This window comes from Agrococcus sp. GCM10030265, from assembly GCF_042666675.1.
Lineage (GTDB): Bacteria > Actinomycetota > Actinomycetes > Actinomycetales > Microbacteriaceae > Agrococcus.
On record NZ_JBHTCZ010000002.1, the window covers coordinates 787,857 to 843,318 of the forward strand.

General features: G+C 73.4%; 54 protein-coding genes and 2 tRNA genes (2 of these 56 only partly in view). 25 read left to right on the forward strand and 31 right to left on the reverse strand.

Annotation, left to right across the window (positions count from 1 at the left end):
• The 9 genes from ACFQPP_RS08010 to ACFQPP_RS08050 form a co-directional block, all read left to right on the forward strand.
• Positions 1-423 carry the final stretch of a phosphomevalonate kinase gene (locus ACFQPP_RS08010; RefSeq protein ID WP_376916039.1) on the forward strand. Its footprint begins 663 nt before the window's first position, so 423 of the gene's 1,086 nt are visible here — the last part of the coding sequence; its start codon lies off the left edge, out of view; the stop codon is at positions 421-423.
• Positions 416-1,489 (forward strand): type 2 isopentenyl-diphosphate Delta-isomerase, encoded by a 1,074-nt coding sequence (fni, locus tag ACFQPP_RS08015; protein WP_376916040.1) that lies wholly within the window; start codon positions 416-418, stop codon positions 1,487-1,489. Before ACFQPP_RS08010 ends, fni begins: the two co-directional genes overlap by 8 nt.
• Complete coding sequence (locus ACFQPP_RS08020) at positions 1,486-2,535, forward strand: hydroxymethylglutaryl-CoA reductase (protein ID WP_376916041.1); 1,050 nt, start codon at positions 1,486-1,488, stop codon at positions 2,533-2,535. The genes fni and ACFQPP_RS08020 overlap by 4 nt, the downstream gene beginning before the upstream one ends.
• The gene (locus ACFQPP_RS08025; protein ID WP_376916042.1) at positions 2,532-3,668 is read left to right on the forward strand and encodes a hydroxymethylglutaryl-CoA synthase; all 1,137 of its coding nucleotides are present in this window, start codon (positions 2,532-2,534) and stop codon (positions 3,666-3,668) included. The genes ACFQPP_RS08020 and ACFQPP_RS08025 overlap by 4 nt, the downstream gene beginning before the upstream one ends.
• A 96-nt stretch (positions 3,669-3,764) precedes the next feature.
• The gene (locus tag ACFQPP_RS08030; RefSeq protein ID WP_376916043.1) at positions 3,765-4,148 is read left to right on the forward strand and encodes a hypothetical protein; all 384 of its coding nucleotides are present in this window, start codon (positions 3,765-3,767) and stop codon (positions 4,146-4,148) included.
• A 52-nt stretch (positions 4,149-4,200) separates the two neighbouring features.
• Entirely contained in the window at positions 4,201-5,418 is a 1,218-nt protein-coding gene (locus tag ACFQPP_RS08035) for an MFS transporter (protein WP_376916044.1), read from the forward strand.
• Positions 5,419-5,494: 76 nt separating this feature from the next.
• On the forward strand, positions 5,495-5,815 hold the full coding sequence (locus ACFQPP_RS08040) for a hypothetical protein (RefSeq protein ID WP_376916045.1): 321 nt from the start codon (positions 5,495-5,497) through the stop codon (positions 5,813-5,815).
• A gap of 173 nt (positions 5,816-5,988) precedes the next feature.
• A complete protein-coding gene (locus ACFQPP_RS08045; RefSeq protein WP_376916046.1) occupies positions 5,989-6,627 on the forward strand; it encodes a hypothetical protein in 639 nt (212 codons plus the stop codon).
• Entirely contained in the window at positions 6,624-6,815 is a 192-nt protein-coding gene (locus tag ACFQPP_RS08050; protein WP_376916047.1) for a hypothetical protein, read from the forward strand. The genes ACFQPP_RS08045 and ACFQPP_RS08050 overlap by 4 nt, the downstream gene beginning before the upstream one ends.
• A 13-nt stretch (positions 6,816-6,828) precedes the next feature.
• Here the strand turns inward: ACFQPP_RS08050 and ACFQPP_RS08055 are convergent, their stop codons facing one another.
• The 7 genes from ACFQPP_RS08055 to ACFQPP_RS08085 are packed head-to-tail and all read right to left on the reverse strand — an operon-like array spanning position 6,829 to position 11,318.
• Positions 6,829-7,293, reverse strand: a complete 465-nt coding sequence (locus ACFQPP_RS08055; RefSeq protein WP_376916048.1) for a hypothetical protein — start codon at positions 7,291-7,293, stop codon at positions 6,829-6,831.
• On the reverse strand, positions 7,290-7,739 hold the full coding sequence (locus ACFQPP_RS08060; protein WP_376916049.1) for a hypothetical protein: 450 nt from the start codon (positions 7,737-7,739) through the stop codon (positions 7,290-7,292). The genes ACFQPP_RS08055 and ACFQPP_RS08060 overlap by 4 nt, the downstream gene beginning before the upstream one ends.
• On the reverse strand, positions 7,714-8,106 hold the full coding sequence (locus ACFQPP_RS08065; RefSeq protein WP_376916050.1) for a TadE/TadG family type IV pilus assembly protein: 393 nt from the start codon (positions 8,104-8,106) through the stop codon (positions 7,714-7,716). Before ACFQPP_RS08065 ends, ACFQPP_RS08060 begins: the two co-directional genes overlap by 26 nt.
• The gene (locus ACFQPP_RS08070; RefSeq protein WP_376916051.1) at positions 8,106-8,273 is read right to left on the reverse strand and encodes a hypothetical protein; all 168 of its coding nucleotides are present in this window, start codon (positions 8,271-8,273) and stop codon (positions 8,106-8,108) included. Before ACFQPP_RS08070 ends, ACFQPP_RS08065 begins: the two co-directional genes overlap by 1 nt.
• Positions 8,274-8,296: 23 nt before the next feature.
• Positions 8,297-9,241: a type II secretion system F family protein gene (locus ACFQPP_RS08075; RefSeq protein WP_376916052.1), complete on the reverse strand. Its 945-nt coding sequence runs from the start codon at positions 9,239-9,241 to the stop codon at positions 8,297-8,299.
• Positions 9,229-10,089, reverse strand: a complete 861-nt coding sequence (locus ACFQPP_RS08080) for a type II secretion system F family protein (protein ID WP_376916053.1) — start codon at positions 10,087-10,089, stop codon at positions 9,229-9,231. The genes ACFQPP_RS08075 and ACFQPP_RS08080 overlap by 13 nt, the downstream gene beginning before the upstream one ends.
• The gene (locus tag ACFQPP_RS08085) at positions 10,086-11,318 is read right to left on the reverse strand and encodes a CpaF family protein (RefSeq protein WP_376916054.1); all 1,233 of its coding nucleotides are present in this window, start codon (positions 11,316-11,318) and stop codon (positions 10,086-10,088) included. Before ACFQPP_RS08085 ends, ACFQPP_RS08080 begins: the two co-directional genes overlap by 4 nt.
• Before the next feature lie 143 nt (positions 11,319-11,461).
• Between ACFQPP_RS08085 and ACFQPP_RS08090 the strand changes: the two genes are divergently transcribed.
• On the forward strand, positions 11,462-11,680 hold the full coding sequence (locus ACFQPP_RS08090) for a hypothetical protein (RefSeq protein ID WP_376916055.1): 219 nt from the start codon (positions 11,462-11,464) through the stop codon (positions 11,678-11,680).
• Positions 11,681-11,698: 18 nt separating this feature from the next.
• Here ACFQPP_RS08090 and ACFQPP_RS08095 read toward each other — a convergent pair whose 3' ends face one another.
• From ACFQPP_RS08095 to ACFQPP_RS08115, 5 genes are all read right to left on the reverse strand, one after another.
• Entirely contained in the window at positions 11,699-12,523 is an 825-nt protein-coding gene (locus tag ACFQPP_RS08095; RefSeq protein WP_376916056.1) for an SDR family oxidoreductase, read from the reverse strand.
• Between the two features lie 48 nt (positions 12,524-12,571).
• The gene (locus tag ACFQPP_RS08100) at positions 12,572-13,414 is read right to left on the reverse strand and encodes a 3-hydroxyacyl-CoA dehydrogenase family protein (protein ID WP_376916057.1); all 843 of its coding nucleotides are present in this window, start codon (positions 13,412-13,414) and stop codon (positions 12,572-12,574) included.
• Between the two features lie 83 nt (positions 13,415-13,497).
• Complete coding sequence (locus ACFQPP_RS08105) at positions 13,498-14,325, reverse strand: alpha/beta fold hydrolase (RefSeq protein ID WP_376916058.1); 828 nt, start codon at positions 14,323-14,325, stop codon at positions 13,498-13,500.
• A gap of 117 nt (positions 14,326-14,442) precedes the next feature.
• Complete coding sequence (locus tag ACFQPP_RS08110; protein ID WP_376916060.1) at positions 14,443-15,162, reverse strand: flavodoxin family protein; 720 nt, start codon at positions 15,160-15,162, stop codon at positions 14,443-14,445.
• A gap of 55 nt (positions 15,163-15,217) precedes the next feature.
• Entirely contained in the window at positions 15,218-15,964 is a 747-nt protein-coding gene (locus tag ACFQPP_RS08115; protein WP_376916061.1) for an SDR family NAD(P)-dependent oxidoreductase, read from the reverse strand.
• A gap of 79 nt (positions 15,965-16,043) precedes the next feature.
• Here ACFQPP_RS08115 and ACFQPP_RS08120 point away from each other — a divergent pair.
• From ACFQPP_RS08120 to ACFQPP_RS08135, 4 genes are all read left to right on the forward strand, one after another.
• Positions 16,044-16,127, forward strand: a tRNA-Leu gene (locus ACFQPP_RS08120).
• Between the two features lie 57 nt (positions 16,128-16,184).
• A complete protein-coding gene (locus ACFQPP_RS08125; protein ID WP_376916062.1) occupies positions 16,185-16,943 on the forward strand; it encodes a DedA family protein in 759 nt (252 codons plus the stop codon).
• 82 nt (positions 16,944-17,025) lie between these two features.
• On the forward strand, positions 17,026-19,233 hold the full coding sequence (locus tag ACFQPP_RS08130) for a glycoside hydrolase domain-containing protein (protein WP_376916063.1): 2,208 nt from the start codon (positions 17,026-17,028) through the stop codon (positions 19,231-19,233).
• Positions 19,234-19,276: 43 nt separating this feature from the next.
• The gene (locus tag ACFQPP_RS08135) at positions 19,277-20,551 is read left to right on the forward strand and encodes a glycosyltransferase (protein WP_376916064.1); all 1,275 of its coding nucleotides are present in this window, start codon (positions 19,277-19,279) and stop codon (positions 20,549-20,551) included.
• Positions 20,552-20,867: 316 nt separating this feature from the next.
• On the opposite strand, the gene ACFQPP_RS08140 is transcribed toward ACFQPP_RS08135, so the two are convergent.
• The 5 genes from ACFQPP_RS08140 to ACFQPP_RS08160 are packed head-to-tail and all read right to left on the reverse strand — an operon-like array spanning position 20,868 to position 24,258.
• Positions 20,868-21,554 carry a metal-dependent transcriptional regulator gene (locus tag ACFQPP_RS08140; protein WP_376916065.1) on the reverse strand — a complete coding sequence of 229 codons (687 nt, stop codon included), beginning with the start codon at positions 21,552-21,554 and terminating at the stop codon, positions 20,868-20,870.
• A gap of 9 nt (positions 21,555-21,563) precedes the next feature.
• On the reverse strand, positions 21,564-22,148 hold the full coding sequence (gene rdgB, locus ACFQPP_RS08145; protein WP_376916066.1) for an RdgB/HAM1 family non-canonical purine NTP pyrophosphatase: 585 nt from the start codon (positions 22,146-22,148) through the stop codon (positions 21,564-21,566).
• The gene (rph, locus tag ACFQPP_RS08150) at positions 22,145-22,867 is read right to left on the reverse strand and encodes a ribonuclease PH (RefSeq protein WP_376916067.1); all 723 of its coding nucleotides are present in this window, start codon (positions 22,865-22,867) and stop codon (positions 22,145-22,147) included. Before rph ends, rdgB begins: the two co-directional genes overlap by 4 nt.
• Position 22,868: 1 nt before the next feature.
• Positions 22,869-23,705, reverse strand: coding sequence for a glutamate racemase (gene murI / locus ACFQPP_RS08155; protein ID WP_376916068.1), 837 nt, complete (start codon positions 23,703-23,705; stop codon positions 22,869-22,871).
• Between the two features lie 10 nt (positions 23,706-23,715).
• Entirely contained in the window at positions 23,716-24,258 is a 543-nt protein-coding gene (locus tag ACFQPP_RS08160; RefSeq protein ID WP_376916778.1) for a GNAT family N-acetyltransferase, read from the reverse strand.
• A 35-nt stretch (positions 24,259-24,293) separates the two neighbouring features.
• On the opposite strand from ACFQPP_RS08160, the gene ACFQPP_RS08165 reads away from it, so the two are divergent.
• Positions 24,294-25,583 carry a nicotinate phosphoribosyltransferase gene (locus tag ACFQPP_RS08165; protein ID WP_376916069.1) on the forward strand — a complete coding sequence of 430 codons (1,290 nt, stop codon included), beginning with the start codon at positions 24,294-24,296 and terminating at the stop codon, positions 25,581-25,583.
• Positions 25,584-25,616: 33 nt separating this feature from the next.
• On the opposite strand, the gene ACFQPP_RS08170 is transcribed toward ACFQPP_RS08165, so the two are convergent.
• Genes ACFQPP_RS08170 through ACFQPP_RS08180 form a run of 3 tightly spaced genes read right to left on the reverse strand, consistent with a single transcriptional unit; the run spans position 25,617 to position 28,877 of the window.
• Positions 25,617-25,886, reverse strand: coding sequence for a DUF3039 domain-containing protein (locus ACFQPP_RS08170; RefSeq protein ID WP_376916070.1), 270 nt, complete (start codon positions 25,884-25,886; stop codon positions 25,617-25,619).
• A 4-nt stretch (positions 25,887-25,890) separates the two neighbouring features.
• On the reverse strand, positions 25,891-27,333 hold the full coding sequence (locus tag ACFQPP_RS08175; RefSeq protein ID WP_376916071.1) for a hypothetical protein: 1,443 nt from the start codon (positions 27,331-27,333) through the stop codon (positions 25,891-25,893).
• Complete coding sequence (locus ACFQPP_RS08180) at positions 27,309-28,877, reverse strand: ATP-binding cassette domain-containing protein (protein WP_376916072.1); 1,569 nt, start codon at positions 28,875-28,877, stop codon at positions 27,309-27,311. The genes ACFQPP_RS08175 and ACFQPP_RS08180 overlap by 25 nt, the downstream gene beginning before the upstream one ends.
• A 325-nt stretch (positions 28,878-29,202) precedes the next feature.
• On the opposite strand from ACFQPP_RS08180, the gene ACFQPP_RS08185 reads away from it, so the two are divergent.
• The 4 genes from ACFQPP_RS08185 (at position 29,203) to ACFQPP_RS08200 (ending at position 32,390) form a co-directional block, all read left to right on the forward strand.
• A complete protein-coding gene (locus tag ACFQPP_RS08185) occupies positions 29,203-29,892 on the forward strand; it encodes an NTP transferase domain-containing protein (protein ID WP_376916073.1) in 690 nt (229 codons plus the stop codon).
• A gap of 64 nt (positions 29,893-29,956) precedes the next feature.
• Positions 29,957-30,763 (forward strand): ABC transporter permease, encoded by an 807-nt coding sequence (locus ACFQPP_RS08190; RefSeq protein WP_376916074.1) that lies wholly within the window; start codon positions 29,957-29,959, stop codon positions 30,761-30,763.
• Positions 30,763-31,500, forward strand: a complete 738-nt coding sequence (locus ACFQPP_RS08195; protein WP_376916075.1) for an ABC transporter ATP-binding protein — start codon at positions 30,763-30,765, stop codon at positions 31,498-31,500. Before ACFQPP_RS08190 ends, ACFQPP_RS08195 begins: the two co-directional genes overlap by 1 nt.
• Positions 31,497-32,390 (forward strand): hypothetical protein, encoded by an 894-nt coding sequence (locus ACFQPP_RS08200; protein WP_376916076.1) that lies wholly within the window; start codon positions 31,497-31,499, stop codon positions 32,388-32,390. The genes ACFQPP_RS08195 and ACFQPP_RS08200 overlap by 4 nt, the downstream gene beginning before the upstream one ends.
• Here ACFQPP_RS08200 and ACFQPP_RS08205 read toward each other — a convergent pair.
• Positions 32,380-33,672 carry a CDP-glycerol glycerophosphotransferase family protein gene (locus ACFQPP_RS08205; RefSeq protein ID WP_376916077.1) on the reverse strand — a complete coding sequence of 431 codons (1,293 nt, stop codon included), beginning with the start codon at positions 33,670-33,672 and terminating at the stop codon, positions 32,380-32,382. The two genes, ACFQPP_RS08200 and ACFQPP_RS08205, sit on opposite strands and share 11 nt — an antisense overlap.
• A 32-nt stretch (positions 33,673-33,704) precedes the next feature.
• On the opposite strand from ACFQPP_RS08205, the gene ACFQPP_RS08210 reads away from it, so the two are divergent.
• Complete coding sequence (locus ACFQPP_RS08210; RefSeq protein WP_376916078.1) at positions 33,705-34,769, forward strand: glycosyltransferase family 2 protein; 1,065 nt, start codon at positions 33,705-33,707, stop codon at positions 34,767-34,769.
• Here the strand turns inward: ACFQPP_RS08210 and ACFQPP_RS08215 are convergent.
• Positions 34,766-37,513 carry a CDP-glycerol glycerophosphotransferase family protein gene (locus ACFQPP_RS08215; protein WP_376916079.1) on the reverse strand — a complete coding sequence of 916 codons (2,748 nt, stop codon included), beginning with the start codon at positions 37,511-37,513 and terminating at the stop codon, positions 34,766-34,768. The genes ACFQPP_RS08210 and ACFQPP_RS08215 overlap by 4 nt on opposite strands.
• 96 nt (positions 37,514-37,609) lie before the next feature.
• A complete protein-coding gene (locus ACFQPP_RS08220) occupies positions 37,610-39,226 on the reverse strand; it encodes a S1C family serine protease (protein WP_376916080.1) in 1,617 nt (538 codons plus the stop codon).
• Between the two features lie 100 nt (positions 39,227-39,326).
• Here ACFQPP_RS08220 and ACFQPP_RS08225 point away from each other — a divergent pair, with 100 nt between their 5' ends.
• Entirely contained in the window at positions 39,327-40,538 is a 1,212-nt protein-coding gene (locus tag ACFQPP_RS08225; RefSeq protein WP_376916081.1) for an aminotransferase class I/II-fold pyridoxal phosphate-dependent enzyme, read from the forward strand.
• A gap of 10 nt (positions 40,539-40,548) precedes the next feature.
• Here ACFQPP_RS08225 and ACFQPP_RS08230 read toward each other — a convergent pair whose 3' ends face one another.
• The gene (locus tag ACFQPP_RS08230) at positions 40,549-41,352 is read right to left on the reverse strand and encodes a carbon-nitrogen hydrolase family protein (protein ID WP_376916082.1); all 804 of its coding nucleotides are present in this window, start codon (positions 41,350-41,352) and stop codon (positions 40,549-40,551) included.
• A 79-nt stretch (positions 41,353-41,431) separates the two neighbouring features.
• Between ACFQPP_RS08230 and ACFQPP_RS08235 the strand changes: the two genes are divergently transcribed.
• On the forward strand, positions 41,432-41,752 hold the full coding sequence (locus ACFQPP_RS08235; RefSeq protein ID WP_376916083.1) for an MTH1187 family thiamine-binding protein: 321 nt from the start codon (positions 41,432-41,434) through the stop codon (positions 41,750-41,752).
• Positions 41,749-42,459: an AIM24 family protein gene (locus ACFQPP_RS08240; RefSeq protein ID WP_376916084.1), complete on the forward strand. Its 711-nt coding sequence runs from the start codon at positions 41,749-41,751 to the stop codon at positions 42,457-42,459. Before ACFQPP_RS08235 ends, ACFQPP_RS08240 begins: the two co-directional genes overlap by 4 nt.
• Here ACFQPP_RS08240 and ACFQPP_RS08245 read toward each other — a convergent pair.
• The 4 genes from ACFQPP_RS08245 to ACFQPP_RS08260 all read right to left on the reverse strand — a co-directional run bounded on the left by ACFQPP_RS08245 (position 42,456) and on the right by ACFQPP_RS08260 (position 47,318).
• Positions 42,456-42,836, reverse strand: coding sequence for a CHY zinc finger protein (locus ACFQPP_RS08245; protein WP_376916085.1), 381 nt, complete (start codon positions 42,834-42,836; stop codon positions 42,456-42,458). The two genes, ACFQPP_RS08240 and ACFQPP_RS08245, sit on opposite strands and share 4 nt — an antisense overlap.
• A 75-nt stretch (positions 42,837-42,911) precedes the next feature.
• Positions 42,912-42,988, reverse strand: a tRNA-Met gene (locus ACFQPP_RS08250).
• A gap of 63 nt (positions 42,989-43,051) precedes the next feature.
• Positions 43,052-46,150: a UPF0182 family protein gene (locus ACFQPP_RS08255; protein WP_376916086.1), complete on the reverse strand. Its 3,099-nt coding sequence runs from the start codon at positions 46,148-46,150 to the stop codon at positions 43,052-43,054.
• A gap of 103 nt (positions 46,151-46,253) precedes the next feature.
• Positions 46,254-47,318 (reverse strand): PDZ domain-containing protein, encoded by a 1,065-nt coding sequence (locus ACFQPP_RS08260; protein ID WP_376916087.1) that lies wholly within the window; start codon positions 47,316-47,318, stop codon positions 46,254-46,256.
• A gap of 84 nt (positions 47,319-47,402) precedes the next feature.
• Here ACFQPP_RS08260 and ACFQPP_RS08265 point away from each other — a divergent pair, with 84 nt between their 5' ends.
• Entirely contained in the window at positions 47,403-48,767 is a 1,365-nt protein-coding gene (locus ACFQPP_RS08265; protein ID WP_376916088.1) for a zinc-dependent metalloprotease, read from the forward strand.
• Positions 48,768-49,490: 723 nt separating this feature from the next.
• Here the strand turns inward: ACFQPP_RS08265 and ACFQPP_RS08270 are convergent.
• Both ACFQPP_RS08270 and nudC read right to left on the reverse strand, forming a co-directional pair.
• Positions 49,491-51,176 (reverse strand): ATP-dependent helicase, encoded by a 1,686-nt coding sequence (locus ACFQPP_RS08270; RefSeq protein WP_376916089.1) that lies wholly within the window; start codon positions 51,174-51,176, stop codon positions 49,491-49,493.
• On the reverse strand, positions 51,173-52,024 hold the full coding sequence (gene nudC, locus ACFQPP_RS08275; RefSeq protein ID WP_376916091.1) for an NAD(+) diphosphatase: 852 nt from the start codon (positions 52,022-52,024) through the stop codon (positions 51,173-51,175). Before nudC ends, ACFQPP_RS08270 begins: the two co-directional genes overlap by 4 nt.
• 131 nt (positions 52,025-52,155) lie before the next feature.
• Between nudC and ACFQPP_RS08280 the strand changes: the two genes are divergently transcribed.
• On the forward strand, positions 52,156-53,235 hold the full coding sequence (locus ACFQPP_RS08280; protein WP_376916092.1) for a macrolide 2'-phosphotransferase: 1,080 nt from the start codon (positions 52,156-52,158) through the stop codon (positions 53,233-53,235).
• Between the two features lie 27 nt (positions 53,236-53,262).
• Here ACFQPP_RS08280 and ACFQPP_RS08285 read toward each other — a convergent pair whose 3' ends face one another.
• Positions 53,263-55,462: the 3' portion of a UvrD-helicase domain-containing protein gene (locus ACFQPP_RS08285; protein WP_376916093.1), read on the reverse strand. It continues 947 nt past the right edge of the window; 2,200 of the gene's 3,147 nt are visible here — the last part of the coding sequence; the start codon falls outside the window, past its right edge; it ends in the stop codon at positions 53,263-53,265.

Here is a 55,462-nt window from a genome sequence, read left to right on the forward strand (position 1 = left end):
GGCGCGCCCGCGTCGACCGAGCGGCTCGTCGATCGCGTGCTCGTCATGCGCGGCGCCGGCTCGCAGGTGCACCGCGACTTCCTGGCCGCGAGCCGCGACCAGGTGAGCCTGCTCACCGGCGCGCTGCAGGCCGACGACGTGCCCACGGCGCTCGACGCTATCCGTTCGTGCCGACTGCTGCTGCGCGAGCTCGGCGCCGCCGCCGGCATCGACATCGAGACCGACCGGCTGCGGAGGCTCTGCGACGCCGCCGAGCGCGCCGGCGCCGCCGCGAAGCCCTCGGGCGCGGGCGGTGGCGACTGCGGCATCGCGCTCGCCCCACCCGACGCCGACGTGCAGGGCATGCACCGCGCCTGGGAGGCGGACGACGTGCGCCACCTGACGCTGTCGGTCACGCCGCCGCGGAGCGACGTCGATGGGTGAGCGCAAGGACGACCACGTCCGCATCGCGCTCGAGCATGAGCGCGACCGTCGCGGGCGGCCGAACGAGCTCGACGACGTCGAGCTCGTGCACCACGCGCTCGACGGCATCGACCCCGCGCGCGTGGGCCTCGACGTGCGCCTGGGGCCCTTCGCGTGGCCGGCGCCGCTCTACGTCAACGGCATGACGGGCGGCACGGCGATGACGGGCGACGTCAACCGCACGCTCGCGATCGCCGCGCGCGAGGCGAACGTGCCCATCGCCTCCGGATCGGTGTCGATCGCGCTCGACGACCCGTCGCGCGCGCCGTGGTTCCGCGTGCTGCGCGACGAGCATCCGCACGGCTTCGTCATGGCCAACGTCGGTGCCGATCGCTCGGCCGACGACGCGCGCCGCGCCGTCGACCTGCTCGACGCCGACGCGCTGCAGGTGCACCTGAACGCCGCGCAGGAGCTCGTGATGCCGGAGGGCTCCACGCGCTTCGAGTCGTGGGCGCGCTCGATCGCCGCGATCTGCGAGGCGGTCGACGTCCCCGTCGTCGTCAAGGAGGTCGGCGCGGGCCTGTCGGGACGCACCGTCGCGCGGCTGCGAGACCTCGGCGTCGCCGTCGCCGACGTCGGCGGCGTGGGCGGCACCGACTTCGTCGCCGTCGAGAACGACCGCCGCGAGGCGCGCGACTACGCATACCTGGCTGGCTGGGGGCTCTCGACGCCCGCGTGCCTGCTCGACGCCTCGGGCGCAGGGCTGCCGCTCCTCGCCTCCGGCGGCATCCGGCACCCGCTCGACGTCGTGCGCGCGCTCGCCCTCGGCGCTGGCGCCGTCGGCGTCGCGAGCCGCTTCCTCGCCGTCGCGGTCGAGGGCGGCGAGGATGCCCTCGTCGCCGAGCTGGGCCGCTGGCTCACCCAGGTCCGTGCGATCCTGGGGCTCGTGGGCGCCGCCACCCCAGCCGACGCCGTGCACGCCGACGTGCTCGTGCGCGGTCGGCTGCGCGAGCTCGCCGAGCTGCGCGGCATCGACGTGACGACCCTGGCGCGACGCCGCGCCGCCGCCGACGGAGACATCGCATGACCGACTTCACGCCCATCCCCACCTCGTGGGTCGGGCCCATCCGCGTCTCGGGCGACGCCGTCGCCGGCGAGGTCTCGGTGCCGCTCGCCACCTACGAGTCGCCCCTGTGGCCCTCGGTGGGGCGCGGCGCACGCATCTCGAGGCAGGTCGAGGGCGGCATCCACGTGACCGTGGTCGACGAGCGCATGACGCGATCGATCCTGCTGCGCGCCGACGACGCCGCGACGGCCGTCGCCGCGAGCCGCGCCATCGTCGACCGCATCGACGACCTGCGGATGATCGTCGAGGCGCAGAGCAGGTTCGCGCGACTGCTCGACATCCACACCGAGGTCGTCGGCAGCCTGCTGTTCGTGCGCTTCGCGTTCGCGACGGGCGACGCATCCGGCCACAACATGGCGACGGGCGCCGCCGAGTCGCTCATCGACGCGATCCTCGCGTTCGCGCCCGAGCTCGAGTACGGCTCGATCTCGGGCAACTGGTGCTCCGACAAGAAGGCCACGGCCGTCAACGGCCTGCTGGGCAGGGGCCGCTCCGTCGTCGCCGACATCCTCATCCCCCGCGACCTCGTCGAGACGGGTCTGCGCACCACGCCCGAGCGCCTCGAGCGACTCAACACGGGCAAGAACCTCGTCGGCTCGACGATCGCGGGCGCCCTGCGCTCGGCGAACGCGCACTACGCCAACATGCTGCTCGGCTTCTACCTCGCGACCGGCCAGGACGCCGCGAACATCGTCGAGGGCTCGCAGGGCATCACGTACGTCGAGGCTCGCGAGGCTGGCGCGTACTTCTCGTGCACGATGCCGAACCTCATCGTCGGCACCGTCGGCAACGGCAAGGGCGGCGGCCTGCCCGTCGTCGAGGACGCGCTGCAGCGGCTCGGGTGCCGCTCGGGCGGCGAGCCCGGCGCCGACGCACGGCGCCTCGCCGCGCTGATCGGCGCGACCGTGCTGTGCGGCGAGCTGTCGCTGCTGGCAGCGCAGACCAATCCGGGAGAGCTCATGGCGACGCATCGCCTGCTGGAGCGTGGAGAGCGGAGGACGGCATGAGCGTCGGCATCGATGACATCCAGATCGCGACGGGGCACCATGTGCTCGACCTGTCGCTGCTCGCGGAGGCTCGCGGCATCGACCCCGCGAAGCTGTCGATCGGGCTCGGGCAGCTCGCGATGAGCGTGCTGGCTCCCGACGAGGACATCGTGACGATGGCTGCGGCCGCCGCCGCGCCGATCGTCGAGCGCGTCGACGCGAGCCGCATCCGCTCGGTGCTCGTCGCGACCGAGTCGGGCGTCGACCAGTCGAAGGCGGCAGGCGTGTTCGTGCACCGCCTCCTCGACCTGCCGTCGACGACGCGCGTCGTCGAGCTGAAGCAGGCCTGCTACGGCGGCATCGCCGGCGTGCAGCTCGCCGCCGACCAGGTGGCGCGCCGTCCCGACGACCTGGCGCTCGTGATCGCGACCGACGTCGCGCGCTACGACGTGGCATCCGCCGCCGAGCCCACGCAGGGCGCCGGCGCCGTCGCGATGCTCGTGTCGGCCGACCCGCGCCTCGTCGAGCTCGACGTCGTGAGCGGCCTGCACACGGTCGACGTCGACGACTTCTGGCGCCCGAACGACCGCACGACGGCCATCGTCGACGGCCGCCTGTCGACGACGGCGTACCTCGACTCGCTCACGGGCGCGTGGCACGACCTCGTCGCCCGCGGCGGCCGGCCCCTGGCCGAGCTGCAGCACCTGCTGTACCACCAGCCGTTCACCGGCATGGCGCGCAAGGCGCACGCCCGGCTCGCCGAGACGACGGGCGTCGAGCTGCCGCCGCTCGACCCGGGCGCGACCGAGGTGGGCGCGAGGCTCGGCAACGCGTACTCGGCGTCGCTGCCGGGTGCCCTCGCGGGCCTGCTCGAGTCGGGCGACCGCTCGGGCGCGGGCGTTGGCATGTTCTCGTACGGCTCCGGATCCGTCGGCGAGTGGATGACGGGCGTCGTCCGGGCGGACGCCGGCGTGCACGATGCCGGCGTGCGTCGTGCGCTCGACGGCCGGGAGCCGGTCGACGTCGCGGCGTACGAGCGGCTGCACGCCGAGCACTCGGCGTCGAGCGACGACCGCGAGCTGCCGCGCGTCACGACGGGCCCGTTCCGCATGGCGGGCGTCGCGGGTGGTGCGCGCAGGTACGAGCGCGTCTGAGCCGCGTCAAGGGGCTCGGCCGGCGTCCGGGACATCCGGGCGGCGAGAGTAGGATCATGCAGTCACTGCAACTTCTTCTCTCGCAAGGTGGGTTCCATGAGCGGTCAGGTCGAGCAGCAGAGCCGAACGGTCGAGACCGTCGACTCGGTTCCCGTCGAGGTGCAGCGCATCATGCGCACGGGCACGATCTGGACCGCGGCGGGCATGCTCGCCCCCGTGCTGGGGCTCGCTCCGCTCGTCTCCGCGGGCTGGCGGCCCGCCGACCTCGCGGGCGGCATCGAGCTGGTGTTCTGGATCGGCACGCTCGTGGCGACCGCGGGCCTCGGCCTGCTGATGTGGGCCGGCTGCCCCGTCATGGCGTACACGGTCGATCAGGCCTACACCCAGAAGAAGCACTCCATCCGCATCGGCATCTGCATGAACCTCGCGGGCATGGCGCTCGTGGGGCTCGTCATCCTGCTCTCCCCCGCCGTCGGCTGACGGTGACGGCGGCGCACGCGATGCGGCGCCCGGTGTCGTTCGGCGCGATCGCGTGAGCGACGCCGAGCGGTTCCCGTTCCGCAAGGTCGCGGTCGCCGCGTACCTGCCGACGGTGCTCTTCGCCATCGGCGAGGGCGCGATCATCCCGTACATCCCGGTGATCGCCGGCGACCTGGGTGCGAGCCTCGCCGTCGCCGGCCTCGTCGCGGCGATGATGACGGTGGGCGAGCTCGCAGGCAGCGTGCCCGGAGGGATGCTCGTCGCGCGGCTCGGCGAGCGCACCGTGATGATCGTCGCGGGCCTCGCGACGATCCTCGCGCTGTCGCTCGCGTGGTTCGCGACCGAGCCGTGGATGCTGGGGCTCGCCATCCTCGTGACGGGCATCGCGACGGCGATCTTCGCGCTCGCGCGGCACGCGTTCATGACGACGTACGTGCCGTACCGGTACCGGGCGCGGGCGCTGTCGGCGCTGGGTGGCACGTTCCGGCTCGGGCTCTTCATCGGCCCGCTCCTCGCCTCCGGCATCATCGCGCTCGGCGCGCCGGTGCAGACGACGATCTGGATCTTCGTCGGCGGCTGCCTCGCCGCCGTCGTCGTGCTGCTCTTCCTCCCCGATCCCCAGTCGACCTTCGAGTCGGGCAGGGGGCACGAGGGGGCGCAGGTCGCCGAGCGCGAGACCGTGGGGCTGGGGTCGACGCTGCGCCGCTACGGCCGCACGCTCGGCACCGTCGGCGTCGGTGCGGCGATGCTCGCGCTCGCGCGGCGCGGCCGCGACGTCATCGTGCCGCTGTGGGCGGTGTCGATCGGCGTGGATGCCGCGTCGACGGGCCTCATCGTGGGGCTGGCGGGCGCCGTCGACTTCCTGCTGTTCTTCGTGTCGGGGCTCGTCATGGATCGCTTCGGCCGCCTGTGGGCGGTGCTGCCGTCGCTCCTGCTCATGGGCGCGGGGTTCGCGACGCTCGCGGCGACGCACGACGGCGGCGCGGCGCTCGTGGGGCTGCTCGTGGGCGCGGGGTTGCTGGCGGTCGCGAACGGCATGTCGTCGGGCATCCTCATGACGCTCGGCGCCGACCTCGCCGATCGCATGAACCCGGCTCCCTTCCTCGGCGCGTGGCGTCTCACGACGAACGCGGGCGCGGCGGTGGCGCCGCTCGGCATCGCGGCGCTCATCCAGGCGGCGTCGATCGTGACGGCGGGCTTCGCCCTCGTCGCGACGTGCGTGATCGGTGCGGTGGTGCTCGTGCGGACGCTGCCGAGATCGAACGGCTGACGACTCGGTGCGAGCACGTTCGCGTGCTGATGTCAAGCGCGCGTGCGTGGAGTCGAGCATCCGTCACGCTGGTGCCATGCGACGCAACCTCCTCGATGCCCTCTGGGTCATGGCGGTGCTGACGAGCGTGGTGCTCGTCGTGGTGACGGCGGGCAGCCTGCTCCTCGCGCTCACCGCCGACACGTCGTCGGCGATCGGGCTGGATGCATGGCGCGGGGTCGTGCTCACCGCACCGGCGCTCATCCTCTCGGCGACCGCGCTCGCGCTCCTCACGGTGCTGCGGCTGCGGAGGAACGCGCGGGAGGACGAGGCGCTCGACGAGATGCTCGGCCTCGAGGAGCCCGCTGGCGCCGTCGTGCACGTCGTCGCGACGCCCACGATGCGCATCGCGCCGTAGGCTTCCGCCCGCCCCGGGGAGCGTCTCGCGCGCGGCTGCTTCGTGCGCGCGGCGCCGATGGGAGCTGCGCGGCAACGCTGCTCGATGCGCAGAACGTGAGACACGCCTCATGTTCTTCGGTGGATGTCACAAGAATCCAGAGATGACATCACGACGACCGTACGGTCGAAGACATGAGACGCTTTGAGACATTCCCGCCGACACCGCCCTTGCGAGCGGGATGGCGGGCGGCCATCGGCTCGGTCGCCGCCGCGACGTTCGCCGCGAACCTGATGCTCGCTGCGCCGGGGTCCGCGCTGGCCCACGCATCCGCGGATCGCTCATCCCCTGCGGCGCCATCGTCGCCGATCGACGCGGACGCTCTGGAGGTCGCCCGTGATCGTCTCGCAGCGATCGACGCCACGCACATCCCGCGCTTCTCGTCCACGACGGACGACGGCGTCGAGGTCACGAGCTACGAGATCGAGGGAGTCGGTGTGCTCGTGCTGCCGGACGGACCGTTGGAGCCGTACGTCGTAGCGACCGGAGCGGTGCAGCGGCATGCCGCCGTCGGAGTCGGAACGCGGGGTCCGTACCTCGACCTCAACGAGGCGGACGTCGATGCGCTGCTCGCCGGAGGGAGCTCTGCACTCGCGGCTGCCCTCTGCGTAGGCTCGGGTGGCACCTTCTGCGGGGTCGCGGGCACCATCGTCGCCATCGCCTTCTCGTATGCGAACCACACTGCCTGCGACGACATGCGCATCTGGCTCACGATGCGCAATGCCGCGGGCGGTCTCGGCGTCCCCGTCTGCGTCACGGGGATCGCGCGATGATCGGTCACGTGGTCGGCGCGGGCGCGATCGCCGTGATCGGGATCGTGGCGACCCTCGGCATCCTCGGGTCGGACCTCGACCCGTCGAGCAAGGCGTTCCCCCTCATCGTCACGGTCGCCGCGTGCGTCGTCGCGTGCGTCGTCGTCCTCCGACGGGCGCACTCGACGAGGGACCGACGCGAGCGATGACGCCTCCGCGGGGTCACCCGACGAACACCGCGCGCGCCGTCACGGTCACGTCGAGCGGGACGCCGTCGGGCAGGAGCAGCGACACGATCGGCGGGCGCCACACGGCGGCGACGGTGACCTCGGCGGTCTGCGCATCGACCGATCGCGCGCGGAGGAGGGCGACCTCGTCGAGCTCCGTCGGCGCAACCCGCAGCCATTCGTCGGCCGCCTGCTCGACCGCGACATCGGCCAGCTGCGGCGCTGGCTGCTCGCCGTCGAACGCGATCTGCTCAAGGGCGAACGCCTCCGCCGCGTGCAGCGCAGCACCATCGGCGAGCGTGAACAGGCGCCGCCGCTCGACGAGCAGCGCGGTGGCCCCGACCACCACGACGATCAGCGCGAGCGCGAGGGCGCCGTAGGCGATCGTCAGGAGCAGCGTCGAGCCGTCGTCGTCGCGTGCGAGCGCTCGCAGGCGGGTACGGAACGTGCCGTGCGTCACGGCCGCATCCCCGAGACGGGCTGCGCAGCCGCCGCTGCGATCGGCACCGAGAGCCCCACGTCGAGATCGAGCACCGGCGGGACGAGTGGCAGCGGCACCGACACCTCGACGGCGACGCGCACGGTGCCGCCGCGCTCGGTGCAGTCGGCGGGCGTCGGCTCGCACGCGACGTCGATCGACGTGGGCGCGAGCCGCTGCTCGGCGAGCGCGACGGCGATGGCCGCGTCGGCGGCCTCGAGGGCCGCGGCGTGGTCGCTCGCGGTCGCGATGACTCGCGCTGCCTGCCGCGCTGCGCCCTCGGTCGCGAGCGTCGCCGCCTGCAGCTGCCCCATCGCGAGCACGAGATACACGAGCGGCACCGTCAGCAGGAGGCCGACCGTGAGGAACTCGATCGACGCCGACCCCTCGTCGCCCGCGACGTCACCCCAGCGTCTCGAGCGCGGCACTGCCCCGCACCTCCAGCGTCGTCGGGCCGATGAGTCCGAGGACCGGCAAGGGCGCCCGCACCGTGATCTGCAGCGACGGATGCCCCGCGACGGTCGCGGGGGTCGCCGTCACGTCCTCGGCGTGCTCGGCCCCGATCGCGGTCTCGATGAGCACGCGTGCACGCTCGACGCCCGCCTCGGACGACGATCCGGCGAGCGCGCCGTATCGCGCGCCCTCGGCCGCCGCATCCTGCAGCACCGTGCGCACGTGCAGGCCGAGCGCGAGCTGCATCACCGACAGCACGACGAGCGTGAGCAGGCTCGCGACCATCGCGAACTCGGCGACCGCCGACCCGCGATCGTCGCGCAGCGCCACCGCGTCGAGCATCACAGCCCCGTCACGCGCTCCATGGCCTGCTGGAACACCTCGCTGAGCGCCGGACCCGCCACGCCCCAGATGATGATGACCAACCCGGCCGTCATGAGCGTGACGAGCACCCACCCGGGGACATCGCCACGCTCCTCGTCGACCAGTCGACTCCACATGCGGCCCATCGCCGCCTCCTTCCCTCGAACCATCAGAACCCCAGCTGCAGCACGTGCACGCCTGGCCACAGCGCGAACGCGACCGTCGTCGGCAGCAGGCCGAAGACGAGCGGCACGAGCATCGCGATCTCCTTCTTGCCCGCCGCCTCGAGCAGGTCGCGCCGAGCACCGTCGCGCGCATCCTGCGCCTGCGCCTGCAGCGTCTGCGCCAGCGGCGTGCCGCGCTCGAGCGCGCCGCGCATCTGATCGACGCAGCGGGCCACGCCCGGATGCTCGAGCTCGGTGCCGAGCCGCTCGAGCGCCTCGGCGAGCGGGGCGCCGGATGCCGCGTCAGCGACGACGGCGGCGAGCTCGACCGCGAGCTCTCCTGTGCCGATCCTCGCGACGCGGCGGAGTGCATCCGCGAGCCCCTCGCCCGCCGAGAGGCTGAGCGCGAGGAACTCGAGCACCGTCGGCAGCTCGCTCGAGATGCGGGCCATGCGCCGCCGCACCGCGCGCTGCACCAGCCAGTCCGCGGCGAGCGCTGCGCTCGCTCCCGACACGACGACGAGGGCGATGGGCACGACGGGCGCGGCGCCGCGCACGAGGGCCACGGCGCCCACGAGCGCGCCGAGCACGGCACCGGCGACGCCCCACACGAGCTGCCGCGCGCGGAAGCGCTCGATCGACAGCGGACTGCGCGCACGGCGCAGACGGCGAGCGACCGACGTGGGCGAGCCGAGCAGCGCGTGCACGAGCGGCACGAGCCGGTCGCCCACCGGCGCGGCGACCACGCCCATGACGCGTGTGGGATCCACGCGACGTCGTGCGACCATGTCGCGCGCGCCGGGCGACACGTCGAGCACGTACGGCGCGACGCGATGGAGCAGGCGCGGGCGCCGGAAGATGGGGACGAGGCTCACGAGCATCCATGCGCCGAGCCCGAGCGTGGCACCGAGCACGAGCGAGAGCCCGACCTCGCCGGTCACGCGAACCACCGCCCGTCCTCCGGCAGCCGGCCGAGGCTCACCATGACGCGGTAGGCGACGATCGAGATCACGAGACCGCCCCCGATGACGAGCATGCCGCCCGGGGTGTTGTACGCCGCGGCGGCCTCGGGCCGCGAGGAGAGGAGCAGCAGCACGAGCCACGGCGCGACGACGCCGAGGCGCGCTGCGCTCACGACCCACGACTGCCTCGCCTCGAGCTCGCTGCGCATCGCGACGTCGCTGCGGAGGTACGCCGCGAGGTCGCGCAGGACGTGGCCGACCTCCGAGCCGCCGACGTCGCGCGCCATGCGCAGCGTCTCGAGGATGCGGTCGGCGACGGGATCGGCCAGGCGGTCCTTCAGCCGGTCGAGTGCGTAGGCGAAGGAGCCCGTGGCGCGGTGGTCGGCCTCGAAGGCACCGAAGTGCTCGCGCGTCTGCGCCGGACCCGACGCCGCGAGCGCGGCGACCGCATCGGGCAGCGCGAGCCCGCTGCGCACGCCCGACACGAGATGGTCGACGACGTCGGGCCACACGAGCGAGCGTGCGCGGCGTCGTCGCCTCGCTCGCCACGCGACCGCGAGGAATGGCGCCGCCAGCCCCGCGAGGCCGCAGGACGCCGCCACCAGGACCACCGGGCTCATCGCGAGCGCGACGCCAGCGGCGACGACGGCCGTGAGCACGCCGGTGACGACGAGGGCGGCGAGCGGGATCTCGTGCAGCCCGGCCTGCGTGAGGCGGTCGCGGATGCGCGACGCGCGGGGCGCGGCGTCGGGGTCGGCGGCGACGCGGGGCCAGAGCCACGGCGAGGCGCACAGCACGAGCCCGAGCCCGAGGAGCACGCCGAGCAGCCAGGTCACGCGTCGTCCCGCGCGAGCAGTGCGGCGACGTCGACGCCGGCCGCTGCGAGCTTCGCCGTGCGAGACGGCTGGCTGCCGGTGGAGCGCAGGAGCCCGTCGACGGTGTGGAACAGCTGCGACGCCTCGATGACGTGGCCGTGCGTCGTGCCGGTCGGCGCGAGGATCTCGGTGACGCGACGGTTGCCGCGCGCGTCCATCGCGCAGTGGACGACGAGGTCGACGCACGCCGCGACCGTCGGCACGACGAAGCCGGCGTCGATGTTGCGCCCTGCGAGCAGCGGCAACGTGGTGAGCTTCTGCAGCGCATCCCTCGCCGTGTTCGCGTGGATGGTGCCGGCGCCCGCCACCCCCGAGTTGAGCGCGATGAGCAGGTCGAGCGCCTCGGGCCCGCGCACCTCGCCCATGACGAGGCGATCGGGTCGCATGCGCAGCGACTCCTTCACGAGCTGCCGCAGGGTGACCTCGCCCGTGCCCTCGAGCGACGGCTGCCTGCACTGCAGCGCGACGACGTCGGCGACCTGCGGGTCGAGCTCGAAGGTCTCCTCGACCGTCACGACGCGATCGCGCGGCCGCCCTGCGCCGATGAGCGCTCCGAGCATCGTCGTCTTGCCCGCGTGCGTCGCGCCCGACACGAGGATGTTGAGCCCCGCCACGACGGAGCGCTGCAGGAAGGTGGCGGCCTGGTGGCTGAGGGTGCCGAGCTCGACGAGCGCCTCGAGCGACGCGAGCCCGCGGGAGAACTTGCGGATGTTGATGCTCATCGCGCCGCGCGCGACGTCGCCGGATGCGACGTGCAGGCGCGAGCCGTCGGGCAGCGACGCATCGACGAAGGGCATCGACAGGTCGACGCGTCGCCCGGTCGTCGAGAGCATCCGCTCCACGAGGTCACGGGTCTCCTGCGGCGTGAGGCGCACGTCGAGCTCCTCGCTCGCTCCCCCGCGCGCGACGAAGACGCGGCTGCCCTGATTGACCCAGAGCTCCTCGATCGCCGGGTCGTCGAGGTAGGGCTGCAGCACGCCGTAGCCCGTGATGGCGGCGAGCACCGATCGCGTCGCCGACTGCTCGTCGTCGAGCAGCGGATGCGCGCCGCCGAGCGCACGCTCGGCGTACTGCCGGACCGCGTCGCGCACGTACCGCTCGGCGAGGTCGCCCGCCGCGCGGAGGTCGATGCCGTCGCGTCGCACGCGCTCGCGGACGAGCTCGGTGATCGCGACGACGGCTCGGCTCATGGGACGGAAGCACAGCACACGGCATCCGCTGCCGACGCGCGTTGTCCACAGGGCGCGGAAGTGAGCGGCGCTCGCATAGCACGGAGGCCGTGTGCCCCGCACGGGGGCATGGGCGACATGCGGGGGCGGCTAGCGTCATCTCCATGAGCACCGAGCACGACCTCGACGCGGGGACGCGCGTCATCGCGATCCTCGACATCGGCGGCCTCGACCGCCCGTTCGTGCCGCGCGGGACGCCCGGCGTCGTCGAGGCGGCGTCGTCGGAGTCGACGCACGTCGTGCAGTTCGAGGGCGTGGGACCGGTCGACGTCGACGACGACGTCGAGGTCGAGCCCGTGCCGAGCGCGCCCGCCGCCGTCTGACGCCGAGCGCGCGACCGGCTAGGTCGTGCGCCACCCGTGCGAGTCGATGGCGGCACCCGCCTGCGGCCCCATCTGCAGCATCCCGCCGTCGACGACGACCGACGTGCCCGTGACGTAGCCGCCGAGCGGCGACGCGAGGAACGCGATGACCGCGGCGACCTCGCGCGCGTCGCCGGGCCGCCCGAGCGGGATGCCGGGGCGGTCGACCGTGTCGGGATCGACGTCCTCGTTGCCCGTCATGGCCGTCGCGATCTCGCCGGGCGCGACGCTCACGGCGGTGATGCCGTGGTGGCCGAGCTCGAGCGCGACGTTCTTCACGAGTCCGCCGAGCCCGTGCTTCGCGGCGTCGTAGGCGCTCGCGCCCACCATCGGCTGGTGCTCGTGCACGCTCGTCACCGCGACGATGCGGCCGCCACGACCGGCGTCGACCATGTGACGCGCGGCGCGCTGGATGCACGCGAAGGCGCCCGTGAGGTCGACCTCGACCACCTGCCGCCACTCGTCGAGGCCGACCTCGAGGAACGGCGTCTGCAGGCCCGTGCCCGCGTTGTTCACGAAGACGTCGATGCCACCGAGCTCGTCGACGAGCCGGTCGACGACGTCGGCGGCCGCCGCGGCGTCCGAGGCGTCGAGCCGCGCGACGACGGCGCGCACGCCGTGCCCGCGCACCTCCTCGGCCGTGGCCTCGGCGCCCTCCTCGTCGCTGTGCCACGTGATGCCGACGTCCATGCCCGCCTCGGCGAGCGCGACGGCCGTCGCACGGCCGATGCCGGAGTCGGAGGCGGTCACGATGGCGCGGCGGCTCGCTGCCTGCGCGATCGGGTCGTGGGTCGTCTCGCTCATGTCGGCGACGCTACGAGGCGCGCGCCGAGCACCCCAGGGGGTTGCGCCTCAGTCCGCGAGGAAGCGACGCGCGATCCGCGCGCGGTCGTCCTCGGCCTCCGCGGGCGGCACGGCGCCGAAGCCCTCGGCCACGTGCCCTGCGCGGCGGGCGGCGGCCGCGGCGCGCAGCATCCGCGGCGCCTCCGTCGCATCGCCGAGCGCTGGGAACAGCCGGTCGGTCACGGCCTCCCACACGTCGAGGCCACCGAGCTCCATGACGCGGATGGGGCCGACGGCCGCCCAGCGCGGGCCGAGGCCGTGGCGCACGACGTCGTCGACCTGCTGCCGCGTCGCGACGCCCGACTCGACGAGGTGCATCGCCTCGCGCACGAGCGCCGCCTGCAGTCGATTGCCGACGAATCCGTCGACCTCGTGCGCGAGCGCGACGGGATGTCTCCCGGCGGCGGCGAGCATCGCGACGACGGCGTCGACGGATGCGGCTGGCGTCTCGGGGTGCGGCACGACCTCCACGAGGGGCACGACGTCGGCGGGATTGAACCAGTGCGTCACGAGCAGGCGACCGGGCTCGGCGAGGGGCTGCGCGAGCCGGGAGGGCGTGAACGTGGACGAGTTCGACGCGAGGATGCCGGTCGTGAGCGGCTCGACCTCCGCGAGGAGCGCGTGCTTGACGTCGAGGCGCTCGGGCGCGGCCTCGAGGACGAGGTCCGCATCGCGCACGGCGTCGGTGAGCGCATCGACCGCGAGCGCCGGCGTGCGTTCGACGGCCGCGGCGGCACGCCCCGGCTCGGGGTCGTAGGCGCGCACCTCGTGGCCGGCCGCGGCGAGCGTCCTCGCGATCGCGCCACCCATGAGCCCCGCACCCAGCACCGCGATCCGCCACGTCGTCGTCATGCTGCGACGCTACCCACCCGCCTGCACGACGAAGGGCGGCGGCACATCGGCCACCGCCCTCCCCGCGCCCGTGCGCGGCGTCGTCAGATGTCGACGCCGGGCGCCTCGTCCTGCACGAACTGCAGCAGCGCCGCGTCGAACTCGTCCGCGTGGCTCGCGTTGAAGCCGTGCGGCGCGTCCTCGATGACGACGAGCTGCGAGTGCGCGATCGCCTCGTGCGTGCGCTTGCCCGAGCCCTCGAACGGCACGGTGCCGTCGCCGTCGCCGTGGATCACGAGCGTCGGCACCGTGACGGCGGCGAGGTCGGCGCGGAAGTCGGTCGTGGCCCATGCGTCCATCGCGGCGACGGCGGCCGTCTGCGACGACTGCTGGCACATGGCGATGGCGGCCTGCCGCTCCTCCTCCGACACCTTCAGGTCGTCGCCGACCGAGAAGAAGCCGGTGGTGAAGTCGTCGAAGAACGCATCCCGGTCCTCCACGAGCCCGCCGCGCAGCTGCCCGTAGAGCTCGTCGTCGAGCGGTCCGTCGGGATTGTCGTCCGTCTTGTGCATGTACGGCGTCACCGCAGCGGCGAAGACGACCGAGCGGATGCGCGCCTCGCCGTGGCGGGAGACGTAGCGAGCGACCTCGCCACCGCCCATCGAGAAGCCGACGAGCGTGACGTCGACGAGGTCGAGGCTCGTGAGCACCGACTGGAGGTCGTCGGCGAACGTGTCGTAGTCGTAGCCGTCCTCCGGCTTGTCGCTCTCGCCGAAGCCGCGGCGGTCGTAGTCGACGACGCGGTAGCCGGCAGCGGTGAGCGCGCGGCGCTGCGGCTTCCAGGACTCGCCGGAGAGCGGCCAGCCGTGGATGAGCACGATCGGGCGGCCCTCGCCGCCGGAGTCGGTGATGTGGAGACGGACGTCGGTCATGGTGATGCTCCTCTGGTCGGGGAACGGTCGGATGAGCGGTTCGGAGCGGGCGCTCGCGAGGTTGGCGAGCACCCGGGGGCTTGACGCGGCGCGGAGCGCCCCGCTACCGGGCTCGCCTCAGCGGTACTCGGGGTTCTGGAAGCCCCAGCGGCTCCCCTGCTCCCACTCCTCGGGGAGGTTGCCCTCGGCGGGGAAGCCGCCCGCATCCCGCAGCATCGCCGCGAGGTGCATGAGGTTCCACGCCATGAACGTGATGTTCTTCTTCGTGAAGTCGTTGTCGAAGCCCGCGCGCGTGCCGTCGTCGAGCTCGTCGCCGTACGACGGGCCGGGGCCCGCCTCGCCGACCCAGCCGGCCTCGGCGTTCGGCGGGATGGCGACGCCCAGGTGCTGCATCGCGTAGACGAGCTTGCTCGACACGAGCTTCTGGCCGTCCTCGTTGCCGCCGACGAGGGCGCCGCCGACCTTGCCGTAGAACACGGCCTGGCCGCGCTCGTTCGTCTCGCCCGAGTGCGCGTACAGCCGCTCGACGGCGAGGCGCGTCTGGCTCGACATGTCGCCGAGCCAGATCGGCGATGCGATGACGAGGATGTCGGCCTCCTGCACCTTCGCCCAGATCTGCGGCCAGTCGTCGCGGTCTGCGCCGTGCTCGGTCATGTCGGGCTGCACGCCCGGCGCGACGTGATGGTCGACGAGGCGCACGACCTCCACCTGCACGCCCTGCTGGCGCAGGATGCCCGCGCTCGCCTCGATGAGCGTGTCGGTGTGGCTCGCGCCCGGCGAGGGGGTGAGGGTGCCGTTGACGTACAGGGCCTTCAGGCCAGCGAATCGAGATGCCATGCCTCCACGCTGCCGTGGACGCCGGATGCTCGCGCGGCCTTGACGAGCCGCGCCGTCAGTCGCGATGCGCGCCGATCACGGCGCCCTGCCACGTGTCGGGGACGAGCTGCAGCGCCTTCGCGATGCTCGCGTAGCGCCAGTCGGAGTGCACGACCGGCTGGTTGCGTCGCAGGCCGCGCACGCCCCTGCGCGCGACCGCCTCCGCGCTCGTCCACATCCACGCAGGGCCCTCCTCCTCGATGCCCATGCGCTCGTGGAACTCGGTGTGCACGAATCCGGGGCACAGCGCCGTCGCGCGGATGCCGTCGCCCGCGTAGCGCGATCGGATCGAGCGCGACAGGTTCACGGCGTGCGCCTTCGACGCCGAGTACGAGCCGTACGGGATGAACGCCGCGAAGCTCGCGACCGTGAGGATCCAGCCCCGACCCCGCTCGCGCATGCCGGGCAGCGCGGCGTGCGCGAGCCGCAGCGGCACGAACGACAGCAGCTCGTGCAGCCGCCGCTCGTCCTCGATCGACGAGGCGTGGAAGGGTGCGGCGAGCCCGAACCCCGCGTTCGACACGAGGATGTCGATCGGTCGCTCGTGCGACGCCACGCGGTCGGCGACGGCCTCGAGCCCCTCGTGCGTGAGCAGGTCCGCCGCAAGCACCTCCGTGCCTGTGTCGAGGGTCGCCGCGATGTCGCGCAGCCTCGCCTCGTCGCGCGCGACGAGCACGACGTCGACGCCCACGCGGGCGAGCTCTCGAGCGATCGCGAGGCCGATGCCCGACGACGCTCCCGTGACCAAGGCGGTGTGGCGCATCCCACCATCGAACCAGGCCCCGCCCGTCGGCGCCGACACAGGCGAGCCATGGGATGCGTCGATACGATGAGCCGTCACCGCGGGAGTGGTGAAACTGGCAGACACGCAGGATTTAGGTTCCTGTGCCCTGACGGGCGTGGGGGTTCGAGTCCCCTCTCCCGCACGGTCTGCCGATCGCTTCGCCGACGCATCCGCGCCGGCCATCGCCGAAGGAGTCGGTGTGCATCACCTGCCAGCCAACGCGCTCTTCGACGTCGAGGGGCTCATCACCGGAGCCGGTGCATGGGCGCTCGTGCTCGTGTGCGCGATCGTGCTCGTCGAGACCGGCCTGCTCGTGGGCTTCCTGCTGCCCGGCGACACCCTGCTCATCATCACGGGCGTGCTGTCGTACTCGGGCGTCATCCACCAGCCCGTGTGGGTGTGCATGCTCGCGATCTGGCTCTGCGCCGTCGCAGGCGACCAGCTCGGCTACCTCATCGGCTACAAGGCTGGGCCGCCGCTCTTCCAACGCAGGTCGTCTGGCCTGTTCTCGCACAAGACCATCCAGCGCACGAACGGCTTCTTCGTGAAGTACGGCCCGTGGGCCGTCATCGTCGCGCGCTTCATCGGCATCGTGCGCACGTTCATGCCCGTCGCCGCCGGCGTGGGGCGCATGCCGTACCGCCGCTTCCTGCGCTACGACATCGTGGGCGGCCTCCTGTGGGGAGCCGGCCTCACGTTCCTCGGCTGGGCCGTCGCGCACATCCCCGGCGTCGCCGACCTCGTCACGCAGTACATCGACCTCGTGCTGCTCGGCGTCGTCGCCATCGCCCTGTGCTTCATCGTGTACCACGCGATCCAGTCGCGCCGGGAGGTGCAGCGCGAGCGGCGCGCGGGCACCGACTCGGGCCACGTGCAGACCCTCGACCTCTCGGACCACGTCGACGTCGACCCCGTCGTGCGCCGGCCTCGGCGCGACGAGCGCACCGACCGGGCCTGAGCCGCGAGCGGCCCGGAGGCCCCGCACCAGATGGTCATGCACGCGTAACACGGGCGACACAGCCTGCGGCCACAGTGACTGCATGGTGCGCATCGCCGACGTCGACCCGTTCCTCGGGACGGCCCCGACGAGCCTCCCCGCGCCCTCCGGCATCGCCGCCACCTGGTGGTGGCCGAAGCCGCAGATCGGCAACACCCACCCCGGCGCCACCGCCCCGCTCGGCATGGTGTCGGCGTGCGCGTACTCCGGCGCCTACCCGACGGGCTACGGCCGCTGGGATCTCGCGACCGAGGGCATCCCGCGCGCGATCCGCGACGACCAGGTCGCGAGCGGCTTCACGCACTTCCAGCAGTCGGGCACGGGCGCGATCCGCAAGTACTACAACTACTTCCGCGTCACGCCGCTCACCGAGCCGCTCGACGGGCTCGGCAGGCGCTTCGGCCTCGTCGACGAGCAGGCCTCCCCCGGGCGCTACGCGGCCCGCCTCGACAACGGGGTGCTCGCCGAGCTCACCGCGGGGCCGAAGTCGGTCGTGCACCGCTACACGTTCCCGCAGCACAGGGATGCGCGAGTCGTGATCGACTGCTCCGTCGGCGGCCTCGAGATCCCGTTCGGCGAGACCGTGCCGCTGCGGGCGAGGCTCGAGCTCGTGGCGCCGGGCGTCGCACAGGGCGAGATCGTCGTCGAGGGCGCACCGCTCGCGGTGCACGTCGAGGTGCGCAGCCCGCGCTGGCGGCAGCTGCTCTGGTACGACCGGCGGCTCATGCACGGCGGCTCTCGGCTCGACTTCGACTCCATCCGCCCCACGACGCTGCGACCGTTCGGCGTGATGTGGGCCGGGCCCACCGAGCAGGGCGACCAGGTGGAGGTCGCCATCGGCTTCTCGCTGCGCGGACCCGAGCAGGCGCGCGCCAACCTCCATGCCGACTGCGGGGCCGATCCGGAGGGGCGCTTCGACGGGCGGCTCGCGGCGACCGAGGCGCTCTGGGCCGACGCGCTGGGGCGCATCGAGATCGACGCACCCTCGCCGCAGCGCAGGCAGGCGTTCGGCACCGCGCTCTACCACTCGCTCGTGAAGCCCGCGTTCGCCGAGGACGAGTCGCCGTTCTGGCCGCGCGACGGCGACTTCGCGTTCGACCTGTGCACGATGTGGGACGTCTATCGCACGCAGCTGCCGCTGCTCACGGCCCTCGCGCCCGATCGCGCCGTCGCCCTCGCGAACTCGCTCATCGTCACCGCCGAGGAGGAGGGCAACTTCCCCATCGGCTACCGCATGGCGCGCGGCGCCGACCGCTTCGCCAGGCAGGGCTCGGCGTTGGCGCACACCTTCCTCGCCGACCTCGCGCAGCTCGGCGTCGACGGCATCGACTGGGAGCTCGCGATCGTGCACATGCTCGCCGACCTGCGCCGCGGCTTCGGCGAGGATCTGCTGCGGGGCGCGGTCGCGCATCCGATCACGCACCACCTCGACCTCGCCTTCGGCTACCACTGCACGGCACGCGTCGCCCGCCTCCACGGCGATCGCAGGCTCGCGAGCGAGCTCGACGAGGTCGCGGCCCGCTGGGTCGACGCCTACGACGGCGAGACGGGGCTCGTGCGCGACTCCACGTACTACGAGGGCGGCAGATGGAACTACTCGTTCCGCCTCATGCACGACATGGCGGGCCGCATCGCCATCGCTGGCGGCGACGATGCGTTCGTCGCCCTGCTCGACCGCTTCTTCGGCTTCGGGGCGGATGCCGTGCGCCAGCCGGGCGTCGCACCCAGCGCCGACGAGCTGCTCGCCGGCTACGCGCTCGGCCGCTTCGAGGGCCTCAACAACGAGCCGGACATGGATGCGCCGTGGGCGTACCACTACGCGGGCCGCCCCGATCGCACGGCCGAGGTCGTGCACGCGGCGCTCGAGCACCAGTTCGGGACGGGCCCGGGCGGGCTGCCTGGCAACGACGACTCCGGCGGGATCTCGAGCTGGTACGTGTGGGCGACGCTCGGGCTGCTGCCCGTCGCAGGCCAGGACGTCACGCTGCTGTCGACGCCGTCGGTGCGCGAGGCGGTCGTCGCCATGCCGGGCGGCCCTCTGCGCATCGAGACCGCCGGCTTCGTCGAGCCCACGCGCGACTCCCCCGTGCAGCACGTGCAGTCCGCGCATCTGAACGGCGTCGAGCTGCCGGGCGCGTGGCTCTCGACCCGATCCGCGCACCGCGGCGGCACCCTGCGCCTCGTGCTCGGCCCCGAGCCGAGCGGCTGGGGCACCGCGCATCGCCCACCGTCGCGATCCGACACCGCCTGACCCCCGTCCCGCATCCCTGGCCGTCCGACCCGCAGGAGGATCCATGTCGCACCAGACCCACCGCCGTCTCGTCATCGTCGTGCGCGCCGATCCCGTGATCTGCGGCCACTCCGTCGAGGCCCGCAACCTCGCCGAGGCGGCGCTGCAGCGCGGCTTCGACGACGTGCGCATCGTCACGTGGCCCATCGACCTGCTGGAGGCGGCAGGGCTGCCGCTCAAGCCGCTCGACACCATCTCGCCGTACTCGCCGGGCATCGTCGTCGAGCGGCCCGCACCGATCGGCGACTCCAAGATCGTCGACGGTCGCCACACGTCCGGCATGGTCGGCAGGCTCGTCGAGCTCTTCACCGACGGCGTGCCGACGGTGTGCATGTCGCTCTACCTCTCGCCCCACACGCTCGCGGTCGCGGAGGCCGTGCGCATCGCCGAGGCGACGGGCCTGCCCGTGCGGCTCGCGACCATCGCGGAGGCGGTCGGCAGCGACGTGACGAACGTCGTGCGGGCCGCCGTCGCCGACGACCGGTTCGGCGCCGCCGCGCAGGTGCTCGCGTCGTACCTGTCGCAGGACGTGCCCGTCGCGGTCTCCGAGTACACGCGCGACGTCATCGTCGAGGAGGCCGCCGCCGTCGACGCCAGGCACGGCACGGACTTCGCCGACCGGTGCCGACGCCGTGTGTCGATCTCCTACCCCGCGATCGACACCGCATCCTGGCTCGCGCTCGACCCGGCCGAGACCGCACGCGTGCTCGCCCGCCACGGCCTCACCGCAGGGCGCTACGTGCTCTCGCTCTCGCGCCTCATGCCCGCGAAGGGCATCGACGATCTCATCGCCGGGTTCTCGTCGGCCGCCTCGACCCGCGAGCTCGACCTCGCGATCGTGGGGCGCGGGCCGTCGGAGGCCGACCTGCGCGCGGCCGCGGCCGCCTCGCCCGCCGCCGAGCGCATCCGCTTCCTCACCGACGTGTCGGATGCCGAGAAGCCGCACATCATGTCGGCCTCGGCGGCGTACGTGCTCGCGACGAAGCCCACGACGCAGTTCGTCGAGACGTTCGGCATCACGCTCGTCGAGTCGATGCTCGCGGGCGGCGGCCCGGTGATCACGACCGACTGCGGCGGCACGCTCGAGGCCGTGGGCGACACGGCGATCATCGTCGAGGCCGGCTCGTCGGCAGCGATCGCGACCGCGCTCGACGCGGCGCTGTCGATGACGGATGCGGAGCTCGCGGCGCACACCGTGCGGGCGCGCGCGTACGCCATGCGGTTCGACCGCCTCGCGGTGTTCGACCACCTCTTCGAGCGGGTGCTGCAGCCGGCGTAGGGCTGCCGTCGCCGCCGCGAGGCTCGCGTCGACCCACCCGACGCCAGCCGGCCCGTCCGACGCGGACGAGGCTCAGTCGTCGACGTGCGGCCGCGCGCACGGCTCCGGCTCGGGCCTCTCCCGGTTCGCCGAGATCGCGATCCAGAGGATCGACGCGATCGCGCCACCCATGATCATCGAGACGGGGTCCATGGGCCTCGACGCTACGGATCACCGGTGGCCGGTGCATCCGCCGAGCGACGGAGCCCTCGCATCCGTCGCCGCCACCGCGGCACCCGACGCCCGCGGCCGTGCACGAGCTCCGACGCCGTCGCCGTCAGCCCTCGTGGTCGTGCGCCGGCTCCTGGCACGGCGCCGACAGCCAGATCGACGCGGCGACCTCGTCGCCGACGGTGTGCTCGGCGCCATCGACCTCGACCGTCAGCCCGCCGGTGAATCGCCCGCGGCCGACGTAGCGCATGCGCTCGTCGAGCTCGACGCCCTGGTCGGCGAGGAAGCGCAGCAGCTCGGGGTCCGCGTCGGAGATGCGCACGACGGTGCCGACGTAGCCGTCGTGGGCCTCGGCGAGCAGCGTCGCTCGCGGCTGTCGCGTGGTGCCGTCGGCGGCGGGGATGGGGTCGCCGTGCGGGTCGCGCTCGGGGTCGCCGAGGGCGTGCGCGATCGACTCGACGAGCCGATCGCTCATGCCGTGCTCGAGCACCTCCGCCTCGTCGTGCACCTCGTCCCAGGCGTATCCGTGCTGCTGCACGAGCCACGTCTCGATGAGCCGGTGCCTGCGCACCTGCCGCAGCGCGAGCGCCCTGCCCTCGTCGGTCAGGGCGATCGTGCCGTACGGCCGGTGGTCGACGAGCCCCTGTGCGGCGAGCTTCTTCACCATCTCGGTCACGGTCGACGCCGCGAGGCCGAGGCTCGTCGCGAGGCGCGACGGCGTCACGGGCTCCGGCTGCCACTCCGTGTAGGCGTAGATCGCCTTCACGTAGTCCTCGACGGCGGTCGTCTGCATGTCGAGAGGCTATGCCTGAGATGCGGGTGCTGCGACGAGGGCGGCCGCGAGCGCGCGGAACGCGCGGCGGCGGTGGCTCAGCGCATCCTTCTCCTCGGCCGACAGCTGGGCGGCCGACACGGGTGCGTCGTCGGGCTGGAAGATCGGGTCGTAGCCGAAGCCGCCCTCGCCCGCGGCAGCCTCGAGCACGCTGCCCCGCCACACCCCCATCTCGACGAGCTCGCGCTCGCCGTCGACGTAGGCGGCGGCGCACACGAACGCCGCACCCCGGTCGGTCGCTCCCTGCAGGTTGGTCAGCAGCAGCTCGAGGTTGTCGCGGTCGTCGCGCGTGCCCGCGTAGCGCGCCGAGAAGATGCCAGGTGCGCCGTCGAGCGCGTCGACGGCGATGCCCGAGTCGTCGGCGATCGAGGCGATGCCCGTCTCCTCGAACGCCTCGCGCGCCTTGATGAGCGCGTTCTCGGCGAAGGTCACGCCGTCCTCGACCGCCTCGGGCCCCTCGTACGCCTCGAGCACGGCGTCGGGGAGGTCGTCGGCGAGGATGCGCTGCAGCTCGGCGACCTTGTGGGCGTTGTGCGTCGCGACGACGATCCTCATGCGAGCACCTCCCGCTGCATCGCGGCGAGGTCGGCGCATCCGGCCACCCCGAGATCGAGCAGCGCACCGAGCTCGGTGCGGTCGAACGGCGCACCCTCGGCGGTGCCCTGCACCTCCACGAACAGGCCGCGGCCCGTCACGACGACGTTCATGTCGGTCTCGGCTCGCGAGTCCTCGACGTACGCCAGGTCGAGCATGGGCTCGCCGCCGACGATGCCGACCGAGATCGCCGACACGGAGTCGACGAGCGGGGTCGCGGACGCGGGGATGCGCTTCTGCGCCTTCGCCCACTCGATCGCCTCGGCGAGCGCGACGTACGCGCCGGTGATGGATGCGCAGCGCGTGCCGCCGTCGGCCTGCAGCACGTCGCAGTCGACGACGATCGACAGCTCGCCGAGCGCCTTCATGTCGACGACGGCGCGCAGCGAGCGGCCGATGAGGCGGGAGATCTCATGGGTGCGGCCGCCGATGCGGCCCTTGACCGACTCGCGGTCCATGCGCTCGTTGGTGGAGCGCGGCAGCATCGAGTACTCGGCGGTGACCCAGCCCTTGCCCTTGCCCGCCATCCAGCGCGGCACGCTCGGCTGCACCGAGGCGGTGCACAGCACCTTCGTGCCGCCGACGGAGATGAGCGCGGAGCCCTCCGCCTGCGCGGACCAGCCGCGCTCGATCGTCACGGGGCGCAGCGCATCCGCCGCCCTGCCGTCCTTGCGTGCCATGTCAGATCCTCCCCGGGAGCTCGATGACCCCCGTCTGCGTGAACTCGACGTGCGTGACCTCCGGCCCGAGGAAGCGGCGCGCGAGTCGCAGGAACGGCTCCTGCGCCTGCGTCGTCGCCTCGAAGGCGTAGGTCGCCTGCGTCGTCGGCGGGGCGAGCAGCCCCGCGTCCGACAGCTGGCGGTACACGTCGGATGCGGTCTCCTCGGCGCTCGAGATCAGGCGCACGTCGGGGCCCATGACGTAGCCGATGGCGCCCGCCAGGAGCGGGTAGTGGGTGCAGCCGAGCACGAGCGTGTCGATGCCCGCCGCCCGCAGCGGCTCGAGGTGCTCGCGGGCTGCGGCGAGCACGTCGTCGCCGGTCGTGACGCCGGCCTCGACGAAGTCGACGAACGGCGGGCACGCCGCAGCGTCGACGTGCGCGATGCCGGCCTGCGCGAACGCGCGCTGGTACGCGTGCGAGCCGATGGTGCCGACGGTGCCGATCACGCCGATCGAGCCGGCGCGCGTCGCGCGGATCGCCGCGCGCACCGCAGGCTGGATGACCTCGACCACCGGGATGCCCATGCCGAGCTCGTACCGCTCGTGGGCCACGTCGTACATGGCGGCGGATGCGGTGTTGCAGGCGATGACGAGCATCTTCACGTCGCGCTCGACGAGGGTGTCGAGCGCCGCGAGCGCGAGGCGACGCACCTCGTCCTGCGACCGCGGGCCGTAGGGCCCGTTCGCGGTGTCGCCGATGTACGTGATCGACTCGTTCGGCAGCTGGTCGATGAGCGCACGGGCGACGGTGAGCCCGCCGAGCCCGCTGTCGAAGACTCCGATCGGGCGCTGCTGCACGTCGACCAGCCTAGCCACGGGCCGCGGGCGCCTCGGCCCGCAGCATCCGGCGCATCGGCACGTGGTTCCAGGTGGGTCCCGTCGGGAACTCCCGGCCCCACAGCGCGAAGCCGCGCCGCTCGTAGAAGCGGCGTGCGCGCTCGTTGCCGCTGATGAGCCACAGCATGGTGGGGACGTCGTCGAGCACGAGCGCGAGCAGCCGGTCGGCGAGGCCGGAGCCGTGCTGCGAGGGCGCGACGTAGAGGGCGTCGAGCGCGCGCTCCGCGGGCACCGGGCCGAAGCCGAGCCCCTCCTCCCAGGCCATGGGGGTCGCGGTCGTCGAGGCGCCGCCGACGATGGCGCCGTCGAGCCAGGCGACGGCGTAGCGCCCCACGCCCGTCGCCAGCTCGTCGCGGATCTCGGCAGCCTCCGCGTCGAGACCGGCGAGCAGCCCGTCGAGGAAGCCGTCGTGCACGATGCCCTCGTACGTCCTGGCGCGTTCGATGGCGACGAATCGGGCCCAGGCGGCGGCATCGGAGGGGTCGAGCGGCTCGACGGAGGGTGCGGCGTCCATCACCGATCCAGCCTAGGCATGCATAGGCTTGCCCGGTGACCACGGCACTGCAGACCGACCGGTACGAGCTGACGATGATCGACGCGACCCTCGCGACGGGGCGCGGGCTGCGGCCGAGCGTCTTCGAGGTGTTCGCCAGGCGCCTCCCCGGCGCGCGCCGCTACGGCGTCGTCGCGGGCACGGGCCGGCTCCTCGACGCGATCGAGGCGTTCCGCTTCGACCACGCCGAGCTCGCGTTCCTGCGCCGCGAGCGCGTCGTGTCGGATGCGACGCTCGACTGGCTCGCCGACTACCGCTTCTCGGGCGACATCCGCGGCTACGGCGAGGGTGAGGCGTACTTCCCGTCGAGCCCGCTGCTCGTCGTCGAGGGCACGTTCGCCGAGTGCGTCGTGCTCGAGACGCTCGCGCTGTCGGTGCTCAACTACGACTCGGCGGTCGCCAACGCCGCGACGCGCATGGTGCAGGCCGCGAAGGGCCGTCCGCTCTCCGAGATGGGCTCGCGCCGCGCCAACGAGGATGCCGCGATCGCCGCCGCGCGCGCCGCGTACATCGCGGGCTTCCGCGCCACCTCGAACCTCGCCGCAGGCGAGCGATGGGGCATCCCGACGATGGGCACCGCGGCGCACTCGTTCACGCTGCTGCACGACTCCGAGGCGGAGGCGTTCGCCGCGCAGGTCGAGGCCCTCGGCACGGGCACGACGCTGCTCGTCGACACCTACGACATCGAGCAGGGCGTCGCGACGGCCATCGAGGTCGCGGGCACGAGCCTCGGCGGCGTGCGCATCGACTCGGGCGACCTCGTCGAGGTCGCGCAGCAGGTGCGCACCCAGCTCGACGGGCTCGGGGCGAGGGACACCCGCATCACCGTGACGAGCGACCTCGACGAGTACGCGATCGCCGGCCTCGCCGCGAGCCCCGTGGATGCGTACGGCGTCGGCACGAGCGTCGTCACCGGCTCGGGCTCGCCCGCGGCGGGCATGGTCTACAAGCTCGTCGCGCACCAGGACGACGACGGCACGTGGATCGACGTCGCGAAGCGCTCGGACGGCAAGGCGTCGCACGGCGGCGAGAAGACCGCGGTGCGCACGCTCGTCGGCGGCGTCGCCACCGAGGAGACCGTGCTCATGGGCGACTCCCCCGACACCTCGGTCGGGCGTGCGCTGCAGGTGCCGCTCGTCGTGGCCGGCGAGGTGGTCGCCGGGCACACGGGGCCCGAGGGCGTCGCGACCGCACGCGAGCGGTGCGCAGCCGCGATCGCCGAGCTGCCGGGCGACGCGACGCGCCTCGCCCGTGGCGAGCCCGTCATCCCGACCGTCTTCCGCTGACGCGGCCGGCGACCCTCCGCGGACGCCGAGGGGTCACTCGCCCTTGAGGCCCTCGTAGATCTCCTTGCAGGTGGGGCAGATCGGGAACTTCTCGGGGTCGCGCCCCGGCGTCCACTTCTTGCCGCACAGCGCACGCACGGCCTTGCCCGTGAGCGCCGACTGCAGGATCTTCTCCTTCTTCACGTAGTGCGAGAAGCGGTCGTGGTCGCCGTCGTCGACCTGCTCCTGCCGCAGCAGCTCCTCGAGCTCGCGGTCGAGCACGTCGGTGCCGCCAGCCGTGCCGGGGTTCGAGGGATCGCTCATGCCCTCAGTCTCGCATGGCGGCGGCGAGCACCTCGGGGCCTCGACGGTCGAGGATCGAGCCGCCGATCGCGACGCCGAGCGCCAGCACGACCACGCCGTACCCTGCGCCGAGCCATCCCCACGGCGCCTCGGGCGCCGAGAGCCCGAGCGCCTCGCGCACGACGGGCACGAGGACGGGCGCCGCGACCGCGACGGATGCCACGAGCGCGCCCGCCTGCGTGAGCGCAGCCGTCCACGACTGCGCGGCGGGTGCCTGGAACACGCTGTCCTGCGGCCCGGACACCGGGTACGGCCATGCGGCGCTGCAGACCGACGACACGGCGAGCGCCGACCCGAGCAGCGCGAGGCTCGCACCGAGCACGGGCGCGAGGAGCCCGAGGTCGCCGTGGATGCGCACGCCGACGACGGCGGCGAGCGACACGAGCGCCGCGGCCACGATCGCGAGCGGCAGGGCGCGCCCGAGGCGGTCCTGCCAGCCGGGCACGCGGGCTGCGAGGTGCATCCACCACGCGGAGCCGTCGTAGGCGGTGTCGTCGTGGATCGACCAGCCGACGAACAGGGCGAGCACGCCGACGGGCAGCAGCGTCCACGTCTCGCGCGGCAGCCCCGCGAGCCAGAGCGGCACGGCGAGCAGCAGCGGCAGGGCGACGACGGCGACGGCGATGGCCCAGTAGCGGCGGTCTCGCCCCCACCCGGTGACGGTGCGCGCCACGACCACGGCCCAGGGCACCGCAGGCACCGTGCGCAGCGCGCCGAGGTGCACGCGCAGGCGCGGCCGGTCGACGCGGTGCATGCGCCACGTCGCGATGGCGAGCCAGGCGGCGGCGAGCAGCGCGATCGTGCCCACCGCGACGAGCAGGCGCGTCGGCACGAGCATCCACGCCGTCGACGCGGCGAAGGGCGTGCTGCCGAGCGTGCCGATGCCCGCCTCGAGCCCGCCGACGAGCGGCAGCACCGCGAGCGCTGCGAGCGCGACGAGCGTCGCACCGGCGATCCACGGCCACGTGCGCCCGGCGGCGCCGACGTCGACGACGAGCCGCACGAGCGCGGCGGTGATGGCGAGGAGGGGTGCCGCGACGATCGCGAGCGCCGATCCCTCGTCGATGCCGCACGCGACGCCGACGCCGAGCGCCACGACGGTGAGCGGCGACACGAGCGCGCCGAGGGCCGTGCCGAGGGCGACGGCAGGGGGCCGTACGACGCCTCGGAAGGCGCGCGGATCGAGGGCGGCGTCGCGCTGGCCCACGAGCCCCACCGCGGCGGCGGCGAGGACGACGCCGGTCGTGGCGAGCACCGATGGGAACGCGGCGCGCGTCGCGAGCACGATCGCGGCGACGGCGATGGCGGTCGCGACGATCCACGGCAGCGCGGCGCGCACGGGTCCGCGCGGGTCGTGGCGCAGCGCCGCGAGCGCCGCGAGCCTCAGCCGAGCGACGGCGAGAGCCACGGCAGCTCCTGGGATGCGGGTGCGCCGACGAGCCGCGTGAAGCGATCCTCGAGGCTCAGCCCGTCGCGCACGTCGTCGGTGGCGCCGGATGCGCGCACGACGCCGTCGTGCAGCACGACGACGTGGTCGCACGCACGCTCGACGAGCGCCATGTCGTGGCTCGTGAGCACGACGGCGCCTCCGCGCCTGCGCAGGTCGCCGAGGATCGACAGGATCGTGTCGGTCGCGACCGGGTCGATCGACTCGAACGGCTCGTCGAGCACGACCACCCGGGGTGCGTGGATGAGCGAGGCGGCGATGCCGACGAGCTGCTGCATGCCGATCGAGTAGTCGGCGACGAGGCGGTCGGCGTCCGGCGTGAGCTCGAATCGCTCGAGCAGCGTCGCCGCGCGGGTGATGGCGTCCTTGCGCGGCACGCGGCGCAGCAGCGCCGCGTGCACGAGCAGCTGCCTGCCGGTGAGGCGGTCGAAGAGGCGCATGCGGTCGGGCACGACGCCGAGCAGCGACTGCACGCCGCGCTCGTGCACGTCCTTGCCGCCGATGCGCACGGTGCCGGACGTGGGGCGCATGAGGCCGCTCGCGATCGAGACGGTCGTCGACTTGCCCGCCCCGTTCAGGCCCACGATGCCGTGGCACTCCCCCGCGCGCACCTCGAGGTCGATGCCCTCGACCGCGACGGTGCGACCGAAGCGGCGCGAGACGCCCTCCAGCTGGAGCACGACGGCCGGCGCCGCCGAGTCCGTCTCGGCTGCCGACGCCGCGTCGACGGAGGCGTCGGCCGGCTCCTCGTCGGCGTGCTCCGTCTCGGCCGCCTCGGTGGCCTCGGCCCGCGCGAGCGTCGTCGACGCCTCCGGGTCGGACTGCACGACGACGACCTCGAACGGCTCGTCGTCGGCGTCGGCGTCCGGTGCGTCGGGGGTGGATGCGTCGGCAGCGGACGCGTCGGCGTCGGGCTCGAGGGCCGGCTCCGCATGCTCGGACTCGCCGTCGGTGCGCCGCTGCGGCTCGAGCCTCGACTCGTCGGCAGGCTCGACCACGGCGGGCTCGGCCGCGAGGGACCCGGCCTCGAGCGGCTCGGACTCGAGGGGCTCCGACTCGAGCGGCCCGGACTCGAGGGGCTCGGACTCGAGGGACTCCTCGCTCGCCTCGACAGCGAGGGGCTCCTCGACCGCTCCTGCGTCGGCCGACTGCACCTCGTCGGCCTCCGTCTCGTCGGGCCGCTGGGGCTCGACGGGCTGCACCTCGGCGACGGCCCCCACCGCGTGGGGCTCCGGGTGCTCGTGCTCCTGCTCGACGGGCTGCGCCTCGACGACGTGCTCCGGCTCCGCGGTGGACTCCGGGGCGGCCACGGGCCCCGGCGTCGGCGTCGGCGTCTGCGGCGCCTGCGCGACGACGCTCGGCGTCGTCGCCCTGGCGCTCGCCGCCTCGCGCGCCTTGTTGCGCGCACGCGTCGCCGCCGCCTTGCGAGCCGCCTCCCGGCGACGTTCGGTCTGCTCCGCCGGGCTCAGCTCCGCGAACGGTCGTCTCTGATCTCCGGCACCCACGCCATCAACCGTATGGGACGTCGGCTGAGCCTCCGACGAGCGTGCGGCGTGATGGCGGCTCGGCGGCGATCGCCATCCGCCGCGCGGCGACACGCCGTGCTCGCGCCGGTCGTCCGCCCTCATGGATCGAGCGTACGCACCCCTGCCCGAGCGTGGGCCGTGCATCCACCCCCGTGCACGCCTGTCAAGGGCTCTGGCCCGGTCGGCGACGGGTTTGGTACCCTGGAGGACGGCACAGTGAGGTGTCTCCCAGGTGCGACCTGGGTGAACGTCAGGGGAACAGGCCATCATCGAGCCGTCCCGCACCACCGCATTGGAGAAGGCAATGACCACGCAGATCGTGATCCTCGCAGCAGGCATGGGCTCGCGCCTCGGCCGTTCGCTGCCCAAGAGCCTGACGGTGCTGAACGACGGCCGCACCATCATGCAGCAGCAGGTCGAGAACGTCCGCGCCGCCTTCGACGATGCGCGCATCACCACGGTGGTCGGGTACAAGGCCGACGCCATCATCGACGCGTTCCCCGAGAACACCTACGTCTACAACGACGAGTACGACGTGACGAACACGTCGAAGTCGCTCCTGCGCGCGCTTCGGGCGTCGAAGCCGGGCGGCGTGCTGTGGATGAACGGCGACGTCGTCTTCCACCCGGGCCTGCTGGCACGCGTCGCCGAGCGCGTCCGCGCCGACCAGTCGACGGTCGCCGTCGACACCTCGAAGGTCTCCGACGAGGAGGTCAAGTACACGCTCGACGCCCGCGGCGACATCCGCGAGCTGTCGAAGACGGTCAAGGGCGGCCTCGGCGAGGCCATCGGCATCAACTACGTCTCCTCCACCGACAAGGCGACGCTCATCCGCCACCTGCAGCGGTGCGACGCGCAGGACTACTTCGAGCGCGGCCTCGAGACGGCGATCGCCGAGGCCGGCATCCGCGTGCAGCCGCTCGACATCTCCGACCTGTTCGCGGTGGAGGTCGACTTCGCCGAGGACCTCGACCGAGCGAACCTCTACGTCTGATCCGACGCTCGACGCCGGCCGCCGACTCGGCGGCCGGCGTCGTCGCGTGGAAGGCCGACCTAGGATGACGACCGTGACCGCTCCGACGCATGCGCGCGACTCCTGGTCGCCGGCGCGGCGCTACCGGCACAGCCTCTGGCTGCTCACCTCGCGCGACCTGCGCGTGCGCTACTCCACGTCGTTCCTCGGCTACGTGTGGAGCGTGCTCGACCCGCTCGCGATGAGCGCGATCTACTTCTTCGTGTTCACCGTCGTGTTCCAGCGCGACGTCGGCTTCGAGCCCTACATCGTCTTCCTCATCAGCGGCCTGCTGCCCTGGATGTGGCTGAGCGGCGCCGTCTCCGACTCGACCCGGGCCTTCGTGAAGGAGGCGCGGCTCATCCGGTCGACGAAGGTGCCGCCCACGATCTGGGTCGCGCGGCTGACGCTCGCGAAGGGCATCGAGTTCCTCGCGTCGCTGCCGGTGCTCGCGCTGTTCGCCGTCTTCACGGGTGCGACGGTCGGCTGGGAGGCACTGCTCTTCCCGCTCGGGATCGTGCTGCAGGGTGCCCTCGTGCTGGGCATCGGCCTCCTCGTCGCGCCCCTCACCGTCTTCTTCCGCGACCTCGAGCGCGCCGTGAAGCTCGTGCTGCGCTTCGCGTTCTACGCGACGCCCATCATCTACGACCTCGGCGACCTGCCCGAGCGGCTGCAGACGCTCGGCGCGTTCAACCCGCTCGCCGGCATCCTGTCGATCTACCGGGCGGCGTTCTTCCCCGAGGCGCTCGACTGGGTGGCCGTCGGCATCTCCGCGGGCATGACTGCGCTCGTGGTGCTCGCCGGCGCGCTCGTCTTCCGCAGGAGCATCCGCGCCGTGCTCAAGGAGGTCTGATGACCGTCATCGACGTCGCGGGCCTCGGCATCCGCTTCAAGCGCACCAGGTCGGCGAGCCGATCGTTCAAGGATCTCTTCGCAGGGCGCACCCGTCGCACGCGACCCGGCGAGTTCTGGGCGCTGCGCGACGTCTCGTTCCGCGTCGAGGCGGGCGAGGCGATCGGCGTCGTCGGCCGCAACGGGCAGGGCAAGTCGACGCTGCTCAAGCTCGTCGCGGGCGTGGTGCTGCCCGACGAGGGCTCGGTCGAGGTGCACGGAGGCGTCGCCCCCCTCATCGAGATCACCGGCGGATTCGTCGCCGACCTCACGGTGCGCGACAACGTGTACCTCACGGCCGGCCTGCACGGCATGACGAAGACCGAGATCGACGCCGCGTTCGACGAGATCATCGGCTTCGCCGGCATCGAGGACTTCGTGGGCACGCCGTACAAGCACCTGTCGAGCGGGATGAAGGTGCGTCTGGCGTTCTCGGTGATCTCGCGGCTGCAGGAGCCGATCATGCTCGTCGACGAGGTGCTCGCCGTCGGCGACAAGGCGTTCCGCGAGCAGTGCTACCGACGCATCGAGAGCATGCTCGCCGAGGGGCGCACGCTCTTCTTCGTGTCGCACAACGAACGCGACCTCAAGCGCTTCTGCACCAGGGGGCTGTACCTCGACAAGGGGGGCCTCGTGATGGACGGACCGATCGAGGATGTCCTGGAGCGGTACGGACGCGAGCACGGGGGGAACGCATGAGCGACGACGCACGACAGCAGCCGCAGGCCCAGCAGGACATGGGCTGGCTCGTGAAGACGATCGACACGGTGGTCGCGCGGCAGCGCCCGCTCGTCGTGAACCATCTGCGGGAGGTGCGCAGGCGCAACCCCGAGATGACGCCCGAGCAGCTCATCGCGCGGCTCGAGCGCCAGTACCTCGCAGCCGTCGCGACCTCCGGTGCCGCCGTCGGCGCGACGGCCGTCGCGCCGGGGGTCGGCACGGCGGCATCGCTCGGCCTCACCGTCGCCGAGACCGTGGCCTTCCTCGAGGCGAGCGCGTTCTTCGCGCAGGCCGTCACCGAGGTGCACGGCCTGCACATGCGCGACCCCGAGCGCTCGAAGGCGCTCGTCATGTCGCTCATGCTCGGCAAGGAGGGCTCGTCGCTCGTGCGGCGCGTCACCGAGCAGTCGCTCGGCCGCGGCGCGGCCGGCGATGCGTTCTGGGGGCAGCTCATCACGACGACGCTGCCATCGGGCTTCGTCGCCAACACCATCGTGGACTACCTGAAGCGGGCGTTCCTCAAGCGCATGACGGCGCAGACCGGCAGGTCGATGCTGGGGCGGGCGCTGCCGTTCGGCGTGGGCGCCGTGGTCGGCGGCGTCGGCAACCACATCCTCGGTCGGCACATCGTGCGCAGCGCGCGCGACGCGTTCGGGCCGGCTCCCGTGTGGTTCGACGCCGAGCTCGAGCCCCTGCCGAAGGCCCAGCGCCCGAGGCGGCTCCGCCGCGGCTCCGCGTCCGAGCGGATGCAGGAGGGCTACGACGCCAGCAACCGCCCCGTGCTCGGCGGCCGCGCGCTCGACCGGCTCCGCAGGCGACCGAAGGACGACGCGCCGCCCGAGGACGCCGACGGCGGCCCTACGGCGTAGGGCCGTCCTCGTCGCTCGCCTCGTGCGGCTCGTCGTCGATCTCGACCTCGAACGCATCGGTGCGGTGACGGTCGGCGTGCTCCGACCAGATGGCGAGCAGGCGCTCGATCGCCGCGTGGAAGCGCGCCGTGGCGCTGCCTGGGCTCGTGTCGCCGAAGTAGTGCGTGCTCCAGCGCTCGAGGCGCGCGAGCGCCTCCGCGTCCTCGGCGACGCGGTCGATCTCGCCGAGCGGGTCGGCCATGCCCGCCTCCATCCACTCGCACGCGCCGAGGTAGCCGCGCTCGTCGACGTCGGCCTCCTCGGACGCCGGGCGGGCGATGAGGATGGGCTTGCCGACCGCGAGACGGTCGTAGACCATCGCCGAGACGTCGGTGATCGCGACGTCGGCGTCGGCCAGCTGCCAGCCGAGCTGCGGCCCGTCGTCGTGCACGTGGTGCGCCGACGCGGCGCGACGGTTCGCCGCGTCGATCATCGACACGATGCGCTCGTGCGCCGCACGGTAGTCGGCGTCGAGCACGCCCGAGCGGGGATGCGGCCGGTACACGAGCCGGTGCCGGTCGCTCGCGAGCACGGCGGCGGCGATGTCGATTCCGTGCGACACGATCGATCCGTACGCGCCGGCCGGGCGGTCGCCCTCCCATGTGGGCGCGTACAGCACGACGCGGCGGCCGTCTCGCGGGTAGGGCACCTCGCCGGCGAAGTGGTCGGCCTGCGGCCGTCCGATCTCGAGCGTGCGACGCTCGAGGTCGTAGTCCCACAGCTTGGCGCCGAGGCGGTCGCGCGCGGCCTGACCGGCGACGAGCGCGTAGTCGTACGCCTTGAACTGGTTCGTGGTCATGTACATCTTGTCGGACTCGCCGTGATTGATGAACACGTGCCACATGCGCCCGTAGCGCATCATCTGGAAGTTCCTGGCGTTCTGGTTCACGTACAGCACGAGGCGCGGGCCGCGGTGCTCGAGGAAGTCCTCGAGGTCGCGCACCTGCGTGACCGAGAACACGGGCAGGTCGGTCTCCTGCCACAGCTGCAGCGCGGCGCCCGGGCTGCGCGCGAGGATGCCCACGGTGTGCGTCTGCGACAGCGCACGCAGCGGCTCGTACCACTGCCGCAGCTGATACAGGTTGACCGGACCGTCTGCGTAGTACACGGCGATCTCGACGTCGCCGGGATGCGTCGCCTCGTGCTGCGCTCGCGTGCGCGCGACCTCCGCCCGGTTCCGTCGGGAGGTGAGCCCGTTCCTGAGCAGTCGACGGGCTGCGGCGAGGTCGCGGCGGAGCGGCATGGGCTCCAGCCTACGTCTGCCATGCTTGCTCGGTGAGTCGATCGGATGCGTGGCCTGGCGTCTCGTACGTCATGCCGGTGCTGAACGAGGAGCGCTATCTGGCGGCCGCCGTCGCCACCGTCATGGCCCAGGACTACCCGGGCGACCGCGAGCTCGTGCTCGCGCTCGGACCCTCGCGCGACGGCACCGACGCCGTCGCCGAGCGGCTCGCGGCCGCCGACCCCCGCATCCGCCTCGTGCCGAACCCGGGCATGGACATCCCGATCGGCCTGAACCTCGCGATCGCCGCCTCGCGGCACGACGTCGTCGTGCGCGTCGACGCCCACACGCAGATCCCGACCGACTACACGCGCATCGCGGTGCGCTCGCTCGAGGCGTCGGGCGCGGCGAACGTCGGCGGGCTCATGCTCGCGACGGGCGACACCCCCCTGCAGCGTGCCGTGGCCCGCGGCTACCGCTCGCGCATCGGCCTCGGCGGTGGCTCGTACCACGTCGGCGGCGAGGCGGGACCGACCGACTCCGCGTACCTCGGCGTCTTCCGCCGCGAGGCGCTCGACGCCGTCGGCGGCTACGACGAGTCGCTGCGCCGAGGCGAGGACTGGGAGCTCAACTACCGCCTGCGGAAGGCCGGCCACCTCGTGTGGTTCGACCCGGCGCTGCAGGTCACCTACTGGCCCCGGGAGACGTGGCCGAAGCTCGCGCGCCAGTTCCACTCGACGGGCGTGTGGCGCGGCGAGCTCGTGCGCCGCATGGGTGCGAGCAACGGCGTGCGCTTCTTCGTGCCGCCCGCGCTCGTCGTCGCGCTCGTGCTCGCAGCGATCGTCGGCGTCGCGACGGCCGTCACGGCCGCGCTCGGCACGGTGCCCGCGTGGCTCGCGGTGGTGGCGGCGGTGCTCGGGCTCGCGCCCGCCGCGTACCTCGCTCTGCTGCTCGGCGCCGTCGCCACGACGCCGGGCTCGCTGGGCGACCGGCTGCGCTTCGCGGGCGTCGTCGCCGTCATGCACCTCGCCTGGGGCTCGGGCTTCCTGCAGGGCGTCGTGCGCGGCGCCGGATCGAACCGCGACACGTCGCGCAGCGAGGGACCCGTCGCGACCTAGCGCTCGGCGGCGCCGGCCGCCTCGTCGAGGATGCCGTCGGCGAGCATGCGCTCGACGACGCGCTCCCCCGCGTGGCCGTCGTCGAGCGGCGCGAACCGCTCCCGCCATGCCACGCGGCGCGCCTCCCAGCCGTCGCCCGGCCCTGCCGCGAGCACCGCGTCCACGACTTCGTCGAGCGTGCGCGCGAACGGACCCGGCGCGACCTCGGCGAGGTCGAACGTGAAGCCGCGCAGCCGGTCGCGGTAGTCGTCGAGATCGGGCACGGCGAACACGGTGGGCAGCTCGATGCCCGCGGCGTCGAACATGACCGACGAGTAGTCGGTCACGAGCACGTCGGCCGCGACGAGCAGCTCGGCGACGTCGGGGTAGGTGGTGGCGTCGACGACCCCCTCGCCGACGAGCGCGAGCGCGCCCTGCGCGGTCGCGCGCGCATGGCCGCGCACGACGACGCGCCACCCCGGGCCGAGGCGGGCGGCGAGCGCGGCGACGTCGACGTGGTCGACGACGGCGACGCGGTCGTCGCGCCACGTCGGCGCGTAGAGCGCGACGCGCGCGTCGAGCGGCACGTCGAGCCGAGCGCGCACGGCGTCGCGATCGCCGGTGCGGAGGACGTCGCCGCGCGGGTAGCCGAGCTCCCACACGGGCCCCCGGAAGCGGTAGGCGGCGCGGAGGTGCTCGGCCGCGAACGGGTTCTGCGCGAGCAGCACGTCCCACCGCCTGCCCTCGAGCACCGATGCGATGCGGGTGCGCAGCCCCTGCCCATCGCGCTCGAGGGCGAGGCGCTTCAGCGGCGTGCCGTGCCACGTCTGCACGACCCGCTGATGCCGCATGCGTCGGTGCCGCTTGCGCAGCCAGTCGTTGACGACGAGCGCGCGAGCGCCGCCGCGCAGACGCCACCACGCCTCCGAGCCCTCGACGACCCGCACGCTGCCCTCGGGGATCGGCACCGAGCCGTCGACGGTCGACCACGCGCGCACGACGTGCGGCAGGCGCGCGGCGAGCGCACGATCGATGCCTGCCGGGTTGCAGGAGGCGGCCGTGCCGTAGAACGCCTCGAGCATGACGGCCTGCTGCGGCGTCGGCGAGCCCAGGTGCGCGCGCTGCAGCGCACGCTGCGCGCCCGGCGCGCGCTCGGCGTCGGTGAGCGGCGGCGAGAGCACGACGGCCACCGAGCCCTCGCGCGGCTCGAAGGCGATGCGCGCGTCGAGCGCGAGCTCCGGCTGCGGCACGGTGGCGGGCGGCGCGAGCTCGAGGCGCGCGCCGGAGGCGTCGACGACCTCCACGACCCATGCGTCGCTCGGCAGCACGAGGGCGGGACCTCCCCAGCGCGAGCGCGTGAGCGGCACCGCTGCCTCGACGACCTCGCCGGTCGCAGGCGCACCGGTCGCGAGCGCACCGCGCGTGAGCTCGCCGTGCACGAGCTCGCGCGCCGAGCGCAGCCGTACCGCGACGGGCCGTGCCGTGCCCGGGTCGATGCGCATGCGCAGCGCCTCCCCGTCGCGCCAGATCGCACGGATCGCCGCGGTGGCCTCCGGCTCGCTCGGCGCGTCGCCGTGACCGAGCGCCGCGTCGATCGCCTGCAGCACGCGCTGCGTCGACCCGCCGAACGCGCGCACGTGCTCGGCGACGAGCACGCGCGCGTGCGCGAGGCGCTCGTCGCGTGCCTCGCCGGGCGCGGCGACCTCGCTCGCCCATGCGAGCAGCGCATCCCACGTGCGCTCGTGCCTGCCGCCCGAGAACGCGTCGTAGCGGTCGTACAGCCCGCGCGACGCGGCGTAGGCGGCGACGTCGGGGGCGAGCAGCAGCGTGGGGATGCCGAGGGTCGCCGCGTCGTACCCGATCGACGAGAAGTCGGTGACGAGCAGGTCGACGCCGGGCAGCGCGGGCGTCACGTCGGCGAGCACGTCGTGGCCGAGGAGCCCGATGCGCTCGCTCGTCGCGGCGCCCGTCGCGTAGTCACCGAGGCCGTGCGGGTGCGAGCGCACGACGAGGCGCGCGTCGTGCGCGTCGAGCCACGCCGCGATGCGCCCCCACTCGTCGGCGGTCGGCACGGCGGGGTCGGCCTTGCCATCGCGCCAGGTGGGCGCGTACAGCACCGTCGCGCGCCCGCGAGCGCCCGAGCGATCCAGCAGCGCGCTCGCCGCGGCACGAGACCCAGGCGCGTCGGCGTCTGCGAGCACGTCGACGCGCGCGTCGCCGAGCACGCGCACGACCTCGGCGTCGATGCCGAGCGCGCTGCGGATGCGGCTCGCGGCGCGCTCGGACGCGACGGGCAGCAGCCGGATGCGCGAGGCCGATCGCCGATGCGCCTCGCGCAGGAGCCGACGCACGGGAGCGACGTCCGGCACGCCGGCGATGCGCAGCCAGCCCGGCGCATCCCGGTGGAGGTGCTTGAGCGGGATGCCGTGCCACAGGTGCACGACGTACGCACCGTGCACGCCGGCGCGGCTCACGTCGCCGAAGCCGTGCGTGATGACGACGACGCCGGCGCGCAGCGTCGCGGTGAACGCGGCCCACCCCCGCACCGTGCGGAGGCCGTGGCGCTCGGCGTCGGCGGCATCCCGGTCGGAGCGCACGACCCATGCGACGTCGTCGCCGCGCGCCTGCGCCGCGAGCGCGAGCGGCAGTGCGCCCTCGCCGACGCCCGAGCCGCACCCGACGACCCATCGACGCCGGTCGCGGGCGACGACGAGCGACGCCGCTGCGCCGAGCGCGACGGCCGGCAGGGCGAGCAGCGTGCGCAACGTGCGCCGCGAGACCTGGAGTGCGATGCCGCCAGCATACGAGGACGCGGCGCGCCCCACCCGCAGGTGGGACGCGCCGCGTCGCGACGGCCTCCGCTAGAGCGTGCCGAGGGTGACGTCGACCTCCTGCTCCGCGCCGCCGCGGAGGATCGTGAGCGTCACGGTCGAACCGCCCGCCTCGCCGCGGATCTGCGCCGTGAGGTCGGTCGCGCTCGTCACGGCGGTGCCGTCGACGGCCGTGACGACGTCGCCCGACTGCAGTCCGGCCGCCGCGGCGGCGCCGTCGGCGGTGACCTCGGCGAGCTGCGCGCCGACGCGGCCGACGGACGCGTCGGTCACGTCGGAGACGGAGGCGCCCAGCAGGCCGTGGGTGGCCTCGCCGTTCGCGACGATCTCGTCGACGACGCGCTGCACGAGCGACGACTCGATCGCGAAGCCGATGCCGATCGAGCCGCCCGAGGCGGAGTCCTCCGACATCGAGGCGATCGCGACGTTGACGCCGACGAGCTGCCCGGCGGCGTTGAGCAGCGCCCCGCCCGAGTTGCCCGGGTTGATCGAGGCGTCGGTCTGCACGACGGGGATCGAGATCGTCTCCTGCGCCGCCTGCGTGCCCTGCTGGCTCCAGAAGCCGAAGGGCGACTGCTGCGACTGCGGCGACTGCTCCTCCTCCGTCGCGCTCGACGAGATCTGCAGGCCGCGGTCGACGGCCGACACGATGCCGTCGGTCACGGAGTTCGACAGGCCGAGCGGCGAGCCGATCGCGATCGCGGTGTCGCCGACCGAGACGTCACCCGAGTCGGCGAACTCGATGACCGGGAGGTCGGCGTCGACCTGCAGCACCGCGAGGTCGACCGTCGGATCGGTGCCGACGACCGTGGCTGCGAGCAGCTGGCCGTCGGTGGTCTGCACCGTGATCCGCGCGTCGGACGCCGTGCCGTCGAGGGTCACGACGTGGTTGTTCGTGACGATGATGCCGCCGTCGCCCACGACGACGCCCGACCCCGTGCCCGATCCCGCCGACGAGACCGCCTGCACCGTGACGACCGACTCGGAGGCGCGCTGCGCCACGTCGGCGATGGTCTGCGGATCAGTGGCGGAGGCACCCGTCACGGTGACGTCGCTCGACGAGCTCGTCGGCGCTCCCCCGCCGTCGGCGAGCAGCGCCGCGGTCGTGGCACCCGCCGCCCCGCCGAGCACCGTGCCACCGAGCAGGCCGGCGAGGGCCAGCGCGGCGATCGGGCTGCGGCGGCGACGCCGGGGAGCCTCCGCTCCCGTGCCGTTCGCGGCCGCGAAGCCGCCGGCGGCGGGGCCGAAGGCGCTCTGACCCTGCTGGCCGAGATGCGGCTGACCGGCGTGCGACTGGCCGGTGTGCGGCTGGCCGGCGGAGGGCTGGCCGGCGTGCGGCTGCGACCCGAAGGGCGTCGATGCGGGCTGCTGCCACGTCGACAGCGGCGCCGTGGCGTGGTGCACCGGCGGCTGCGGAGGGCCGGGCTGCTGCGGCTGCGCATGCTGCTGCGGCTGCGCATGCTGCTGCGGCTGCGCGTGCGGCTGCGGCTGCGGCGCGGAGGGCGCGGCGTGCGGCTGCTGCTCGTGCGCCGTGGGCGGCGGCGGCACCTCCTGGCGCGCCTGCCCCCAGGCTGCCTCGTGCTGAGGCTCGTGCGGCCACCCGGTCGCGTCGTCGGGCGGCACCTGGCCGCGGTCGTCGTTCGTCATGACAGCCATGACACGCCCCCCAGCCGTGCGATCCCTATGCGGCGTCCATGTCGCGGATTCGGACCCTGGGCCCGCGCAGCACGTCCGCTACCGTGGGGGCATGGCCGAGGCACCGTGGCGGAGGACAGCTGGCGCAGCAGGGCTGCTCGCGCCCACCGGGCAGATCGCATCGACGATCTTCGCCGAGATGACCGCGCTCGCGACGCGCACGGGCGCCATCAACCTCGGGCAGGGCTTCCCCGACTTCGATGGTCCAGCCGTCGTGCTCGAGGCGGCGCAGCGCGCCATCCGCGACGGGGTCAACCAGTACGGCCCCGGCCGGGGCAACCCCGAGCTCCTCGAGGCCATCGCCGAGCATCAGCGGCACTGGTACGGCCTCGGCACCACCACGTCCGAGGTGCTCGTCACCGCGGGCGCCACCGAGGCGCTCGCCGCGACGATGCTCGCGTACCTGCAGCCGGGCGACGAGGTCGTGGTCTTCGAGCCCTACTACGACGCCTACGCGGCCGTCGCGGGCCTCGCGGGAGCCCGCATCGTGCCCATCCCGCTCGCACCGCCGACGTTCGAGCCCGACCTCGACCGCATCGCCGCCGCATTCTCGCCGCGCACGCGCATGGTCGTCGTGAACTCGCCGCACAACCCGACGGGCATCGTCTTCGACGAGGACGTGCTGCGCGAGATCGTGCGATGCGCCGAGCAGCGCGACGCGCTCATCGTCACCGACGAGGTGTACGAGCACCTCGTCTACGACGGGCGGCACGTGCCCGTCGCATCCATCGAGGGCGCGCGCGATCGCCTCGTGTCGATCTCGTCCGGCGGCAAGACGTTCTCGACCACGGGCTGGAAGGTCGGCTGGCTCGTGTCGACGCCGCAACGAGTCGCGCAGATCGCGTCGGTGAAGCAGTACCTCACGTTCGTGAACGGCGCGCCGTTCCAGCCGGCGATCGCGGCCGGCCTCCGCATGGACGACGAGGCGTTCGACACGCTCGCGGCGACGTTCGCACGCAAGCGCGACCTCCTGACGCGCGGGCTGCGATCCGTGGGCTTCACGGTGCCCGACGCCCAGGCCGGCTACTTCGTCGTGGCCGACGGCTCGGGCCTCGGCTTCGCCGACGCGACCGAGCTCGCGCGCCGGCTGCCGGAGCTCGCAGGCGTGGTGGGCGTGCCGCTCTCCCCCTTCGCGCGGCCCTCGCGACGCGACCTGCGCCCGTGGATGCGGTTCGCCTTCTGCAAGCGCGACGAGGTGCTGCGCGATGCCGTCGAGCGGCTCGGCGCCCTTCGGGGCCTCGCCGGCGCCGCACCAGCCTCCTAGGCGACGCGGGTCAGCCGCCGACGACGCGGTGCCTGCGGTTCGCGAGCGACGGGTTGCGCTCGCGGACGCTCGCGGTGCGCGCGGCGTCGATCGGCGCGACCGCGATGCCCTCGTCCTCGCCGAGCTGCGCGAGCGCGACGCCCATCGGGTCGACGACGAGCGACCGACCGGCACCGATCGGCGGGGCGTGGTCGGCCGCGACGACGTGCACCGTGCTCTCGATCGCGCGAGCCGTCACGAGCGTGACCCAGTGGTGCTCCTTCAGGGGGCCGCGCACCCACTCCGCGGGCACGACGAGCACGTCGGCACCCGCGTCCACGAGCAGCCTCGACTGCTCGGGGAAGCGCAGGTCGTAGCAGGTCTGGATGCCGACGCGATGGCCGTCGACGTCGATCACCGGTCGCTGCGCCGGGTCGCCGGGCGTCAGCCAGTCGGACTCGCGCATGCCGAACGCGTCGTAGAGGTGCACCTTGCGGTACGCGGCGAGGATGCGGTCGCCATCCACCGCGACGACCGTGTTGGCGACGCCCACGTCGAGCCGCTCGACCATGCCGGCGACGACGACGGCGCCCGCAGCGGCCGCCGCCTGCTGCAGCGTCGTCACGAAGGGGCCGCTCAGCGACTCGGCGATCGTCGGCGCCAGCGCCGCCATGTCGGCGTCGAACGCCTGCGAGTACTCGGGCAGCACGACGAGCCGAGCGCCACGCGCCGCGGCCTCCTGCACGAGCGCTGCGACGCGCACGCGATTCTCCGCCGCATCGGCGCCGGGCGCCCACTGGACGGCGGCGGCGATGAGGGGCGCGGTCGAAGCCATGCGCCCAGCCTATGCAGGCGTGCAGCCCTCCCCCAGCGTGCGCCGCGAGAGGATGGGCCCACCAGACGAAGGGAGCGACATGCTCGTCGCATTCTCGGTCGCGCCGGGCACGGCGGGACCAGACGGATCCGTCCACGACGCCGTCGCGAAGGCCGTGCGCATCGTGCGCGAGTCGGGTCTGCCGAACCGCACCGACGCGATGTTCACCACGATCGAGGGCGAGTGGGATGAGGTGATGGCGGTCGTCAAGCGCGCGACCGACGCCATCCTCGAGGCATCGCCTCGCGCATCGCTGGTGCTGAAGGCCGACATCCGGCCAGGATGGGCCGGAGAGCTCGACGGCAAGGTCGACCGGCTCGAGCAGGCGCTCGAGGAGCCCGCACTGGAGGAGGACCGATGAAGAGCGAGCTCTTCGCGCAGGCGTACCACGAGAAGCAGACCCAGGAGCGCTGGGTCAAGCAGTCGGATCGCATGATGCGCGTCAACGTCACCGGCACCGACGTCATCGCAGCCAAGGGATCGATGGTCGCCTACCAGGGGCAGATCCAGTTCCACCACGAGGGCTCTGGCTCGGTCGAGAAGTTCCTGAAGAAGGCGCTGACGGGCGAGGGCGCCCCGCTCATGCGCATGCAGGGCCAGGGCGAGGTCTTCCTCGCGCGCGACGCCCAGAACATCTTCACCGTGACCCTCGAGAACGAGGGCCTCACCGTGAACGGCGAGAGCCTCCTCGCGTTCGACCACACGCTGCAGTGGGACATCAAGATGCTCCGCGGCGGCGGCTTCATGGCGGGCGGCCTCTTCAACCTCGAGATCGGCGGATTCGGCACCGTCGCCGTCACGTGCGACGGCGAGCCGCTGCTGCTCGACTGCTCGCAGCAGCCCACGTTCGTCGACCCGCAGGCCGCCGTGTGCTGGTCGGCCAACCTCCAGCCGCAGGTCGTCAACTCGATGAACATGCGCTCGCTGCTGCGCGGCGGCTCCGGCGAGGCCTTCCAGCTCGCCTTCCACGGCCCCGGGTTCGTGATCGTGCAGCCCTCCGAGGGACGCCCGCAGGTGCAGGCGCAGAGCGGTGGCGGCTCGAGCGGCGTCGGCAGCCTCTTCGGCTAGGGGCGCTCGTCGCCCGCGGCACCGCGCTCGACGCCGGCCGCGGGCGGCGGGCCCTCGAAGTAGAGGTGCCAGTGCAGGGCGCAGCCCGGGTTGAAGGGCGCGCGGCACGCGGGGCACGACGCCGCCGTGCCGTACTCGTCGATCGTCAGCCGGTGGCCGCAGACGCCGCACAGCACCGCCCGCTCGTCGCGCGCATCCTCCGGCCACCGCGACGCCGCATGGTCGGCGGTCTCCGCATGGCACGCATGGCACGGGAAGAAGGCGTCGCAGCACGCGAGGCGGATGGCCACGACGTCGAGCGGCGACGACCAGTGCACGCACCGCGTCTCGTCGTCGATCGGCCTGCCGAGGACGGGTGGGCGCTCTCGCTGCGACATCCGCTCCCCCTCGACCGCGACGGCCACCTGCGCCAATGCAGAAGGCCCGCCTCTCGGCGGGCCTTCTGATTCACATGGTTGCGGGGACAGGATTTGAACCTGCGACCTCCGGGTTATGAGCCCGGCGAGCTACCGAACTGCTCCACCCCGCGGCACGAGATATGACTCTAGCACGGCTTCGAGCCCCTCTCGAACCACGGGGTGGATGCGTTCGCCTAGGGCGAAGGCTCCTCGCTGGCGGCGGGCTCCTCCGAGCCCCCGCCGGAGATCTGCTCGATGAGGCCGTTCGCCTCGCCCACGGCCTCCTGCAGGCGCTCGTCGGCCTCCGCCGCCGCCACGAGGTCGTTCGAGGCGTAGGCCGCCTCGCGCTCCTCGAGCGCCGTGGCAGCCTCCTGCAGCGCCGCGACGAGCTGCGTCTGCAGGTCGCCCGTGGGCGCCTCGCCACCGCCGGCCTCGCCGCCCTCGGCGCCGCCCTCGACGGGCTCGCCCGTCTCGGGATCGATCGGCGTCACGCCCTCGTCGCCGGCCGTCGCACCCGAGTCGCCACCGAACAGCGCGTCGAGGGCCTCGTCGAGCGTCGCCTCGAAGGCGATCGCGTCGCCGAACGACACGAGCACGCTGTCGAGCACGGGGAAGGTCGTGCCACCCGTCGACTGGAGGTAGATGGGCTGCACGTACAGCATGCCGCCACCGACGGGCAGGGTCAGCAGGTTGCCGTACACGACGTCCGACTGGCCGTCCTGCAGCAGGTTGAGCACCTGCCCGATCTGCGAGTCGGTGTTGAAGTTGTTCTGCGCCTGGCCCGGCCCCGGGATCTGCTGATCCTCGGGGATGTTCTGCAGGGTCAGCTGCCCGTAGCCCTCCGCGACGACGCCGTCCTCCGACCCCGCATCCGAGTTGACGGAGAGGTAGCCGTAGAGCAGCTCACGGCCCGACGACGGCGGGATGAACGTCGAGTAGAGCGAGAACGCGGGATCCTGGTCGTTCACCGCCATCGTCAGGTAGTACGGCGGCTGCAGCGGCGCGTTCTCGCCGCTGCTCGTCGGGTTGTCGGGCGTGCGCCACACGTCGGTGCCCGAGTAGAACGACGATGCATCGGTGACGTGGTACTCGCCGAGGATGTCGCGCTGCACCTTGAAGAGGTCGGCCGGGTAGCGCACGTGGGCGAGCAGGTCGCCCGACATCTCGCTGGTCGGCTGCAGCGTGCCCGGGTAGATGCTGTCGTACGCCTGCAGGATCGGGTCCTCGGAGTCCCACGCGTACAACGTCACCGAGCCGTCGAACGCGTTGACCACGGCCTTCACAGAGTTGCGGATGTAGTTGACGGTGTCGTTCGCCGTCGCCTGCGGGCTCGGGTTCGACGCGTCGGCGATCGCGCCCGCCATCGACGTCTGGGTCGAGTACGGGTACTGCGACGTCGTCGTGTAGCCGTCGACGATCCAGACGATCTGGCCGTCGACCACCGTCGGGTACGGGTCCTGGTCGAGCGTCAGGTACGGCGCCACCTGCTGCACGCGCTGCAGCGGGTCGCGGTTGTACAGGATCTGCGAGTCGTCGGCGACGGCGTTCGAGAACAGGATCTGCTCCGACTGGAACTTGATCGCGTACACGAGGCGCGAGAGGAAGCCGCCGACCTCCGGTCCGCCCTGCCCCTCGTACGGGGTGACGGTGCCTGCGCCGATGTTGCCCTCGGCGTCGGTCGAGCCCGGCGCGTCGGACGCCGCCGGCTCCTCGGACGCAGCCGGGTCCTCGGACGCGGCCGGGTCCTCGGACGCAGCGGCATCCTCGGAGACGGCCGGGTCCTCCGAGACGGGCGGCTCGTCGGCGGGCACGACGGCCTCCGCCGTCTCGTCCTCCTGCGTGCCGCCACCGACGATCGAGTACTCCGGGCTGTTCTCGCCGAAGTAGATGCGCTGCTCGAAGTCGCCCAGCTGGCCGCTCGCGGGGATGCCCTGCTGCAGGAAGACGGGGCGACCGTCGGCGGCGCGCTGGTTGCCGTACGCACCCACGAGGCCGTAGCCGTAGGTGTAGATGATGTGCTGGTTGTACCAGTCCTGCTCGGCGAGGAACTCGGGGTTCAGCTCTCGCAGCGCCACGACGGCGTCGCGCACCTCGCCGTCGATCGTGTAGCGGTCGACGTCGAGCGACTCGTCGAACGCGTAGTACTGGCGCAGACCCTGCAGCGCCGAGAACGTCACGCCGACGACCTCGGGATCCTGCAGGCGGATGTTCGCCGTCGTCGCCTGGTCGGCGGCGAGCGCGCCCGGCTCCGGGTTCGTCTCGACGTCGACGTCGACCTCGGTCATGTCGTCGACGCCGAACGCGAAGCGCGTCGCGTCGATGTTCTCCTGGATGTACGGCGCCTCGAGCGTGCCCGCCGAGGGGTCGACCTGGATGCGCTGGATGATCGCGGGGTAGCCGAAGCCGATGATGATCGACGCCACGACGAGCAGGGCCGTGCCGACGATCGAGTGGCGCCAGCGGCCGATGACCGCCGTCACGACGAAGAAGATCGCGACGAGCGCGGCGATGCCCGCGATGATCTGCTGGCCGGGGATGCCCGCGTTGGCCTCGGTGAAGCCGACGCCCGTCTCGACCTCGCCGCCGAGCGACGGCGACACGAGCGACTGGTACTGGCTCAGCCACGTGCTGAGGGCGAAGAACGCCATCCAGAGCGCGACGATGATGCCGATCTGGATGCGGGCGCTGCGCGAGATGCGCAGCTCGCGGCCCGTGACCCGCACGGCGCCGTAGAGGTACGCCGTCGCGATCGTCGCGAGGCCGCACGCGAAGAGCACGGCCAGCGCGAACGAGACGACCTCCTGGTAGAGCGGGAGCTCGAAGACGTAGAAGGACGCGTCGAGGCCGAACTGCGCGTCGGTCTCGCCGAACGGCTGGCGATTGAGCCACAGCAGCGCCGTGTCCCAGCGCGACGCGGCTGCGAGGCCGGCGAAGAGGCCGAACACGGCCGGCACGACCCACATCGCGAGGCGGCGCAGCGGTGCCACGAGCTCCTGGTAGCGGTCGAGCTGGCTCGACAGCTGGGCGTACATCGGCCGCGAGCGGAACGCGATCTGCATCGTGACCGCGAGCGGCACGGCCATCGCGAGGAACCCGATGGCGAACATCGTGGCCATCGCGACCCAGCGCACCTGCAGGACCTGCACGAAGCCGAGCTGGTCGAACCAGAGGATGTCGGCGTAGAAGCCGGAGAAGAGCATGAACCCCACCACGATGGCCGCGACGACCGCGAGCGTGATGATGAGGGGCGAGCGGCGCAGCGCGGGCTGTGCGCTGGCAGAGGTGTCTGACACGAGTCGGCTCCAGGGTCGACGGGGGGTCCACGCATCCTACCGGCGCGGGCTATGGCCTCCGCCGGTGCGTCCGCTCCCGGCGGAAGCCGAGGAAGCGCGGGGCTCAGCCCGCCGTGCAGGTCGGCAGCGCGTCGACGTCGCCGCCCGCTGCGACCGTCTCGATCGCCGCCATCGCGTCGTCGAGCGTGTCGACCGCGACGACCCGCAACCCATCCGGCACGTCTCCGACCACCTCGCCGCAGTTCTCGACCGGCGCGAGGAACCACTCGGCGCCGGCGGCGAGCGCCCCGTGCATCTTCTGCTCGATGCCGCCGATGCCGCCCACATCGCCCGTGGCGGAGATCGTGCCGGTGCCCGCCCAGTGGACGCCACCCGTGAGCGACCCCTCGGTCAGGCGGTCGACGATCCCGAGCGCGAACATCATCCCCGCGCTCGGCCCGCCCACGTTCGGCAGCTCGATCGACACCTCGATCGGGAAGTCGAAGGCGTTCTGCGGCACGATGCCCACGAGCCGCTGCCCCTGCTCCTCGAGGGGCTGCACCTCGACCGTGAGCGGCTGGCCGTCGCGCTCGACGTCGAACGTCGAAGCGCCGTCGACCGCCGCGATCGACGCCCGGATCGAGTACACGTCGTAGGCGGTCTCGCCGTTGACGGCGAGGATGCGATCGCCCTCCTCGAGCACCCCCTCTGCCGGGCTGCCCTGCAGCACCTGCGCGATCGTCACCTCGGCGTCGATCTCGTACCCCTCGTGCAGCAGCGCAGCCGCGATGGCCGCGGCCTGCGACGACTCCATCTCGATGCGCCCGGCCTCGTTCGAGTCCTCGATCGTCTCCTCGGGCGCGTACACGGCGTCGAGCGGCAGGATCTCGTCGGCCGGATCGAGGAACGCCTCGGCGACGTCGACCCACGTGAGCGGCCGCTGCGGGTTGCCTGCGATCGACACCGTGAGCAGCGTCAGCGCTCCCTCGGCGTCGGGATGGTCGAGGCCGGCGGGCACCGAGATCAGCGGACCCGCGTCCGTCTCGCCGAGCGTGTCGAAGGTCGGACCCGGCTGCTCGACGACGTAGGGCGAGGGCAGGAAGGCCATGCCGAGCAGTGCGCCGAGCGAGAGGAGCACGCCGATCCAGCCGCCGATCGCCCGCCGATCGCGTCGTCGCGGGAAGAGCATGCGCGGCCTCCTGTTCGCCGTCGGCGCAGGCTCCTGCGCCCACGAGCTGCCCGCCGCTCGCGAGCCCGGCGCTAGCGTAGTCGCATGGATGACCAGTCCCCCGACCAGGACCCGGATCGCGATCCCGAAGCCGAGCTGCGCGACATGCTGCAGCAGTTCCTCGGCGGGCAGATCGATCCGCAGCAGCTGGGCGCTGCCGCAGGCATCCCCGCAGATCCGGCCCTGCTGCAGCAGCTCATGGCGCAGCTGCAGAGCGCGCTGCAGCGCACGGGCGACGGCATCGACTGGTCCGTCGCGCGGCAGCAGGCGCTGCAGGTCGTCAGCCGCGACCCGGGCTCGGTGTCGACCGAGGAGCGCGAGGCGGTGCAGCAGGCCGCGCGCCTCGCAGCCACGTGGCTCGACGAGGCCACCGAGATCGGCACCATCTCCGACATCACGCTGCTCTCGCGCCAGCAGTGGGCCGAGGCGACCATGCCCGTCTGGCAGGAGATGAGCGAGCCGGTCGCGGCGTCGATCGCCGACGCGCTCACCGACGCCATGCGCCAGCAGGCGCCCGAGGAGGCGCAGGCGATGATCGCCGGCGCCGGCAGGCTCCTGCGCAACGTCGGCGGCACGCTCTTCGCGATGCAGCTCGGCCAGGTCGTCGGGCGCCTCTCGAGCGAGGTGCTCTCCGGCGGCGACGTCGGCTTCCCCCTGCTCGACGAGCAGGCCGCCATGCTGCCCGTCAACCTCCAGGGGCTCCCCGCGAGCCTCGAGATCCCTGCCGACCAGGTGCACATCTGGCTCGCGACCCGCGAGCTCGCCCACGCACGCCTGTTCCACCACGCGAAGTGGCTGCGCCTGCACGTGCTGTCGTCGGTGCGCGAGTACGCCGAGGGCATCCGCATCGACGTCGAGCGGCTCGAGGAGCTCGCGAGCGAGCTCGACATGTCGAACCTGCAGAACCCCGAGCAGCTGCGCGAGGCCCTCTCGTCGGGCTCGCTCATCCCGCCGAAGACCGAGGAGCAGCTGCAGAGCCTCGCGCGCCTCGAGACGACGATCGCCCTCGTCGAGGGATGGGTCGACGCCGTCACGGCCGACGCGACCGCGCGCCTGCCGCGACGCGACGCCATCGCCGAGGCCGTGCGCCGCCGTCGCGCCACCGGCGGGCCCGCGGAGCGCGCGTTCGGCACGCTCGTCGGCCTCGAGATCCGCCCGCGGAGGCTGCGCGAGGCCTCGGCCTTCTGGCGCGCCGTCACCGACGCCGTCGGCCCCGAGCGGCGCGACTCGCTGTGGGCGCACCCCGACCTGCTGCCGACCGCCGACGACATCGACGTGCCGGCGCGCGTCATCGCCGCGCTGCAGGGCGACGCCCCCGAGCCCGACGACGTCGACCGGGCGCTGCAGGATCTCCTCGCCGACGACCGCGACGACCGCCCCCACGAGCGCGAGGACGGCACGGCCGACTGACGCGAGCCCCGGCTGTGGACGGCAGCCGATGGCTCGAGCCCCGCGGGGGCATCCTGTCGCGCATGCTGCGCATCCACCCCGCCCTGCCCATCATCTGGACGTCGACGACGACCGTGCGGATCGGCGCCCAGCGTCCGCTCGCGACGCTGCACGACGTCGACGACGACACCGCCGCGCTCCTCGACCGCATGCGACGCGGGATCGTGCCGTCGGAGCCCGCCGTCGTCCTCGGCGCCGTGCGCGGCGCGCGGCTCGTCGCCGACCTGGCGCCCGCGCTGCTGCAGAGCGAGCGACCGCGGCTGCGCGTCGAGGTGACGGGCGTCGGCCCCGTCGCCACGACGGTGCGCCGCGTGCTGCAGGAGGACGGCCACCGCATCGCGCGCCGACGCGTCGACGTCTCCATCCCCGTCGCCGACTGGCGGCTGCCCGACCTCGAGCGGCAGCGTCTGCTGCGGCGCGACCGCGTGCACGTGCCCGTCGTCGTCGGCGATCAGCGCATCGTCGTCGGGCCGTGGACGGATCCTGGCGCATCGGCCTGCCCGCGGTGCGCCGACCTCGCCGACCCCGACGCCGCCGTGCCCCACGGGCTGCCCGCCATCCGCTCCGTGCCGGCGGCGGCCGTCGCGCAGACCGTCGCGCACGTCGCCGTGCTCGTGAACCTCGCAGCGCTCGGGCACGCCGACGTCGGCGCCGGTGCGTCCATCGCGCTCGACACCGGCGCGATCAGCGTCGAGCGGTGGGGGCAGCACCCCGACTGCGGCTGTCGAGCTCTGCCAGGAAGCGCGAGGGCGTCCTCGGCATCCGCCCCGATGCCGCCGCGTGCGACAGCGACAGCGTCGAGCGTGCCCGCGTGATGCCGACGTAGCAGAGCCTGCGCTCCTCGTCGATGGCGTCGAGCGTCGTGGCGTACGAGATCGGCAGCAGCCCCTCCGACAGGCCCACGATGCACACGTGCTCCCACTCGAGGCCCTTCGCAGCGTGCAGCGTCGCGATCGTGACGGCATCGACGCCCGGCTCGTGGTCGGTCGCGGCACGGCGCGCGAGCTCGCCGGCGAACCCCGCGGCCGTCGCACCGGGCGGCGCCTCCTCGGCGAGCGTCACGAGCGCGTGCAGCGCATCCCATCGAGCGCGCTCCTCACCCTGCCGCGCGGGCGGCTCGTGCGAGTAGCCGAGCGGATGGACGACGTCGATGACGGCCTGGAAGAGCGGGCGGCCGTCGTCGGGCGTCTGCTGCAGCATGAGCATCGCCTGCCGCACCGCGGGCAGCTGGAAGAAGCGCTGCGCACCGGCGAGCCGCACCGAGAGCCCCGCCTCGGCAAGCGCCTGCTCGATCCCCGCCGACTGCGCGTGGAAGCGCACGAGCACCGCGATCTCGGACGCCTTCGCACCACGGGCGACGAGCGCCCGGCATCGCTCGGCGACGGCGCGGGCCTCGGCCGCATCCGACGCGTGCATCGTCACCTCCGGCTCCGGTCCCGTGCGCTCGGCGCGCAGATGGATGGCGTCGCGGCCGCGCATCAGGCGGTTCGCGGCATCCACGATCTGCGCCGTCGAGCGGTGCGACCGCTCGAGTCGCACGACCGTCGCGTCGGGATGCCTGCCGATGAACTCGGGCAGGCTGCGTGCGTTCGCGCCCGCGAACGCGAAGACGGTCTGGCTCGGGTCGCCGACGACGCACACCTCCTCACGGCCGCCGAGCCAGGCATCCAGCAGCCGCTGCTGCAGCGGCGAGACGTCCTGGTACTCGTCGACCGTGAGGTGCCTGTACTGCCCGCGCACCGTGTCGGCGGCGATCGGCTCGCGCTCGAGCATGCCCGTGGTGGCGAGGATGACGTCCTCGAAGTCGATCTGCCGCCGGTCGTCCTTGAGCCGCTCGTACGTCTCGTGCAGCTCGATCATCGTCGACACGGGCATGTCGCCGGGGAGCGCTCGACCGTGCGCGCCCGCGGCGTACTGCTCGAGCGTCAGCGCGCGCGCCTTGCGCCACTCGACCTCTGCGGCCAGGTCGCGCAGCTGCGGCGTGTCGACCTTCAGCCGCAGCTGCAGCGCCGCGTCGGCGATGGTGCGCGCCTTCGTGGGCAGCACCTCGGGCATGCGCCCGCCGGCGAGCCGCGGCCAGAAGTGCGCGAGCTGCGCGAGCGCCGCCGAGTGGAAGGTGCGCGCCTGCACCTCCGCGCCCAGCGCGCGCAGCCGCGTACGCATCTCCCCCGCAGCCTTCGTCGTGAACGTCACCGCGAGCACGCGTCGCGGGTCGTAGACGCCCACCGCGACGCCGTACGCGATGCGGTGGGTGATGGCGCGGGTCTTGCCGGTGCCCGCGCCCGCGAGGACGCACACGGCGCCCTGCACGGCGACGGCCGCCTCGCGCTGCTGCTCGTCGAGCCGCCCCAGGATCTCGTCGGGCGTCACCGATCCAGCCAGCGCTGGATGAGGTGCGCGGCGATCGACGCGTTGCCGGGCAGCCCCACGACTCCGTTCCGCACGTCGTCGCGGGTGAGCCAGCGCACCTCGACGATCTCCTCGCCGTCGGGTCGCGCGGCCTCCGGGTCGAGCGCCACAGCCTCGAAGCCCACCATGATGCTCCGCGGGAACGGCCACGGCTGGCTCGCGACGTAGCGGGGCTCCTCGACCCGCACGCCCGACTCCTCGAAGACCTCGCGGACGACCGTCGCCTCGAACGACTCGCCGAGGTCGACGAAGCCGGCGAACAGCGAGAAGCGGTCGGTCCACGCGGCGTTGCGCCCCAGCAGGATGCGCTCGTCGGCCGCGTCGGTCACGAGCACGATCACGGCGGGATCCATGCGCGGGAAGTGCTGCGCGCCCGCGCCGTCGATGCCGACCCAGCCGCCCTGCCGGAACGCGACCGCGGAGCCGTCGATGCCGCTGAAGCCCGACGTCGCCTGCCACCTGGCGAGCGCGACCGCCTGCGTGAGGATGCCGGCGTCCTCGTCGTCGAGCTCGGCGCCGATCTCGCGCAGGCTGCGCCAGTCGCCCAGCTCGCGTCCGTCGCCGGCTCCGTCGACGACGGCGCCGTCGAGCGCCGAGCCGTCGACCGTCGCCGCGAGCACGATGGCACCCGGCTGCTGTCCGCCGTGGCCCGCGGTGCGCCCCAGCCACGCGATGCTCGCGCCCGAGGGCACGCGGTCGACGGGCACGCGCACGATCGCGCCGCCTGCGACGAGCGTGCGGTCGCCGTCGACGAGCACGACGCGGGTCGACGGATCGGCGAGCGCGGCCTCGAGCGAGCCCTCCCGCATCCGCGACGCATGGTCGCGATCGAGCGAGGTTCGCGAGAGGGGCGGGATCGAGGACGGGTTCGTCACAGCAGCCTTCCTGTCGCAGCGCGTGGCGACGCAGGAGCCGCGGATGCCCGCCGTACCCTTCCATCATGGCTGCGAACCCCTTCACTCTAGCCGCGCTGGCGACCTCCGCCGTGCCCGGCATCGAGGTCGTCGGGGCCGTCGACGACGGCTCGGACGCAGACGTGGAGGCCGTCGCCGCACGCACGGCGGACGGCCGCATCGTGCGCATCGTCGTGCCCCGCACGCGCGAGTCGCTGCGGCGTCTGAGCGACCAGGCCGTGACGCTCAACGTCTTCACGGCCGCGGTGCGCGACCGCCTGCCGTTCGAGGTGCCCGAGACCCTCGGCACCGCTGCGCTGCAGCGCACGGCCGTCGTGGTGTCGACGCGCCTCGGCGGCACGACGCTGCACCTGCCCGACGTCTCGCCCGCGCACGCCGGCCTCGCGGCATCCATCGGCGAGGCGATCGCGGCGCTGCACGAGCTGCCGACGAGCATCGTCGTCGACGCCGGGCTTCCGCACCGCTCGGTCGCCGACATCCGTCAGGCGCTCGTCGAGGTCTTCGACGCCGTCGCCGTGACGGGCCGCGTCCCCGCTCCGCTGCTCGCGCGCTGGGAGACCGCGCTCGACGATCCTGCGCTGTGGCAGTTCCAGGCCCGCGTCGTGCACGGCGACCTGCAGGCGCCCGCGTTCCGCCGTGAGCACTCGCGCATCACGGGCATCGACGGCTGGCACGCGCTCGGGCTCGGCGACCCCGCCGTCGACCTCGCGTGGCTGCTCGGCAGCGAGCACGGATCATCGGTCGACGAAGCGTTCGTGGCCTACGCGGGCGTGCGCGGAGCCGACCGGCAGCTGCGTCGCCGCGCGATGCTGCACGCCGAGCTCGACGTCGCCCGGTGGCTGCTGCACGGCGTGCAGGCGCACGACGACGCCATCGTCGCGGATGCCGAGGCGATGCTCGCCCGGCTCGCCGACCGCGTCGCCGACGACGACGCCTCGACGGCGCTGCGCCCCGAGCGGCTCCACACGATGGACCTCGCCGACGTGCAGCACATGCTCGACGAGCGGGGCACCTCGGTGGCGAGGCCCGAGGCTCCACGCCGCGGCGCCGACGACCTCACGGAGGAGATCGGCGACGTGGGGCTGCCGGAGTCCGCGCGGCGCTGAGCGCCTCGCCGCATCGCATCCGACGGCTCAGGCCAGGCGCCCCCGCGCCGTCTCCCACGCGTCGCGCAGCTCGTCGAGGCTCAGCACGTGCTCGGGCCGCACGACCTCGTCGTGCTCGACGAAGTACAGCTCGGCGCGCACGCTCTCGGGATCGACGCCCGCGTGCAGCGCGTAGGCCGCGCGATAGAGCGCCAGCTGGAGGCCGCGCTCGGCGACGTCGGCCCGCGATCGCGGCAGCGCCCCCGTCTTCCAGTCGACGAGGACGAGCTCATCGCCATCGCGCAGCACCGCGTCGATGCGGCACACGACCGACGTCGAGCCGAGCGGCAGATGCACCTCGAGCTCGGTCGCGACGTGCTCCATGCGCGCGTACGGCGATGCGAGGAAGGTCTCGCGCAGGCGCGCGAGGCGCTCGACGTCGACCGCGACGAGATCGCCCTCGTCGAGCGGCTCGTCGTCGACGAGGTCGGCGAGCCCCGTCGTGCCGCGCTGCTCCACCCACTGGTGGAAGAGCGTGCCGAGCCGGGTGGCGCGGAACGGGCGGCGCGGCATGGGGCGCACGCGCGCGAGCGCCTGACCCTCGGGATCGGCGAGCCAGTCCTTCGCGGTCGAGGCCGAGATGCGGCTCGGCGCGACCGCCCGCGCCGGGGCGTCGCGCTCGGCGAGCAGCAGCGCGATCTCGTCGTCGAACCGCGTCGGCGCCGCGGCGTCGGCCGCGCGCACGGCGGCGGCGGCGCGCTCGACGACGTCGCGGCGACGCCCGAGCGGGTCGGGCGGCCAGACGGCCTGCTCGAGCTCGAGCACCGTCGGGTTCTCGGCGTGCGCCGGCGCGGACGGCAGCTCGATGCCGAGCACGTCTGCGCCGTCGACGAGGAAGCGCGACGGCTTCGCGATGGCCTTGTTCCTGCCGATCCACCAAGCGCCCGACATCCACAGCGACGCCCGTGCACGGGTGACGGCGACGTAGGCGAGCCGGCGCTCCTCGGCGTGGAACTGGTCGGCGAGCCCCTCGGCGTACGCCTTCCGCTCGATCCCGTACTCGCGCAGGTCCGCGACGCCGGCGGGATCGAAGCGCGGCAGCTCGCCCGCGTCGCCGCGCAGGGCGTACGGCACCGCGCCCACGGCCAGCCAGCCGCGGGCATCCTGCCGCTGCATCGGCAGGGTCTTCTCGGTGAGCGACGGCACGGCCACGAGATCCCACTCGAGGCCCTTCGACGCGTGGATCGTGAGGATCTGCACGACGCCCGGCTCGGGCTCCGGGGCGGGTGCGTCGAGCGTGTCGTCGCGTGCGGCGCGCTCGAGCCAGCCGACGAGCGCCTCGAGCGTCGCGGCAGGGTCGGTGAGGGCGAACTGCTGCACCTCGGCGACGAACGCGTCGAGCGAGCGCCGCGGCGCGCGCGCCGGGTTGGCGAGCACCTCGACGTCGAGGCGCAGCTGCCGCTCGACGAGGCGCACGAGCTCGGGCAGCGGCAGCCCGCGCTGCGCGCGCAGCCTGCGGAACGTGCGTGCCGCGTCGCGGAGCCGGTCGGCCCCGGCCTCGGAGAGCGCCGACCAGACGGCGGCGTCGGCCGGGGCGTCGAGCAGGTCGTCGAGCGCGTCGACGAGCGAGGCGGAGGCGTCGTCGTCGGTCGACTCGCGATCGGCCTCGCGGGCGCGTTGCGGGACGAACCGCGTCGCGACCCGGCGTGCGTGGTCGCGCAGCGCGGCGAGGTCGCGGGGGCCGACGCGCCAGTGCGCGCCGGCGAGCAGACGCAGCAGGTGGCCGCCCGCCCTGGGGTCGGCGAGCACCGAGAGCGCTGAGCGCATGTCGACGATCTCCGGCTCGGCGAGCAGGCCACCCGTGCCGACCACGTGGCACGCGATGCCTCGGCGCGCGAGGGCGTCGGCGAAGGTCCACATGCGTCCGCGCACGCGCAGCAGCACGGCCGCGGTCGTCGGCGGGCTGCCGGCGCCGCGGTCGGCGAACCAGGTCGCGAGCGCCTCGGCCTCGTCGTGCTGCGTCTCGAACAGCTCGAGCGCGATCTCGCCCGCCTCGGCGCCGGGGCGCGGGCGCAGCCGCTCGACGCCGTGCGCGGGCAGCGGCGCGGCGATGCGGTTGGCGACGTCGAGCACGCCCGCCGCGTTGCGCCAGCTCGTCGAGAGCGCGAAGCGCGCCGTGCCGCCGAAGTCCTCGTGGAAGCGGGCGAGCGTGCCCGCGCTCGCGCCGCGCCAGCCGTAGATCGACTGG

Coding starts and splice junctions, on each gene's coding strand:
- fni (WP_376916040.1), top strand. CDS start 416: ATGGGTGAGCGCAAGGACGACCACGTCCGCATCGCGCTCGAGCATGAG.
- ACFQPP_RS08020 (WP_376916041.1), top strand. CDS start 1,486: ATGACCGACTTCACGCCCATCCCCACCTCGTGGGTCGGGCCCATCCGC.
- ACFQPP_RS08025 (WP_376916042.1), top strand. CDS start 2,532: ATGAGCGTCGGCATCGATGACATCCAGATCGCGACGGGGCACCATGTG.
- ACFQPP_RS08030 (WP_376916043.1), top strand. CDS start 3,765: ATGAGCGGTCAGGTCGAGCAGCAGAGCCGAACGGTCGAGACCGTCGAC.
- ACFQPP_RS08040 (WP_376916045.1), top strand. CDS start 5,495: ATGCGACGCAACCTCCTCGATGCCCTCTGGGTCATGGCGGTGCTGACG.
- ACFQPP_RS08045 (WP_376916046.1), top strand. CDS start 5,989: ATGAGACGCTTTGAGACATTCCCGCCGACACCGCCCTTGCGAGCGGGA.
- ACFQPP_RS08050 (WP_376916047.1), top strand. CDS start 6,624: ATGATCGGTCACGTGGTCGGCGCGGGCGCGATCGCCGTGATCGGGATC.
- ACFQPP_RS08065 (WP_376916050.1), bottom strand. CDS start 8,106: ATGCTCGACGCGGTGGCGCTGCGCGACGATCGCGGGTCGGCGGTCGCC.
- ACFQPP_RS08070 (WP_376916051.1), bottom strand. CDS start 8,273: ATGGGCCGCATGTGGAGTCGACTGGTCGACGAGGAGCGTGGCGATGTC.
- ACFQPP_RS08085 (WP_376916054.1), bottom strand. CDS start 11,318: ATGAGCCGAGCCGTCGTCGCGATCACCGAGCTCGTCCGCGAGCGCGTG.
- ACFQPP_RS08090 (WP_376916055.1), top strand. CDS start 11,462: ATGAGCACCGAGCACGACCTCGACGCGGGGACGCGCGTCATCGCGATC.
- ACFQPP_RS08095 (WP_376916056.1), bottom strand. CDS start 12,523: ATGAGCGAGACGACCCACGACCCGATCGCGCAGGCAGCGAGCCGCCGC.
- ACFQPP_RS08100 (WP_376916057.1), bottom strand. CDS start 13,414: ATGACGACGACGTGGCGGATCGCGGTGCTGGGTGCGGGGCTCATGGGT.
- ACFQPP_RS08105 (WP_376916058.1), bottom strand. CDS start 14,325: ATGACCGACGTCCGTCTCCACATCACCGACTCCGGCGGCGAGGGCCGC.
- ACFQPP_RS08110 (WP_376916060.1), bottom strand. CDS start 15,162: ATGGCATCTCGATTCGCTGGCCTGAAGGCCCTGTACGTCAACGGCACC.
- ACFQPP_RS08115 (WP_376916061.1), bottom strand. CDS start 15,964: ATGCGCCACACCGCCTTGGTCACGGGAGCGTCGTCGGGCATCGGCCTC.
- ACFQPP_RS08130 (WP_376916063.1), top strand. CDS start 17,026: ATGGTGCGCATCGCCGACGTCGACCCGTTCCTCGGGACGGCCCCGACG.
- ACFQPP_RS08135 (WP_376916064.1), top strand. CDS start 19,277: ATGTCGCACCAGACCCACCGCCGTCTCGTCATCGTCGTGCGCGCCGAT.
- ACFQPP_RS08140 (WP_376916065.1), bottom strand. CDS start 21,554: ATGCAGACGACCGCCGTCGAGGACTACGTGAAGGCGATCTACGCCTAC.
- rdgB (WP_376916066.1), bottom strand. CDS start 22,148: ATGAGGATCGTCGTCGCGACGCACAACGCCCACAAGGTCGCCGAGCTG.
- rph (WP_376916067.1), bottom strand. CDS start 22,867: ATGGCACGCAAGGACGGCAGGGCGGCGGATGCGCTGCGCCCCGTGACG.
- ACFQPP_RS08160 (WP_376916778.1), bottom strand. CDS start 24,258: ATGGACGCCGCACCCTCCGTCGAGCCGCTCGACCCCTCCGATGCCGCC.
- ACFQPP_RS08170 (WP_376916070.1), bottom strand. CDS start 25,886: ATGAGCGATCCCTCGAACCCCGGCACGGCTGGCGGCACCGACGTGCTC.
- ACFQPP_RS08185 (WP_376916073.1), top strand. CDS start 29,203: ATGACCACGCAGATCGTGATCCTCGCAGCAGGCATGGGCTCGCGCCTC.
- ACFQPP_RS08190 (WP_376916074.1), top strand. CDS start 29,957: ATGACGACCGTGACCGCTCCGACGCATGCGCGCGACTCCTGGTCGCCG.
- ACFQPP_RS08195 (WP_376916075.1), top strand. CDS start 30,763: ATGACCGTCATCGACGTCGCGGGCCTCGGCATCCGCTTCAAGCGCACC.
- ACFQPP_RS08200 (WP_376916076.1), top strand. CDS start 31,497: ATGAGCGACGACGCACGACAGCAGCCGCAGGCCCAGCAGGACATGGGC.
- ACFQPP_RS08205 (WP_376916077.1), bottom strand. CDS start 33,672: ATGCCGCTCCGCCGCGACCTCGCCGCAGCCCGTCGACTGCTCAGGAAC.
- ACFQPP_RS08220 (WP_376916080.1), bottom strand. CDS start 39,226: ATGACGAACGACGACCGCGGCCAGGTGCCGCCCGACGACGCGACCGGG.
- ACFQPP_RS08225 (WP_376916081.1), top strand. CDS start 39,327: ATGGCCGAGGCACCGTGGCGGAGGACAGCTGGCGCAGCAGGGCTGCTC.
- ACFQPP_RS08230 (WP_376916082.1), bottom strand. CDS start 41,352: ATGGCTTCGACCGCGCCCCTCATCGCCGCCGCCGTCCAGTGGGCGCCC.
- ACFQPP_RS08235 (WP_376916083.1), top strand. CDS start 41,432: ATGCTCGTCGCATTCTCGGTCGCGCCGGGCACGGCGGGACCAGACGGA.
- ACFQPP_RS08240 (WP_376916084.1), top strand. CDS start 41,749: ATGAAGAGCGAGCTCTTCGCGCAGGCGTACCACGAGAAGCAGACCCAG.
- ACFQPP_RS08245 (WP_376916085.1), bottom strand. CDS start 42,836: ATGTCGCAGCGAGAGCGCCCACCCGTCCTCGGCAGGCCGATCGACGAC.
- ACFQPP_RS08260 (WP_376916087.1), bottom strand. CDS start 47,318: ATGCTCTTCCCGCGACGACGCGATCGGCGGGCGATCGGCGGCTGGATC.
- ACFQPP_RS08265 (WP_376916088.1), top strand. CDS start 47,403: ATGGATGACCAGTCCCCCGACCAGGACCCGGATCGCGATCCCGAAGCC.
- nudC (WP_376916091.1), bottom strand. CDS start 52,024: ATGCGGGAGGGCTCGCTCGAGGCCGCGCTCGCCGATCCGTCGACCCGC.
- ACFQPP_RS08280 (WP_376916092.1), top strand. CDS start 52,156: ATGGCTGCGAACCCCTTCACTCTAGCCGCGCTGGCGACCTCCGCCGTG.